Annotated in this window: 58 protein-coding genes and 1 tRNA gene (2 of these 59 running past the window's edge); 20 read left to right on the top strand and 39 right to left on the bottom strand. The window is 71.7% G+C overall.

Annotated elements, in window-relative coordinates:
* The 9 genes from FB470_RS04800 to FB470_RS04840 form a co-directional block, all read right to left on the bottom strand.
* Nucleotides 1-440, bottom strand: partial view of a F0F1 ATP synthase subunit gamma gene (locus tag FB470_RS04800; protein WP_306999055.1) — the beginning only. Its footprint begins 508 nt before the window's first position; only the first 440 of its 948 coding nucleotides appear in the window; the start codon lies at nt 438-440; its stop codon lies beyond the left edge, outside the window.
* An 8-nt stretch (nt 441-448) separates the two neighbouring features.
* Nucleotides 449-2092 (bottom strand): F0F1 ATP synthase subunit alpha, encoded by a 1644-nt coding sequence (atpA, locus tag FB470_RS04805; RefSeq protein ID WP_306989072.1) that lies wholly within the window; start codon nt 2090-2092, stop codon nt 449-451.
* A gap of 52 nt (nt 2093-2144) precedes the next feature.
* Nucleotides 2145-2963 (bottom strand): F0F1 ATP synthase subunit delta, encoded by an 819-nt coding sequence (locus tag FB470_RS04810; protein WP_306999057.1) that lies wholly within the window; start codon nt 2961-2963, stop codon nt 2145-2147.
* A gap of 11 nt (nt 2964-2974) precedes the next feature.
* Complete coding sequence (locus FB470_RS04815; protein WP_306989073.1) at nt 2975-3526, bottom strand: F0F1 ATP synthase subunit B; 552 nt, start codon at nt 3524-3526, stop codon at nt 2975-2977.
* Between the two features lie 28 nt (nt 3527-3554).
* Nucleotides 3555-3806: an ATP synthase subunit c family protein gene (locus FB470_RS04820; protein WP_306989075.1), complete on the bottom strand. Its 252-nt coding sequence runs from the start codon at nt 3804-3806 to the stop codon at nt 3555-3557.
* A gap of 64 nt (nt 3807-3870) precedes the next feature.
* The gene (gene atpB / locus FB470_RS04825) at nt 3871-4653 is read right to left on the bottom strand and encodes a F0F1 ATP synthase subunit A (RefSeq protein WP_306989076.1); all 783 of its coding nucleotides are present in this window, start codon (nt 4651-4653) and stop codon (nt 3871-3873) included.
* Between the two features lie 371 nt (nt 4654-5024).
* Nucleotides 5025-5456: a hypothetical protein gene (locus FB470_RS04830; RefSeq protein WP_306989078.1), complete on the bottom strand. Its 432-nt coding sequence runs from the start codon at nt 5454-5456 to the stop codon at nt 5025-5027.
* A complete protein-coding gene (locus tag FB470_RS04835) occupies nt 5453-6613 on the bottom strand; it encodes a glycosyltransferase family 4 protein (protein ID WP_306989079.1) in 1161 nt (386 codons plus the stop codon). The genes FB470_RS04830 and FB470_RS04835 overlap by 4 nt, the downstream gene beginning before the upstream one ends.
* Nucleotides 6613-7263: an L-threonylcarbamoyladenylate synthase gene (locus tag FB470_RS04840; protein ID WP_306989081.1), complete on the bottom strand. Its 651-nt coding sequence runs from the start codon at nt 7261-7263 to the stop codon at nt 6613-6615. The genes FB470_RS04835 and FB470_RS04840 overlap by 1 nt, the downstream gene beginning before the upstream one ends.
* Before the next feature lie 150 nt (nt 7264-7413).
* Here FB470_RS04840 and FB470_RS04845 point away from each other — a divergent pair, with 150 nt between their 5' ends.
* Complete coding sequence (locus FB470_RS04845; protein ID WP_306989082.1) at nt 7414-8199, top strand: methyltransferase domain-containing protein; 786 nt, start codon at nt 7414-7416, stop codon at nt 8197-8199.
* A 72-nt stretch (nt 8200-8271) separates the two neighbouring features.
* Here the strand turns inward: FB470_RS04845 and prmC are convergent, their stop codons facing one another.
* Nucleotides 8272-9135, bottom strand: coding sequence for a peptide chain release factor N(5)-glutamine methyltransferase (prmC, locus tag FB470_RS04850; protein WP_306989084.1), 864 nt, complete (start codon nt 9133-9135; stop codon nt 8272-8274).
* Nucleotides 9136-9157: 22 nt separating this feature from the next.
* The gene (locus FB470_RS04855; protein ID WP_306989086.1) at nt 9158-9505 is read right to left on the bottom strand and encodes a MerR family transcriptional regulator; all 348 of its coding nucleotides are present in this window, start codon (nt 9503-9505) and stop codon (nt 9158-9160) included.
* Between the two features lie 58 nt (nt 9506-9563).
* Here FB470_RS04855 and FB470_RS04860 point away from each other — a divergent pair, with 58 nt between their 5' ends.
* Entirely contained in the window at nt 9564-10328 is a 765-nt protein-coding gene (locus FB470_RS04860; RefSeq protein ID WP_306989088.1) for an alpha/beta fold hydrolase, read from the top strand.
* A 39-nt stretch (nt 10329-10367) separates the two neighbouring features.
* Here the strand turns inward: FB470_RS04860 and prfA are convergent, their stop codons facing one another.
* Both prfA and rpmE read right to left on the bottom strand, forming a co-directional pair.
* A complete protein-coding gene (gene prfA / locus FB470_RS04865) occupies nt 10368-11447 on the bottom strand; it encodes a peptide chain release factor 1 (protein ID WP_306989089.1) in 1080 nt (359 codons plus the stop codon).
* 81 nt (nt 11448-11528) lie between these two features.
* A complete protein-coding gene (gene rpmE / locus FB470_RS04870) occupies nt 11529-11756 on the bottom strand; it encodes a 50S ribosomal protein L31 (RefSeq protein WP_179771600.1) in 228 nt (75 codons plus the stop codon).
* Between the two features lie 207 nt (nt 11757-11963).
* On the opposite strand from rpmE, the gene FB470_RS04875 reads away from it, so the two are divergent.
* Nucleotides 11964-12458 carry a CHAP domain-containing protein gene (locus FB470_RS04875; RefSeq protein ID WP_306989091.1) on the top strand — a complete coding sequence of 165 codons (495 nt, stop codon included), beginning with the start codon at nt 11964-11966 and terminating at the stop codon, nt 12456-12458.
* A gap of 58 nt (nt 12459-12516) precedes the next feature.
* Here the strand turns inward: FB470_RS04875 and rho are convergent, their stop codons facing one another.
* The 6 genes from rho to argS form a co-directional block, all read right to left on the bottom strand.
* Nucleotides 12517-14451 (bottom strand): transcription termination factor Rho, encoded by a 1935-nt coding sequence (gene rho, locus FB470_RS04880; RefSeq protein WP_306989093.1) that lies wholly within the window; start codon nt 14449-14451, stop codon nt 12517-12519.
* A 390-nt stretch (nt 14452-14841) separates the two neighbouring features.
* Nucleotides 14842-15723: a homoserine kinase gene (gene thrB, locus FB470_RS04885; RefSeq protein WP_306989094.1), complete on the bottom strand. Its 882-nt coding sequence runs from the start codon at nt 15721-15723 to the stop codon at nt 14842-14844.
* A complete protein-coding gene (thrC, locus tag FB470_RS04890) occupies nt 15720-16784 on the bottom strand; it encodes a threonine synthase (protein ID WP_306989095.1) in 1065 nt (354 codons plus the stop codon). Before thrC ends, thrB begins: the two co-directional genes overlap by 4 nt.
* On the bottom strand, nt 16781-18088 hold the full coding sequence (locus tag FB470_RS04895) for a homoserine dehydrogenase (RefSeq protein WP_306989096.1): 1308 nt from the start codon (nt 18086-18088) through the stop codon (nt 16781-16783). Before FB470_RS04895 ends, thrC begins: the two co-directional genes overlap by 4 nt.
* 5 nt (nt 18089-18093) lie before the next feature.
* Nucleotides 18094-19530 carry a diaminopimelate decarboxylase gene (gene lysA, locus FB470_RS04900; protein ID WP_306989097.1) on the bottom strand — a complete coding sequence of 479 codons (1437 nt, stop codon included), beginning with the start codon at nt 19528-19530 and terminating at the stop codon, nt 18094-18096.
* 6 nt (nt 19531-19536) lie between these two features.
* A complete protein-coding gene (gene argS, locus FB470_RS04905) occupies nt 19537-21192 on the bottom strand; it encodes an arginine--tRNA ligase (RefSeq protein ID WP_306989098.1) in 1656 nt (551 codons plus the stop codon).
* A 102-nt stretch (nt 21193-21294) separates the two neighbouring features.
* On the opposite strand from argS, the gene FB470_RS04910 reads away from it, so the two are divergent.
* Both FB470_RS04910 and FB470_RS04915 read left to right on the top strand, forming a co-directional pair.
* Entirely contained in the window at nt 21295-22101 is an 807-nt protein-coding gene (locus FB470_RS04910) for a DUF3105 domain-containing protein (RefSeq protein WP_306989099.1), read from the top strand.
* Nucleotides 22101-22817: a DUF305 domain-containing protein gene (locus FB470_RS04915; protein ID WP_306989100.1), complete on the top strand. Its 717-nt coding sequence runs from the start codon at nt 22101-22103 to the stop codon at nt 22815-22817. The genes FB470_RS04910 and FB470_RS04915 overlap by 1 nt, the downstream gene beginning before the upstream one ends.
* On the opposite strand, the gene FB470_RS04920 is transcribed toward FB470_RS04915, so the two are convergent.
* The gene (locus tag FB470_RS04920) at nt 22818-23735 is read right to left on the bottom strand and encodes a cation diffusion facilitator family transporter (RefSeq protein WP_306989101.1); all 918 of its coding nucleotides are present in this window, start codon (nt 23733-23735) and stop codon (nt 22818-22820) included.
* Nucleotides 23736-23926: 191 nt separating this feature from the next.
* On the opposite strand from FB470_RS04920, the gene FB470_RS04925 reads away from it, so the two are divergent.
* Nucleotides 23927-23999, top strand: a tRNA-Arg gene (locus FB470_RS04925).
* A gap of 64 nt (nt 24000-24063) precedes the next feature.
* Here FB470_RS04925 and FB470_RS04930 read toward each other — a convergent pair.
* Entirely contained in the window at nt 24064-24396 is a 333-nt protein-coding gene (locus FB470_RS04930; protein WP_306989102.1) for a hypothetical protein, read from the bottom strand.
* A 284-nt stretch (nt 24397-24680) separates the two neighbouring features.
* Here FB470_RS04930 and FB470_RS04935 point away from each other — a divergent pair, with 284 nt between their 5' ends.
* The 3 genes from FB470_RS04935 to FB470_RS04945 all read left to right on the top strand — a co-directional run bounded on the left by FB470_RS04935 (nt 24681) and on the right by FB470_RS04945 (nt 26548).
* Nucleotides 24681-25148: an RrF2 family transcriptional regulator gene (locus FB470_RS04935; RefSeq protein WP_306989103.1), complete on the top strand. Its 468-nt coding sequence runs from the start codon at nt 24681-24683 to the stop codon at nt 25146-25148.
* 92 nt (nt 25149-25240) lie between these two features.
* Entirely contained in the window at nt 25241-26380 is a 1140-nt protein-coding gene (locus tag FB470_RS04940; RefSeq protein WP_306989104.1) for an MFS transporter, read from the top strand.
* A gap of 9 nt (nt 26381-26389) precedes the next feature.
* Entirely contained in the window at nt 26390-26548 is a 159-nt protein-coding gene (locus FB470_RS04945; RefSeq protein ID WP_306989105.1) for a hypothetical protein, read from the top strand.
* Here FB470_RS04945 and FB470_RS04950 read toward each other — a convergent pair.
* The gene (locus FB470_RS04950) at nt 26545-27456 is read right to left on the bottom strand and encodes an NADP-dependent oxidoreductase (protein WP_306989106.1); all 912 of its coding nucleotides are present in this window, start codon (nt 27454-27456) and stop codon (nt 26545-26547) included. The genes FB470_RS04945 and FB470_RS04950 overlap by 4 nt on opposite strands.
* 105 nt (nt 27457-27561) lie before the next feature.
* On the opposite strand from FB470_RS04950, the gene FB470_RS04955 reads away from it, so the two are divergent.
* The gene (locus FB470_RS04955) at nt 27562-28104 is read left to right on the top strand and encodes a hypothetical protein (RefSeq protein WP_306989108.1); all 543 of its coding nucleotides are present in this window, start codon (nt 27562-27564) and stop codon (nt 28102-28104) included.
* 113 nt (nt 28105-28217) lie between these two features.
* Here the strand turns inward: FB470_RS04955 and pdxR (FB470_RS04960) are convergent, their stop codons facing one another.
* Nucleotides 28218-29675, bottom strand: a complete 1458-nt coding sequence (pdxR, locus tag FB470_RS04960; RefSeq protein WP_306989109.1) for a MocR-like pyridoxine biosynthesis transcription factor PdxR — start codon at nt 29673-29675, stop codon at nt 28218-28220.
* 29 nt (nt 29676-29704) lie between these two features.
* On the opposite strand from pdxR (FB470_RS04960), the gene FB470_RS04965 reads away from it, so the two are divergent.
* From FB470_RS04965 to FB470_RS04975, 3 genes are all read left to right on the top strand, one after another.
* Entirely contained in the window at nt 29705-30304 is a 600-nt protein-coding gene (locus FB470_RS04965; RefSeq protein ID WP_306989111.1) for a LysE family translocator, read from the top strand.
* Between the two features lie 78 nt (nt 30305-30382).
* Complete coding sequence (locus FB470_RS04970) at nt 30383-30979, top strand: PadR family transcriptional regulator (protein WP_306989112.1); 597 nt, start codon at nt 30383-30385, stop codon at nt 30977-30979.
* Entirely contained in the window at nt 30976-32172 is a 1197-nt protein-coding gene (locus tag FB470_RS04975) for an FAD-dependent oxidoreductase (protein ID WP_306989114.1), read from the top strand. Before FB470_RS04970 ends, FB470_RS04975 begins: the two co-directional genes overlap by 4 nt.
* Nucleotides 32173-32263: 91 nt before the next feature.
* Here the strand turns inward: FB470_RS04975 and fdhA are convergent, their stop codons facing one another.
* The 3 genes from fdhA to FB470_RS04990 all read right to left on the bottom strand — a co-directional run bounded on the left by fdhA (nt 32264) and on the right by FB470_RS04990 (nt 35804).
* Complete coding sequence (gene fdhA / locus FB470_RS04980; RefSeq protein WP_306989116.1) at nt 32264-33484, bottom strand: formaldehyde dehydrogenase, glutathione-independent; 1221 nt, start codon at nt 33482-33484, stop codon at nt 32264-32266.
* Nucleotides 33485-33559: 75 nt separating this feature from the next.
* On the bottom strand, nt 33560-34759 hold the full coding sequence (locus FB470_RS04985; protein ID WP_306989118.1) for an MFS transporter: 1200 nt from the start codon (nt 34757-34759) through the stop codon (nt 33560-33562).
* 433 nt (nt 34760-35192) lie between these two features.
* Entirely contained in the window at nt 35193-35804 is a 612-nt protein-coding gene (locus FB470_RS04990) for a mycothiol-dependent nitroreductase Rv2466c family protein (RefSeq protein ID WP_306989119.1), read from the bottom strand.
* A gap of 80 nt (nt 35805-35884) precedes the next feature.
* On the opposite strand from FB470_RS04990, the gene pdxR (FB470_RS04995) reads away from it, so the two are divergent.
* On the top strand, nt 35885-37279 hold the full coding sequence (gene pdxR, locus FB470_RS04995) for a MocR-like pyridoxine biosynthesis transcription factor PdxR (RefSeq protein ID WP_306989121.1): 1395 nt from the start codon (nt 35885-35887) through the stop codon (nt 37277-37279).
* On the opposite strand, the gene FB470_RS05000 is transcribed toward pdxR (FB470_RS04995), so the two are convergent.
* Genes FB470_RS05000 through ligD form a run of 3 tightly spaced genes read right to left on the bottom strand, consistent with a single transcriptional unit; the run spans nt 37263 to nt 38872 of the window.
* Complete coding sequence (locus tag FB470_RS05000) at nt 37263-37547, bottom strand: DUF202 domain-containing protein (protein ID WP_306989123.1); 285 nt, start codon at nt 37545-37547, stop codon at nt 37263-37265. The two genes, pdxR (FB470_RS04995) and FB470_RS05000, sit on opposite strands and share 17 nt — an antisense overlap.
* Nucleotides 37544-37900: a YidH family protein gene (locus FB470_RS05005; protein WP_306989124.1), complete on the bottom strand. Its 357-nt coding sequence runs from the start codon at nt 37898-37900 to the stop codon at nt 37544-37546. Before FB470_RS05005 ends, FB470_RS05000 begins: the two co-directional genes overlap by 4 nt.
* Before the next feature lie 45 nt (nt 37901-37945).
* Nucleotides 37946-38872: a non-homologous end-joining DNA ligase gene (ligD, locus tag FB470_RS05010; RefSeq protein ID WP_306989125.1), complete on the bottom strand. Its 927-nt coding sequence runs from the start codon at nt 38870-38872 to the stop codon at nt 37946-37948.
* 151 nt (nt 38873-39023) lie between these two features.
* Here ligD and FB470_RS05015 point away from each other — a divergent pair, with 151 nt between their 5' ends.
* Complete coding sequence (locus tag FB470_RS05015) at nt 39024-39848, top strand: IclR family transcriptional regulator (protein ID WP_306989126.1); 825 nt, start codon at nt 39024-39026, stop codon at nt 39846-39848.
* 308 nt (nt 39849-40156) lie between these two features.
* Here FB470_RS05015 and FB470_RS05020 read toward each other — a convergent pair whose 3' ends face one another.
* Genes FB470_RS05020 through FB470_RS05060 form a run of 9 tightly spaced genes read right to left on the bottom strand, consistent with a single transcriptional unit; the run spans nt 40157 to nt 49693 of the window.
* Complete coding sequence (locus tag FB470_RS05020) at nt 40157-41626, bottom strand: dihydroorotase (protein ID WP_306989127.1); 1470 nt, start codon at nt 41624-41626, stop codon at nt 40157-40159.
* Nucleotides 41627-41649: 23 nt separating this feature from the next.
* Entirely contained in the window at nt 41650-43011 is a 1362-nt protein-coding gene (locus FB470_RS05025) for an FAD-dependent oxidoreductase (protein ID WP_306989128.1), read from the bottom strand.
* Entirely contained in the window at nt 43008-43643 is a 636-nt protein-coding gene (locus FB470_RS05030) for an aspartate/glutamate racemase family protein (RefSeq protein ID WP_306989129.1), read from the bottom strand. The genes FB470_RS05025 and FB470_RS05030 overlap by 4 nt, the downstream gene beginning before the upstream one ends.
* Nucleotides 43643-44980, bottom strand: a complete 1338-nt coding sequence (locus FB470_RS05035; RefSeq protein WP_306989131.1) for an MmgE/PrpD family protein — start codon at nt 44978-44980, stop codon at nt 43643-43645. The genes FB470_RS05030 and FB470_RS05035 overlap by 1 nt, the downstream gene beginning before the upstream one ends.
* The gene (locus FB470_RS05040; RefSeq protein ID WP_306989132.1) at nt 44977-45678 is read right to left on the bottom strand and encodes an ABC transporter ATP-binding protein; all 702 of its coding nucleotides are present in this window, start codon (nt 45676-45678) and stop codon (nt 44977-44979) included. Before FB470_RS05040 ends, FB470_RS05035 begins: the two co-directional genes overlap by 4 nt.
* Entirely contained in the window at nt 45665-46399 is a 735-nt protein-coding gene (locus tag FB470_RS05045) for an ABC transporter ATP-binding protein (protein WP_306989133.1), read from the bottom strand. Before FB470_RS05045 ends, FB470_RS05040 begins: the two co-directional genes overlap by 14 nt.
* A complete protein-coding gene (locus tag FB470_RS05050; protein ID WP_306989134.1) occupies nt 46396-47442 on the bottom strand; it encodes a branched-chain amino acid ABC transporter permease in 1047 nt (348 codons plus the stop codon). The genes FB470_RS05045 and FB470_RS05050 overlap by 4 nt, the downstream gene beginning before the upstream one ends.
* Nucleotides 47439-48452 (bottom strand): branched-chain amino acid ABC transporter permease, encoded by a 1014-nt coding sequence (locus FB470_RS05055; protein WP_306989135.1) that lies wholly within the window; start codon nt 48450-48452, stop codon nt 47439-47441. Before FB470_RS05055 ends, FB470_RS05050 begins: the two co-directional genes overlap by 4 nt.
* Nucleotides 48449-49693: an ABC transporter substrate-binding protein gene (locus tag FB470_RS05060; protein WP_306989136.1), complete on the bottom strand. Its 1245-nt coding sequence runs from the start codon at nt 49691-49693 to the stop codon at nt 48449-48451. Before FB470_RS05060 ends, FB470_RS05055 begins: the two co-directional genes overlap by 4 nt.
* Nucleotides 49694-49910: 217 nt before the next feature.
* On the opposite strand from FB470_RS05060, the gene FB470_RS05065 reads away from it, so the two are divergent.
* Genes FB470_RS05065 through FB470_RS05085 form a run of 5 tightly spaced genes read left to right on the top strand, consistent with a single transcriptional unit; the run spans nt 49911 to nt 54259 of the window.
* Complete coding sequence (locus tag FB470_RS05065) at nt 49911-51098, top strand: CaiB/BaiF CoA transferase family protein (protein WP_306989138.1); 1188 nt, start codon at nt 49911-49913, stop codon at nt 51096-51098.
* Nucleotides 51095-51919, top strand: coding sequence for an HpcH/HpaI aldolase/citrate lyase family protein (locus tag FB470_RS05070; RefSeq protein ID WP_306989139.1), 825 nt, complete (start codon nt 51095-51097; stop codon nt 51917-51919). Before FB470_RS05065 ends, FB470_RS05070 begins: the two co-directional genes overlap by 4 nt.
* Nucleotides 51916-52731: a cyclase family protein gene (locus FB470_RS05075; protein ID WP_306989141.1), complete on the top strand. Its 816-nt coding sequence runs from the start codon at nt 51916-51918 to the stop codon at nt 52729-52731. Before FB470_RS05070 ends, FB470_RS05075 begins: the two co-directional genes overlap by 4 nt.
* Nucleotides 52728-52859, top strand: coding sequence for a hypothetical protein (locus tag FB470_RS05080; protein ID WP_306989142.1), 132 nt, complete (start codon nt 52728-52730; stop codon nt 52857-52859). The genes FB470_RS05075 and FB470_RS05080 overlap by 4 nt, the downstream gene beginning before the upstream one ends.
* Nucleotides 52856-54259: an MmgE/PrpD family protein gene (locus FB470_RS05085; protein WP_306989144.1), complete on the top strand. Its 1404-nt coding sequence runs from the start codon at nt 52856-52858 to the stop codon at nt 54257-54259. The genes FB470_RS05080 and FB470_RS05085 overlap by 4 nt, the downstream gene beginning before the upstream one ends.
* Nucleotides 54260-54338: 79 nt before the next feature.
* On the opposite strand, the gene FB470_RS05090 is transcribed toward FB470_RS05085, so the two are convergent.
* On the bottom strand, nt 54339-54969 hold the 3' portion of the coding sequence (locus FB470_RS05090) for a zinc-binding dehydrogenase (protein ID WP_306989145.1). 419 nt of this gene lie beyond the right edge of the window; the window shows 631 of its 1050 coding nt (coding positions 420-1050); the start codon falls outside the window, past its right edge; the stop codon is at nt 54339-54341.

Below are 54969 nucleotides of genomic sequence, written 5' to 3' on the forward strand. Positions count from 1 at the left end.
TGCGGCTGGTCCGAGAACCCCGTCCAGCTGCCGGCGACCTCGCGGCCCCGGAACCGGTAGTAGTTCAGGCCCTTGCCGCCGATGACGTAGACGTGCGGTTCCTTGCCCTCGGAACGCAGCAGCGACAGCAGCTCCTCGGTCGCCCGCAGCACGTTGGTGTTGTAACCACCGCACAGGCCCTTGTCACTGGTCACCACCAGCACGGCCGCCCGCTTCGGGTTCGGCCGCTGGACGAGGAACGGGTCGTCGAGGCTCGCGGCCCCGCCCGCCAGGGCGGAGAGCACCTTGGTGATCTCCGTGGCGTACGGGCGCGAAGCCTCGACCCGTGCCTGGGCACGGCCGATCCGCGAGGTGGCGATCAGCTCCATCGCCTTGGTGATCTTGCCGATCGATTTCGTCGCCCGGATCTTTGCCCGGAGCTCGCGAAGTTGCGCCATCAGCTATCCGGTCACTTCGTCGGGGCGGGCTTGTTGACCTTCACGGTCTCCTGCCCGACCTTGTCGGCGTCCATCGCATCGGCCTCGGCCTCGTTCACGAGCTGCTCACCGGAGGAGGTGGTGAAGCCCTTCTTGAACTCGGTGGCCGCGGCGACGACGCGCTCGGCGAGCTCGTCGGTCCACTTACCCTTGTCGCGGATCTCGGCGAGGATGTCGTCGTGCTTGTGGCGGATGTTCTCCAGCAGCTCGGAGTTGAAGCGAGCCACGTCCTCCACCGGCACGTCGTCGAACTGGCCCTTGGTGCCCAGGTACACGGTGACGACCTGCTGCTCGACCGGGATCGGCGAGTACTGCGGCTGCTTGAGCACCTCGTACAGGCGGGCACCGCGGTCCAGCTGGGCGCGCGAAGTCGGGTCCAGGTCGGAGGCGAAGGCGGCGAACGCCTGCAGCTCCTGGTACTGGGACAGGTCGATCCGCAGCGAACCGGACACCGTCTTCATCGCCTTGATCTGCGCGTCACCACCGACTCGGGAGACCGAGGTGGTCACGTCGACCGCGGGGCGCTGACCCGAGTTGAACAGGTCGGACTGGAAGAAGCACTGCCCGTCGGTGATCGAGATGACGTTGGTGGGGATGTAGGCCGAGATGTCGTTGGCCTTGGTCTCGATGACCGGCAGACCGGTCAGCGAACCGCCACCCAGCTCGTCCGACAGCTTCGCGCAGCGCTCGAGCAGCCGCGAGTGCAAGTAGAAGACGTCGCCGGGGAACGCCTCGCGGCCCGGCGGACGGCGCAGCAGCAGCGAGATCGCGCGGTAGGCGTCGGCCTGCTTGGTCAGGTCGTCGAACACGATCAGGACGTGCTTGCCCTGGTACATCCAGTGCTGGCCCAGCGCCGACCCGGTGTAGGGGGCCAGCCACTTGAAGCCGGCGGAGTCCGACGCGGGGGCCGCGACGATGGTGGTGTACTCCAGCGCGCCCGCGTCCTCGAGGGACTTGCGGACACCGGCGATCGTGGAGCCCTTCTGGCCGACCGCGACGTAGATGCAGCGGACCTGCTTGGTCGGGTCGCCCGTCGCCCAGTTGGCCTTCTGGTTGATGATCGTGTCGACGCAGACCGCGGTCTTGCCGGTCTTGCGGTCGCCGATGATCAGCTGGCGCTGGCCGCGTCCGATCGGGGTCATCGCGTCGATGGCGGTGATACCGGTCTGCAGCGGCTCGGACACCGGCTGGCGCTGCACGACCGAGGCGGCCTGCAGCTCGAGCGCGCGGCGGTCCTCGGCCGGGATGTCGCCGAGGCCGTCGATCGGCTTGCCCAGCGGGTCGATGACGCGGCCCAGGAAGCCCTCGCCGACCGGGATCGAGAGGATCTGGCCGGTGCGCTTGACCTCCTGGCCCTCCTCGATCGACTCGTAGTTGCCGAGGATGACGACACCGATCCGGCGCGGCTCCAGGTTCTGGGCCACACCGAGGATGCCGCCGGGGAACTCCAGCAACTCGTTGGCCATGGTCGAGGGCAGGCCCTCGACGTGGGCAACGCCGTCGCCGGTGTCCACGACGACGCCGACCTCTTCCCGGTTGACTTCGGGTGAGTAACTCGAGACGTAGTTCTCGATCGCGCTACGGATCTCGTCCGAGGAGATCGTCAGCTCCGCCATGTCGTTCCCGCTCTCGCTTCGTTCCTGCCAGTGTGCAAAGTCTTGTGTGGTGTCACGCCAGCTGCCGGCGCAGCGCCGCGATCCGGCCCGCGGTGCTGCCGTCGATGACCTCGTCGCCCACCCGGACGACGAGCCCGCCGCCGAGGCGGGGGTCGACCTCGACGTGCAGCGCGATCGGGCGCTCGTAGATCCGGTGCAGCTGCTCGGCCAGCCGCTCTCGCTGCTCCGCGGACAGCTCGCTCGCGCTCGTGATGTACGCGACCGAACGCTCGCGGCGCTGGGCGGCCAGCTGGACCAGCTGGTCCAGGTTGAACCCGACGCTGCGGCCCGCGGACCGGCCGGTGACCTGCTCCACGAGCGCAAGGGTGATCTCGTCCACCTTGCCCTGCAGCAGTTCGCGGACCAGCCTGCGCTTCGCGTCGCCGGGTGCCGTCTGGTCGGACAGCGTCTGCTCCAGCTCCGGGTTGCTCACCACGATACGGGCGATCCGGAACAACTGGTCCTCGACGGCGTCCAGCTTCCCGGCCTTCTCCGCGCTGGTCAGCAGCGCGTTCCGGCCGAGCGACTCGATCCCGTCGACCAGTTCCCGCGGGCTCGACCAGCGGGCCGCGACCACGGCGTCGAGCACGCTCAGCGCCTGCTCGGACACCTTGCCGGCCAGCAGCGAGCGGACCAGCCCGGTGCGGGCACCCGGGTCGGACGAGGCGTCGGCGACCGCGCGGCGCAGCCCGATCTCCCTGCCCAGCAGGTCGACCACGGCGAGCAGCTCGTTGCCGAGGGCGGCCGGGTCGGCGCCGGCCCCACCGGTGACCTCGGACAGCCGGGTCTCGGCGGCGGCGAGCGCTTCCCGGCTCGCGGCGTGCAGCGTCAGCGTCATGGGGGTTACTTCCCTGCTCCGTTACCGGCGCTGCCGAGCTCGGCGAGGAACCGGTCGACCGTGCCACGGCGACGGACCTCGTCCTCGAGGTGCTCCCCGACGATCCGGCTCGCCAGCTCGATCGAGTTGCGGCCCAGCTCGTTGCGCAGCTCCGTGACGATCTGCGCCTTCTGGGCCTGCAGCGCGGCGTGGCCCTGGGCGATGATCCGGGCCGCCTCGTCCTGGGCCTCGGCGCGCAGCTCTTCCTTGATCCGCTCCGCCTCGAGGCGGGCGTCGTCGCGGATCTTGGCGGCCTCGGAGTAGGCGTCCTTGAGCTGGGCCTGGTACTTCGCGAGCGCCTCTTCGGCCTCGGCCTGGGCCTTCTCCGCCTTCGCGATGCCGCCCTCGATGGCCGCGGTGCGCTCCTCGTACATCTTCTCGAAGCGCGGCACGGCGTACTTCTTGAGCAGCCACAGCAGGATCAGGAACGCCACCAGGCCGAGGATGAGCTCGCTCAGGTGCGGCAGCACCGGGTTCGGCGCCTCTTCCGCGGCCAGCACGATCTGGGTCTTCACCACAACGTCTCCCAACGCGTCAGGCGGACGATCAGGCAGAAGCGATGAAGTACACGACCAGGCCGATCAGGGCGAGCACCTCGGTCAGGACGAAGGTGGTCCAGGCGATGCCCATGAGCTTGCCCTGGGCCTCCGGCTGACGGGCGGTGCCGTTGATGACGGCGGCCCAGATCAGGCCCACACCGATGCCCGGGCCGATGGCGCCCAGACCGTAACCGATGGCCGCCAGGCCCTGGTTCAGGTTGATGGCGTTGGCGGCCTGGGCGAGAACGATGCTGCTCACTTGCGTTTCCCTTTCACTCGGTCCGCTACCGCGCGGATCGGGGGCTTGCGGTTGTTTTTCTTTCCTAGTGGTCCGAGGCCAGCGCCTGGCCGATGTAGTTCGCCGACAGAACGGCGAACACGTAGGCCTGGATCACCTGGATCAGCGCTTCCACGAAAGTCATCAGAATGGCGAACGCCCACGAGACCACCGAGATGGGCTTGAACACGCCACCCGCGTGCAGCAGCAGGAACTCGCCCGCGACGGTGAACACCAGCAGGATCAGGTGGCCGGCGAACATCGCGGCGAACACCCGGACCGCCAGGGTGAGCGGGTTGAGGACGAACTTCTGCAGGAACTCGATCGGCGTCAGCAGGATGTAGATCGGCCCCGGCGCGCCCGGCGGGACGGTCGCGTGCTTGAGGTAGCCGACGAACCCGTGCCGCTTGAACCCGACGTAGTGGTAGACCGGGTAGACCACCAGCAGCGACAGCGCGAGCGGGAAACCGATGTGCGAGAAGGTCGGGAACTGGAATATCGGGATGATCCCGAAGATGTTGTTGATCAGCACGAAGCTGAACAGTGCGAGGACCAGCGGGACGTAGGGCCGGAAGTCCTTGGACCCGATCTGCTCGCGGGCGATGCCGTTGCGCGCGAAGTCGTAGGCGTACTCGGCGACGAACTGCGCCTTGCCCGGCACGATCTTCAGCTTGCGCGAAGACAGCAGGAAAAAGGCCGCGATGATGACCACCGACAGCACGACCATGATCATCGGCTTCGTCACGCCGAGGAAAATCGCCGGCAGCTCGAAGTCTCCGGCACCCGGTGGCGCGAACGTGTCGCCCTCGGCCAATACCAGCGCGCCCAACTGGGCTCCTTCCGGTTCTCCCGGCCGGCGTTCACTCCGCCGGGGGAATCGTCACGATCTGGACTTAACGTACCCGATACGTTTCGGGTAGTTGGAGGCGGATCCCCTGAGTGAACACCGCGTGTACAGTCAGCCACTTGGGGGTTTCGGTACTACGATCTCCGACGGCAGAATCGGCCAACCGTGCTCAGGACCATCCGTCTCGATCGCCGCGTCGCAGGTCGGGTTCCGCATCGGGAGAGCGCGGCCCGAAGGCCCACCTCCACACCCGCGGACGATACCAGCCGGTACAACGCCACCGTACGGGCGTACTCCTTATTGCGTGCCCGGCTGCGGAATGATCTTCGCGAAAGCGCTCTGACCTGCGCCGATCACTGGGGGATGATCGTCGGAATCTTGGTCTTGCGGAAAGCCAGGAACTCCGCGGCCGCCCACACCAGGATGACCGCCAGCGTAGTGAACGCGAGCGAGTAGCGGTTGAACGCGTCGACACCCTTGAGGGCGGTCATCACGCCGAACAGGACCAGCACCTTGAGGATGTAGCCGCCGATGGCGACGGCCATCACGGCGAACGGCTCCATGGCGGCGGACTTGCGCATCATGAACAGCGTCACCAGCGAGGACGCGAACGCGACCACGCCGCCGACCAGGGACCCCAGCAGGCCGGGCACACCGGCCAGCACCGTGGAGACGACCGCGCCGACGACCACGGTGGCCACCGCGGGCCAGAGCGCGAAGCGCAGCATCGCGTCGGCCAGTTTGAGCACCGACTGCGCGTGCGGGTTCTCGGTCTTGTCGGTCATGACACTCCCTGGTTCCGCGACTTCAGGCGCGGAATGACGGACACGATCGCGGCGAGCACGATGCCCGCGCCGACAATCCAGAGTACAGCCGTCGTGTCGAACAGCGTCACCGAGACCGCGCCGAACCCGAGCAGCCCCGCCCACAGGTAGATCAGCAGGACGGCGCGGCGCTGGGAGTGCCCGATCTCCAGCAGGCGGTGGTGCAGGTGCATCTTGTCGGCGGCGAACGGGCTCTCGCCGCGCCGGGTGCGCCGGATGACCGCCATCAGCAGGTCCAGCACGGGCAGGAACAGGACCGCGACGACGACCAGCAGCGGCGACAGCAGCGCCAGCGCGTCGGAGCCGCCGAAGCGGGTGTAGTTGATCTTGCCGGAGGCCGAGGTGGTGGCACCGGCGAGCATCAGCCCGATCATCATCGAACCCGAGTCGCCCATGAAGATCTTCGCGGGCTGGAAGTTGTGCGGCAGGAAGCCCAGGCAGGCCCCGGCCAGGGTGGCCGCGATCAGCGCGGGTGGGTAGACGCCGACGTCGCCGCCCTGCGAGTTGAGCAGGCCGAGCGAGAACGCGCAGGTCGCGGCCGCGGCGATGAAGCCGAGTCCGGCGGCCAGGCCGTCCAGCCCGTCGACGAAGTTCAGGGCGTTGACCAGCACTACGACCAGCAACACCATCAGCAGGCCGCCCTGGTTGTTGTCCAGGGTGACCACCGAGCCGAGCGCGTCGCCGTTGCCGCCCCAGGGCACCCAGAACACGTTCCACTGCACACCGAAGATCACCAGGATGCCCGCGCACATGACCTGCCCGGCGAGCTTGGTCCAGGCGTCGATCTCGAACCGGTCGTCCAGTGCGCCGATCAGCACGATCACACCGCCGCCGATCAGCACACCGACCGGGTCGAGCGAGAAGTCGAACGCGCGGCGCAGCACCGGCAGCTGGTGGGCCATCGCCATGCCGCCGACCACACCCAGGTACATGCCGACACCGCCCATGCGCGGGATCGGGATGACGTGCACGTCGCGGGCGCGCGGGTTGGCGATCGCGCCGACGCGGATCGCCAGTCGCCGGATGACGCCGGTGAGCAGGAACGTCAGGGTCGCCGCGATCAGGCCGACCAGGATGTACTCCCGGATCGGGAGGCCGGCGGTGGTGACGGGGGTCATCAGGCCGGGGTCTTCACCGGTGCGCCGAGCACCTCGCTCACCGCTTCGGCGCTGACCGCGCCGGCCCGCAGCAGCACGGGCTCGTCACCGGTCAGGTCGACGATCGACGACGGCACCGGCTCGGCGCTGGGCCCGCCGTCGAGGTACACCGAGACCGACTCGCCCAGCTGGTGCCGCGCCTCCTGCGCGTCGGAGGTGGGCGGCTGCCCGTAGACGTTGGCGCTGGACACGGCCATCGGGCCGACCTCGCGCAGCAGTTCGAGCGCGACCGGGTGCAGCGGCATCCGCAGCATGACGGTGCCGCGGGTGGTGCCCAGGTCCCACTGCAGGCTCGGCGCGTGCGGGAGCACAATGGACAGATCCCCCGGCCAGAAGGCCTCGATCAGGGCCCGCGCCTGCGGCGGGACGCCGAGCACCAGACCATCTATTGTGGACCAGGAGCCGACCAGGACGCCGACGGGCAGGTCCGGGCCGCGGTTCTTCGCCCGCAGCAGCGCGCGCACGGCACTGGAGTCGAAGGCGTCCGCGCCGATGCCGTACACCGTGTCCGTGGGCAGCACGACCAGCCGCCCCGAACGCACCGCACTGGCCGCCGCGGCCAGCCCCTCCGCCCGCGTTTCCGGACGGCTGCAGTCGTACACCGCGCTCATGGGGTGAAGACTATTCCCGGGCGCGTAACGGCTCGGTTGCGGGTGGTGGTGACGGTGCGGGGCCGGCTGACCCCGAAGGGTGGTGCGGGGCGCGGGGCATCCGCCGAAAATCGAGAGGACGCCCGTCCCGCCCTCTGACACGATCCCGCCATGCCAGACCACCGGAACCGGTCCTTCTCCGACCTCGTGGCCGAAGGGGTCGCCGTCCCCACCGGGGGCTGGGACTTCTCGTGGTTCGAAGGGCGGGCCACCGAGGCGCGGCCGTCCTGGCGGTACGCCGAGTCGCTGGCCGGCCGGCTGTCCGACGCACAGGCCGTGCTCGACGTGCAGACAGGCGGCGGCGAAGTCCTCGGCTTCGCGCTGGAGCGGGCCGCGCGCGTGCCGGCGCTCTTCGCGGCCACCGAGGGCTGGCCGCCGAACGTGGCGGCGGCCACCGAGGCGCTGCGGACGCACGGTGTCGTGGTCGTCGCCGCGCCCGAGGACGCGCCGCTGCCGTTCGCGGACGGCGCCTTCGAGCTGGTCAGCAGCCGGCACCCGGTCCGCCCGCACTGGGCGGAGATCACCCGCGTCCTGCGGCCGGGCGGCACGTACTTCGCCCAGCACGTCGGGCCCGCCAGCGTCTTCGAGCTGGTCGAGTACTTCCTCGGCCCGCAGCCGGACGAGGTGCGCAACGCCCGGCACCCCGACCGCGAGCGGGCGGACGCGCGGGCGGCGGGTCTGGAGATCGTGGACCTGCGCGCCGAGCGGCTGCGGATGGAGTTCGGCGACATCGCGGCCGTCGTCCACTTCCTGCGCAAGGTGATCTGGATGGTCCCCGGCTTCACCGTCGAGGCGTACGAGCCGCAGCTGCGCACGCTGCACGAGCGGATCGCCACCGAGGGGCCCTTCCTGGCGCACAGCAGCCGTCACCTCATCGAGGCGCGCAAGCCGGGCTGAGGCCCGGCCTGGGAACCCGGAAAGCGGCACGCGCGTGGCGCGTCCGGCGCGAGGGCGGCCGCGGCCGGGGCGTCAGCCGCGCAGGGCGGTGACGAACCGGGGGCGCCCGGCGAGGTCGTGGTGGTCCCGGACGTCCGTGAGGACCTTGCGGGACGCGACCAGCGCCGGCGCCGCTGAGCCGTGCGTGTCGTCGTGTTCGATGGCCACCCCGCCGCCGCGCTTGAGCAGCCTGCAGGCGGTCGCCACGGCCTGCCGGACCACGGCCAGCCCGCCGTCCGGGGCGAACACCGCCTGCGGCGGGTCGAAGTCGACCACCTCGGGCGGCAGGTCGCCGCCCGGCGGGACGTACGGCGGGTTGCACACCACCAGGTCCACCAGGCCGTCCAGCTCGGCGAAGATCGTGTTGTCCCCGACGTCCCCGGAGTACAGCCGGATCGGCGTGTCCCCCGCCGCGGCCTGCTTGTCGGCGTTGTGCCGCGCCCACGCCAGCGCGTTCGGGTCGATGTCGACGGCGTAGACGACCGCGTCGGGGCGCTCGTGCGCGATCGCCAGCGCCAGCGCCCCGGACCCGGTGCACAGGTCGACCACCACCGGGTACTCGCGGCCGTGGATGTGCCGCAGCCCCCACTCCACGAGGAGCTCCGTCTCCGGCCGCGGGATGAACACGCCGGGCCCGACGTCCAGGGTGATCCCGGCGAACCCGGCCCACCCGGTCAGGTGCTGCAGCGGCACCCGCTTGGCCCGCTGCGCCACCAGCTTGCCGATCGCCTCCACCACCGGCGGGTCGACGAGCGGCACCAGCGGCAGGCGGCCGCGGTCGACACCGAGGACGTGCGCGGCGATGAGTTCGGCGTCGGCACGCGGTGACGACACCCCCGCGTCCTCCAGGATGCGCATCGCCTCGAGGATCGCCAGACGCAACGGTTGCCGCTTCACGGACGCAACTTTTCCACAGCGCTCATCCGGCCGTGGGGACATATGCCGCGAGCGCACCGCGCGTCTGCCGGAGATCGTCGATGCGCTCGTCCAGTGCGTCGAGTTGCTCACGCAGCGTGCGCACCAGCGACGGGCACAGGTCCAGCTCCGGCTTCTCGCCCCGCGCGCACGGCAGGACCTCGCGGATGACGCACGTCGACAGCCCCGCCGCCAGGAGGGCGCGGATCTGCCGGACCGTCGTCACCGCGTTCTCGTCGTAGAGGCGGTAGCCGTTGGCGTCCCGGGCGGCCGTGAGGAGCCGCTGCTCCTCGTAGTACCGCAGCAACCGCTGGCTCACCCCGGTCCGGGCGGACAGTTCGCCGATCCGCATGCGACCTCGCTCACTCGAGTTTGACCTTCACACCGGTGTCACTACCTAACGTCGCCGCATGACCGAACATTTCGCGCACGTCGTCCGCGGTTCCGGGCCGGGTCTGCTGCTGGCCCACGGCGCGGGCGGCGGTATCGAGGCCAACTACGGGCCGATCCTGGACGACCTGGCCCGCACGCACACGGTGGTGGGGCCGGACTACCCCGGTTCCGGCGCGACGCCCCGCAGCGACCGGCCGCTGGACCTGGATTCGCTGGCCGATTCGCTGGTGGCGACGGCGGTCTCGGCCGGGGTGGACCGGTTCACGATCCTCGGGTACTCGCTGGGCACGGCGGTCGCGGTGCGGGCCGCCACCCGGCACCCCGAGCGCGTCACGGGGCTGGTGCTGACCGCGGGGTTCGCGCACCCGACCAACCAGATGCGGCTCGCGGTGGACGTGTGGCGCGCCCTGCTCGACCAGGAGAACCAGGAGCTGCTGGCGAAGTACCTGACGTTCGCGGCGACGGGTGGGCGGTTCCTGAACTCGCTCTCGCCCGCGGACCTGGACGCCGCGGTCGGCGGCCTGGTCGTTCCGCCGGGGACGCCGGATCAGGTGGACCTGGTGGCCGCGGTGGACACCCGCGCGGAGCTGGCGCGGATCGCGGTGCCGGCGCTGGTGATCGGGACCCGGCAGGACGTGCTCGTGCCGGCCGAGGTCCAGCGGGCGCTGGCGGACGGGATCCCGGGCGCCGAGTACGTGGAGATCGAGTCGGGGCACCTGATGCAGATCGAGGCCCGCGACGACTGGCTCGCCCACATCCAGAAGTTCCTCAGCCGCATCTGAACGGCCACGCAGCCCCGGCCGGCGGCCGGGGCTTCCTCGTCACTGCCCCGCGGAGGCCAGGCGCTCTTCGCGGTCGGCGGTGGCCAGGGCGTCCAGCACGGCGTCGAGGTCGCCGTCGAGGACCTGGTCCAGGTTGTACGCCTTGTAGTTCACGCGGTGGTCGGAAATGCGGTTCTCCGGGAAGTTGTAGGTGCGCACCCGCTCCGAGCGGTCCACCGTCCGGACCTGCGACTTCCGCGCGTCCGCCGCCTTGGCGGCGGCCTCCTCCTCGGCCAGGGCCTGCAACCGGGCCTGCAGCACCTGGATCGCGCGGGCGCGGTTCTGGATCTGCGACTTCTCGTTCTGGCACGACACGACGATCCCGGTCGGCAGGTGCGTCACGCGCACCGCCGAGTCCGTCGTGTTGACGCTCTGCCCACCCGGACCGGACGAACGGAACACGTCGATGCGCAGGTCGTTCGGGTCGATCTCGACCTCGACCTCTTCCGGCTCCGGGTAGATCAGGACACCCGCGGCGGAGGTGTGGATCCGGCCCTGCGACTCGGTCGCCGGCACGCGCTGCACCCGGTGCACGCCGCCCTCGAACTTCAGCCGCGCCCACACGCCGTCGGCGGGTGAAGTCGCGGTTCCCTTGCTCTTGACCGCGACCGTGACGTCCTTGTAGCCGCCCAGGTCGGAGTGCACCGCGTCGAGCACCTCGGCCTTCCACCCGTGCCGCTCGGCGTAGCGCAGGTACATGCGCAGCAGGTCGCCGGCGAACAGCGCCGACTCCTCGCCGCCCTCGCCGGACTTGATCTCCATCAGGACGTCCGAGCCGTCGTAGGGGTCGCGCGGCAGCAGCAGCTCTGTCAGCCGGGACTCCAGCTGCGGGATGCGCTCGGCGATCTCCTCGGCCTCCGCGGCGAACGCCGCGTCCTCGTCGGCCAGCTCGCGGGCCGTCCCCAGGTCGTCGCGCGCCTGGTCGAGCTCGTTGATCACCTTGACGATCGGGCTCAGCTCGGCGTAGCGGCGCCCGAGCTTGCGCGCGCGGGACTGGTCGGCGTGCACGGCCGGGTCCGCCAGCTGCTTCTCCAGCTCGGTGTACTCGTCGAGCAGCCCGTGCAGCGAAGACGAATCCACGACCGTTCCTTCCTCTCGTTCCTCCGGACACAAAAGCGGCGCCCACCCCCGGGAACTCGGGGATGGGCGCCGGCGGTGAAGCTACTTGGCGTCGGCCTTCTTGGCCCGCTTGCCGTAGCGCGCCTCGAAGCGCGCCACCCGGCCACCGGTGTCCATGATCTTCTGCTTGCCGGTGTAGAAGGGGTGGCAGTTCGAGCAGATTTCGACCGTGATCGCACCGCTGGTCTTGGTGCTGCGGGTCGTGAAGGTGTTGCCGCAACCACAGGTGACCGTGGTAGGCACGTACTCGGGGTGGATACCGCTCTTCATGGAGTCCTCTCTCAATGGCCGCCGGGTCCCCGCGAGCGGGGTGAACCGGTGCCGGACGTTAGCGGATTGATTCTGCCAGACGCGCTGACGTGCAGGTCAACGCCCCCTGCCCGGCGCATATTCCGGGTACGGGACCTGTACGGGTTTTGTACGGGCGCGCGCGAGGCTCGAGCCCGAGACCCGGACCCGCCGGGTGAGGAGGAGCCGATGTCCCGCAGCATCACATCCGTCACCGTCGCCGCCCTCGCGGCCGCCGCGCTCACGGTGGTCCCGCTCACCAGCCAGGCCGCGACGCTCGCCGACACCCCGAGCAGCGACGTTTCCATCCTCGCCGCCGGTGACGGCACCCCGTCCGGCGCGGTCGCGTGGTTCCAGGCCCGCATCGGCAGCACCGCCTACCAGGGCTACTGCGAGAAGGCCGTGGAGAACGCCTACGGCACCACCGGCGTGTGGGCTTCGGCCAACGCGCACTGGAACGGGGCCGGCCCCAAACACGCCGGTGACCGGAACCCGCCGCTGGGCGCCTTCGTGTACTGGAACATCGCCTCGCCGTACGGGCACGTCGGCATCTCCGACGGCGCGGGCGGCTTCTACGCGACCAGCGTGGGCGGCAAGATCGGCCACGTGACCAAGGCGATGGGCGGGTACGGCTACTACGGCAACTACCGCGGCTGGACCTCGGCCGCCGTGCCCCGGCAGTAGGGACAACGAAAACGGCCACCCTCCCGGGGGAGGGTGGCCGTTTCGCTTGCCACGAACGTCAGTCGTCGTCGGACGCCAGCGCCGTCTTGGAGACCTGCATCAGGAACTCGATGTTGGTCTTGGTCTTGCGCAGGCGGGACAGCAGCAGGTCGATGGCCTGCTGCGAGTCCAGCGCGTGCAGGACCCGGTGCAGCTTGTGCGTGACCGCCAGCTCGTCCGGCGAGAGCAGCAGCTCCTCCTTGCGGGTACCGGACGGGTTGACGTCCACCGCGGGGAAGACGCGCCGCTCGGCGATCTTGCGGTCGAGCTTGAGCTCCGCGTTGCCGGTGCCCTTGAACTCCTCGAAGATCACCGTGTCACCGGTCGACCCGGTCTCGACCATCGCCGTGGCGAAGATCGTCAGCGACCCGCCGTTCTCGATGTTGCGCGCCGCGCCCAGGAAGCGCTTCGGCGGGAACAGCGCGGTCGAGTCGACACCACCGGACAGGATCCGGCCGGACGCCGGGGCCGCCAGGTTGTAGGCGCGGCCGAGGCGGGTGATCGAGTCGAGCAGGACCACCACGTCCATGCCCATCTCGACCAGGCGCTTGGCCCGCTCGATGGACAGCTCGGCGACCGAGGTGTGGTCTGACGGCGGGCGGTCGAAGGTCGAGGCGATGACCTCACCCTTCACCGACCGCTGCATGTCGGTGACCTCTTCCGGACGCTCGTCGACGAGGACGACCATCAGGTGGCACTCGGGGTTGTTCGTGGTGATCGCGTTCGCGATGTCCTGCATGATCGTGGTCTTACCGGCCTTCGGCGGCGACACGATCAGGGCGCGCTGCCCCTTGCCGACCGGCATGACCAGGTCGATCACGCGGGTGGTCAGCTTGTGCGGTTCGGTCTCCAGGCGGAGCCGCTCGTTGGGGTAGAGCGGGGTCAGCTTGGTGAACTCGGGACGGCGCTTGGCCTCGTCCGGGTCCAGGCCGTTGACGGTGTCGACGCGCACCAGCGGGTTGAACTTCTGGCGCTGCTGCTCGCCTTCGCGCGGCTGCTTGACCACACCGGTGATCGCGTCACCGCGGCGCAGGCCGTGCTTGCGCACCAGCGACAGCGACACGTACACGTCGTTGGGCCCGGGCAGGTAACCCGAGGTGCGCACGAACGCGTAGTTGTCCAGGACGTCGAGGATGCCGGCGACCGGCAGCAGGACGTCGTCCTCGCGGATCTCGGTGTCCGTGCCGCCCTCACCGCGGTTGCCGCGGCGGCGGCGGTCCCGGAACCGGCGGCCGCGACGGCCGCCCTCGTCGTCGTCCGCGCCACCGGAGTTCTGGCCGCCACCGGAGTTCTGCTTGGGCTGGCCGCCACCGGCGTTGTTGTCGCGCTGGTTGTTCTGCTTGCGCTGGTCGCCACCGCCCTGCTGGGACTGGTCGCCACCGCGCTGCTCGCGCTGCTGCTCGCCCCGCTGCTGGTCGTTGCCGCCACGCGCGTCCGGGCTGCCGGCGGCGCGGTTGGCGCCGCGGCGACGGCGCGCGCCGCCCTCGCGCCGCGGGGTGTCCTCACCCTGCTGCTGGGGCGCCTCGGCACCGTTCACGGGCTTGTCGGCCTGCGCGGGCTTGTCCGCCTGCGCCGGCTTCCCGGCCTTGTCCGCCCGGGCGGGCTTGTCGGCCGGGGCCTCGGCCTGCGGGGCCTTCTCGGCCGGCTTGGTCTGCACCGGAGCCTCCACCTTCGCGGCGATGCCGTCGAGGGGCAGGGTCTCGTCGGCCGCGGCGCGCTTGCGCGGGGCCTTGCCCTGGCGCTCGCGGATCGCGGCGATCAGGTCGCCCTTGCGCATCCCCTTGGTGTCGCCGATGCCCAGCTGGGCGGCGAGTTCCCGCAGGTCGGCGATCACCATGCCGGACAGGCCACCACTGCGGCGCTTCGGCGCGGCCGTACCGTTCTGCTCCCCTGGCTCAGCGGCCGACGCGGTCGGTGTCGCCACGTCACCGCTCAAAAGATCGGTGTTGCTCACACATGTCCTTCCTGACCGATCCACGCCTCCAGGTGGATCAGCGGACTACCGCCCGCGTCCGATCGCGGAACGGTCTGCTCCTGCCCGGTGTGGTTCCCCGGCCGGGACACGCAGGTCACAGCGGCCGAGCCGCCACACGGGGTTCTCGCGTGTTCCAGGTGGAACGCGCCGGATTCGTGTCACCGTGGCTACCGGAAACCCGCCTAGGTCAATCCCTGCACCAGCTATGCGGAATTATCGACTCAACAAGAGAATGCGATCCGGGAAGGATCCCCCGGGACCGACACCGGGTGCGATTGCGCGCGGTGATCGAACGCCCCCGAGGGTAGACCGACCGGGGACGAGGTGCAACAACCACCCCCCGGCGTGCCGCGAATCTCCGCACGGAATCTACCGGCTCGTGACCTGAACCCCGGTCTGGTCGACCGGCAGCTCGATGACTTCAAATCCTGCAACGTCGACCGCGGGTGGGATTATTCCGTCGATCGTCAGGGCCAGCACGGTCGGCCCGGCGCCGGACACGGTCGCCGCGACGCCCGCCTCGCGCAGGTCATGCACCAGGCGGCCGGTCTCCGGGTAGGCGGGGGCGCGGTAGTGCTGGTGCAGGCGGTCCTCGGTGGCCGGCAGCAGCAGCGACGGGTCGCTGGTCACGGCGTGCACCGCGAGCGCCGCGCGGCCCGCGGCGAACGCGGCGTCGGCGTGCGGGACCTCGGCGGGCAGCAGACCCCGCGTCGCCTCGGTCGACGACTTCACCGACGGGACCGCCACGACCGGCCGGATCGACGGGTGCGGCGTCAGCCGTTCCGCGTGGAAGACGCCGTTGTCGCACCAGGCCAGAACGAAACCACCCAGCAGGCTGGCGGCCGCGTTGTCCGCGTGGCCCTCGAACTCCGCGGCCAGCTGCACCGCGTCGCCGTCGAGCGGCCTGCCCGCGAGCGCGTACCCGGCGGCGATCCCGGACACCACCGCCGCGGCGGACGAGCCGAGCCCGCGCGCGTGCGGGATCTTGTTGAAACACCGCAGATGCAGCCCCGGCGGCGTCACGCCGAGGTGACCGCACGCACGCCGCAGCGCACGCACCACCAGGTGCGTCTCGTCGGTCGGCACGTCCTCGACCCCGCCCGCGCCGGCGTCGAACACCTCGACCTTGAGGCCGGCGTCGGTGACCTGCACCTCGACGACGTCGTGCAGCGCGAGCGCCAGCCCGAGGGCGTCGAAGCCCGGGCCGAGGTTCGCGCTCGACGCCGGAACGGTCACCTTCAGAGCGGTCACGTGAGCTCCAGCGCGGTGGCGACCGCACGCGAGTCGACGGCCAGCGGCTCGACCTCGACGTTGCCCTCCAGCGCGGTCGCCGGGTCCTTGAGGCCGTGACCGGTGACGGTGCAGACCACCGTCGAGCCCTTCGGGATGCGGCCGTCCGCCGCGGTGGCGAGCAGGCCCGCCACGCTGGTCGCCGACGCCGGCTCCACGAACACGCCCTCCTTGCCGGCCAGCAGGCGGTACGCGGCGAGGATCTTCTCGTCCGTCACCGCCTCGAACAGGCCGCCGGAGGCGTTCTTCGCCTTGACCGCGCCCTCCCAGGAGGCCGGGCTGCCGACGCGGATCGCGGTGGCGATCGTCTCCGGCTCGGCCACCGGCTCGCCCTTGACTAGCGGCGCGGCGCCGGCGGCCTGGAAGCCGAACATGCGCGGTGTGGACTTCACCACACCGTCGGCGGCGTACTCGGAGTAGCCCGCCCAGTAGGCGGTGATGTTGCCCGCGTTGCCGACCGGGAGGCAGTGGATGTCCGGCGCCTGGCCGAGGACGTCGCAGATCTCCCACGCCGCGGTCTTCTGGCCGATCAGGCGCACCGGGTTGACCGAGTTGACCAGCGTGACCGGGTGGTCGATCGCGGTCTTGCGGGCCAGCTCGAGGCAGTCGTCGAAGTTGCCGTCGATCTGCAGGATGCGCGCGCCGTGCAGGATCGCCTGGGCCAGCTTGCCCATCGCGATCTTGCCCTGCGGGATGAGGACGGCGCAGGTCAGGCCCGCGCGGGCGGCGTAGGCCGCGGCCGAGGCGGAGGTGTTGCCGGTGGAGGCGCAGATGACCGCCTGCAGGCCGCTGGCCTTGGCGTGCGTGATGGCGACCGTCATGCCGCGGTCCTTGAACGACCCGGTCGGGTTGGCGCCCTCGACCTTGAGGTAGACGGTCGAGCCGGTGAGCTCGGACAGGTGCGGCGCGGGCATGAGCGGTGTGTTGCCCTCGCCGAGGGTGATGACCTCCGCCCCGGCCGGAACCGGCACCCGGTCGGCGTACGCCTCGATGATCCCGGGCCAGCCGGCCTTCGCTGTCATGTGTCCTCGCCTTCCACCCGCATCACGCTGACGACCTCGTTGACGACGTCCATTTTCCCGATCGCCTCGACGGTCGCCTCGAGCGCCGCGTCCGGTGCGAGGTGCGTCACGATGACCAGGCTCGCCGTGTCGTGCCGGTCACGCTGCCGCACGGCCGCGATGCTCACCTCGTGAGCGGCGAACACCTGCGCCACCTGGGCGAGCACACCGGGCTTGTCGGCCACGTCGAGGCTGACGTGGTAGCGCGTGGGCGTCTGGCCCATCGGGCGCACCGGCAGCGCGGCGTGCGCCGACTCGCGCGGCCCGCGCCCGCCGACGACCCGGTTGCGGGCCACCGCGACGAGGTCGCCGAGCACCGCGCTGGCCGTCGGCGCGCCACCGGCGCCCTGGCCGTAGAACATCAGGTTCCCCGCCGCGTCGGCCTCGACGAACACGGCGTTGAACGCGCCGCCGACGTTCGCCAGCGGGTGGCTGCGCGGGATCATCACCGGGTGCACGCGCGCCGAGACCGACTCGGTGCCGTCCTCGCCGGTGACGCGCTCGCAGATCGACAGCAGCTTCACCGTCCGGCCCAGCGCCTTCGCCGCCGCGATGTCCGAAGCGGACACGTTCGAGATGCCCTCGCGGTGCACGTCGGAGGCGGTGACGCGGGTGTGGAAGGCGAGCGAGGCGAGGATGGCCGCCTTGGACGCCGCGTCGTAGCCGTCCACGTCCGCCGTCGGGTCCGCCTCGGCGTAGCCGAGACGGACGGCCTCGTCGAGGGTTTCCGCGTACCCGGCGCCCGTGGAGTCCATCGCGGACAGGATGAAGTTGGTGGTGCCGTTGACGATGCCCATCACCTTGGTGATGCGGTCACCGGCCAGCGACTCGCGCAGCGGGCGCAGCAGCGGGATCGCACCGGCCACGGCGGCCTCGAAGTAGAGGTCCGCGCCGGCCGCGTCGGCCGCCTCGAACAGCTCCGCGGAGTACTCGGCCAGCAGCGCCTTGTTGGCCGTGACGACCGACTTCCCCTTGCGCAGCGCGGTGAGCAGCCACTCGCGCACCGGGTCGACGCCGCCGATCAGCTCGACCACGACGTCCACATCGGACTCCACGAGCGCGGCGGCGTCGTTGGTCAGCAGGTGCTGCGGCAGCTCGGGGTGCTTGTCCGGGCGGCGCACCGCGATGCCGGCCAGCTCCACCGGGGCGCCCGCGCGGGCGGCGAGCTCGCCGGCCTGCTCGGTGAGCAGCCGCGCGACCTCGGCGCCCACCGTGCCGCAGCCCAGCAGCGCCACGCGCACCGTCTTGCCGTCTACAGTGGACATTGCAGTCACGACACCTCCAGCTGCAGCATGTCGTCGATCGTCTCGCGGCGCAGCAGCAGCCGGGCGCTGCCGTTGCGCACCGCGACGACCGCCGGCCGCGGCTGCCGGTTGTAGTTGCTGGCCATGGAGTAGCAGTAGGCGCCCGTCGCCGCGACGGCGAGCAGGTCGCCCGGCGCGAGGGTGTCGGGCAGCCAGCAGTCGCGCACGACGATGTCGCCGGACTCGCAGTGCTTGCCCACGACGCGGCTCAGCGCCGCGCCGACCTGCTCGCTCGTCCCGTCGTCGCTCGCGCGCGACACCAGGCGGACGTCGTACACGGCGTCGTAGAGCGGCGTGCGGATGTTGTCGCTCATCCCGCCGTCGACGCTGACGTAGCGCCGGGATTCGTCGTCCCCCAGCGAAACGTCCTTGATGGTGCCCACCTCGTACAGCGTGACGGTGCCCGGGCCGGCGATCGCGCGGCCCGGCTCGCCCGCGATGCGCGGCACCGGCAGGCCGGCGAACTCGCACTCCTTGCGCACGATGTCGCGGATCTGCGTGATCATCTGCGCCGGCGGCGGCGGGTTGTCCTTGTCGGTGTAGGCGATGCCGAAGCCACCGCCGAGGTCGACCAGCGAGAGCTGCTCGAGCAGCTGCTCGCCGTGCTCCTTGGCCAGCTCGGCCATCAGCCCGACCACGCGGCGGGCGGCGACCTCGAAGCCGTCGGCGTCGAAGATCTGCGAGCCGATGTGACTGTGCAGCCCGACCAGGCGCAGCGACGGCGCGTTGAGCACCCGGCGCACCGCCTCGGCGGCGTCACCGGCGGCGAGCGAGAACCCGAACTTCTGGTCCTCGTGGGCGGTCGCGATGAACTCGTGGGTGTGCGCCTCGACCCCGACCGTGACCCGGACCAGCACCTTCTGCTCGACGTCCAGGCGCGCGGCCACGTCGGCGAGCCGGGCGATCTCGTAGTAGGAGTCGAGCACGACCGTGCCGACCCCGGCGCCCACGGCGGTCTCCAGCTCGGCGACCGACTTGTTGTTGCCGTGGAAGGTGATCCGCTCGGGCGGGAAGCCGGCGCGCAGCGCGACCGCGAGTTCGCCGCCGCTGGCGACGTCCAGGCTCAGGCCCTGCGCGGCGACCCAGCGGGCCACCTCGGTGCACAGGAACGCCTTGGCCGCGTAGTGCACCAGCGACGGGTCGTCGAACGCCTCGGCGTACTCGGCGCAGCGGGACTTGAAGTCGGCCTCGTCCACGACGAACAACGGGGTGCCGTAGGTCTCGGCCAGCTGCCGCACGTCGACGCCGGCGATCCGCACGACCCCGTCCGGGGCGCGATAGGTGTTGCGGGGCCACACCTTCGGGTAGAGCCGGTCGAGTTCTTCGGAACTGGACGGGGGGAAACCGGAGGTGTCGGCGTGCGGGTAGACCTCCGCGTGCCGAGGGCCGGCGGGGTGAGCCATCAGAAATTACATCCGTTCCGGAGCGGAGACACCGAGCAGGGCGAGACCGTTGGCGAACACCTGGCGCGCCGCCTCGCACAGGGCGAGACGGGCGAAGGTGAGCGGCGTGGCCTCCTCGTCGCCCTTGGGGAGGACCTGCGCGACGGCGTAGAACTTGTGGAACGCGCCGGCCAGGCTCTCCAGGTAGCGCGCCACGCGGTGCGGTTCCCGCAGCTCGGCGGCGCGCTGCACGATCGTGGGGAACTCCCCGATCGTGCGGATCAGGTCACCCTCGCGGTCGAGGGTGAGCAGCCCGAAGTCGGCGTCGTTGTCGAACTTCAGTCCGAGTTCTGCCGCGTTGCGCTGCAGCGAGGCGAGCCGGGCGTGCGCGTACTGCACGTAGTACACCGGGTTCTCGTCGCTGCTCTTGCGCAGCAGGTCCAGGTCGATGTCGATGCTCGAGTCCACCGAGTACCGGGTCAGCTCGTAGCGCGCGGCGTCCACACCGACCGCCTCGACGAGGTCCTCCATCGTGATGACGTTGCCTGCGCGCTTGCTCATCCGGACCGGCTTGCCCTCGCTCACCAGGTTGACCAGCTGGCCGATGAGCACCTCGACCACCGCCGGGTCGTGGCCCATCGCGGACGCGGCGGCCTTGAGCCGGGCGATGTAGCCGTGGTGGTCGGCGCCCAGCATGTAGATGCACAGGTCGAAGCCGCGGCCGATCTTGTCCTGCAGGTAGGCGATGTCACCGGCGATGTAGGCGGGCGCGCCGTCGCTCTTGATGACCACGCGGTCCTTGTCGTCGCCGAACTCGGTGGAGCGCAGCCACCAGGCGCCGTCGGCGTGGTAGAGGCTGCCGTTGTCCTTGAGGCTCTGGACGGCCTTCTCCACCGCCCCGCTGGCGTGCAGCGAGTCCTCGTGGAAGTAGACGTCGAAGTCCGTGCCGAACTCGTGCAGGCTCTTCTTGATCTCGCCGAACATCAGCTCGACGCCGACGCGGCGGAACGTCTCGTGCCGCTCCTGCTCCGGCAGGGACAGCGCGCTGGGCTCCTGGCGCAGCACCTCCGCGGCGATGTCGGTGATGTAGGCGCCGGCATAGCCGTCCTCGGGCGCGGGCTCGCCCTTCGCGGCGGCGATCAGGGACCGGACGAACCGGTCGATCTGCGCGCCCGCGTCGTTGAAGTAGTACTCGCGGGTGACGTCGGCGCCCTGTGCGGCGAGGACGCGGCCGAGCGCGTCGCCGACCGCCGCCCAGCGCGTGCCGCCCAGGTGGACGGGGCCGGTCGGGTTGGCGGACACGAACTCGAGGTTGATCTTGCGGCCCTTGAGCGCCTCACCGCGGCCGTAGCCGTCACCGAGGGACAGCACCTGGCGGATCTGCTCGCCCTGCGCGTCGGCGGCCAGCCGGAGGTTCACGAAACCGGGGCCGGCGATCTCGGCGGAGTCGATGCCGTCGGCGGCCGCGAGCGCGTCGGCCAGCTCCTGGGCGAACTCGCGCGGGGCCAGGCCGGCCTTCTTCGCCACCTGCAACGCGACGTTGGTGGCGTAGTCTCCGTGTTCCGGGTTGCGCGGGCGCTCGACGGTGACCGTGGCGGGCAGCACGGCGGTGTCGGCGCCGCGGGCGGAAAGCACTCGCGCGGCGGACGTACGGACCAGGTCAGCTAGGGCCTCGGGAGTCACCAGCCGAGTGTAAGGGCCGCGACCACGGGCGTTGACAGGGACCGAACACGGGGTCCCTAAACTCTACCCGGGTATATCCAGTCGACGGGAGACGCGGGAGTCATGGCCAGCGGCACTAAGAAGAAGGGCGCACCGAGGAAGGGCAGCGTGAAGGCGGCCCGCGGCTCGGTGGTGTCCAAGAAGGGTGTGCCCTGGGGCACGATCATCTCGGTGGTCGCGGTCGTCGCGCTCGCCGCGGTCGTGGTCACCTACTACCTGGTCCAGTCGGCGCCCAAGCGCGCGCTGGCGAGCTGGGCGCCCACGGCGGACAACCCGGACCCGTCGCTGAAGATCTCCGGCATCGTCACGCAGCAGTACCAGGGCAGCGTCCACGTCCTGCCCACCGAGCGGGTGGCCTACGACCACTCGCCGCCGTTCGGCGGCCCGCACGACGGGTACTGGGCGGCCTGCACCGGCATCGTCTACCCGACCGCTGTCCGCACCGAGAACATGGTGCACTCGCTCGAGCACGGTGCGGTGTGGATCGCGTACAACCCGGACCAGGTCACCGGTGACGCGCTGAACACGCTCAAGAGCAAGGTCGAGGGCAAGCCGTACACGATGATGTCGCCCTACCCCGGCCTGGACAAGCCGATCTCGCTGCAGTCGTGGGGCCACCAGCTGAAGGTCGACTCGGCGGGCGACGAGCGGATCGACGAGTTCATCACCGCCCTGCGCACCAACCAGAACACCTACCCCGAGGTGGGCGCCTCGTGCGACGCGCTCGGCCCGGGTGCGTTCGACCCGGACAACCCGCCGCCGTTCGACCCGACGCCGCCGGGGCCGGACGCCAAGCCGATGACCTACCAGGGCTCGACGGGCACGCAGCAGGACTCGGGCATGCCGTCGGCCCCGGCTCCGACGTCCTGATGACCTCTCCCGGCCAGCCCCCCGTCGACGACCGGCCCGCCTCGCAGCGGCCGGTGGTCATCGGGGCCTCGGTGGTCGCGGTCCTGCTGGTCGGGGCCGTGATCGGGATGTTCCTGACCCAGCTCGCCCTGCGTGACGACACCTCGTCCGCCACGCCCTCCGCGGGTTCGGTCGAGGTCGGCTTCGCGCAGGACATGTCGGTGCACCACCTCCAGGCCGTGACGATGGCGGGCTGGGAGCGCGACCACACCACGGACCCCCAGCTCAAGCAGCTGGCGTTCGACATCGAGTCCACGCAGCGCGAGCAGGTCGGGCGGATGAAGGGCTGGCTGATGCTGTGGGGGCAGCCCGAGCAGGCCACCGGCGCGTACATGACGTGGATGAGCTCCGACGCGGGGCACGAGCACATGGCGATGGCGCCGACGACGGCCCCCGCGTCCGGTTCGGACGGGGCGGTGATGCCCGGGATGGCGACCAACACGGAACTGGCCAAGCTGCGGTCGCTGTCCGGCACCGAGCTGGACGTCTACTTCCTGCAGCTGATGCTGCGCCACCACCAGGGCGGCACGGAGATGGCGCAGTACGCGCACGACCACACGTCGGTCCCCGCGGTGAAGGCCCTGACGCAGAGCATCCTCACGTCGCAGGGCGCGGAGATGACGCTGATGCGCGGCATGCTGACGGCGCGGGGCGCGCAGCCGCTGCCCTTCCCGTGATCACCAGCTGAGCTCCTGGCAGCGCGCCGCGGACTCGCGGGGTTCGCACTGCAGGGTGGCGTGCTCGATCGAGTACTCGTCGGCCAGCAGGGTCTGCGCGGCGGCGAGGACGTCGGCGGGCTGGGCGGTGCGCTCCAGGGTGAGGTGCGCGGAGGCCACCTCCATACCCGAGGTCAGTGTCCAGACGTGCAGGTCGTGCACGTCGCACACGCCGGCCAGGGCGCCGAGGTCGGCGCTGATGCGCTCGACGTCGACCTCCCGGGGCGCGTGCTGGAACAGGATGCGCAGGGCCCGCCGGGCGAGGGTGAAGGTGCGCGGGAGCACGAACAGTCCGATCGCGACACCGATGAGGGCGTCCGCGTAGCGCCAGCCGGTGGTCAGGGTGATCAGACCGCTGACGAGCACGCCGACCGAGCCGATCATGTCGGCGAGGACTTCGAGGTAGGCGCCGCGGAGGTTGAGGCTCTCCTTGGAGCCGTCGCGGAGCAGCGCGAACGCGACGACGTTCGCGGCGAGACCGCCGAGGGCGACGAGCAGCACGGGAAGGCCGGGAACCTCGGGCGGGTCGCTGAGACGTCCGACCGCTTCGACGATCACGTACGCCGCGACGCCGAACAGCAGGACGGCGTTGGCCAGGGCGGCCAGGACCTCGGCCCGGTAGAGCCCGAAGGTGCGCCGGTAGGTCGGACCGGACCGGCGCGCGAGGACGATCGCCGTGAGGGCCATCGCGAGGCCGAGGACGTCGGTGAGCATGTGCCCGGCGTCGGAGATGAGGGCCAGCGAGCCGGTGACCACCCCGACGACGACCTCGGCGACCAGGAACGCGACGCCGATCCCGAGCGCGGCGGCGAGCCGGGGGAGGTACCGCGCGGACGCGCTGGCGGGCGGCTGGTGCCCGTGTCCGTGGCCGTGCGCCATGTCTGCTGGTCCCCTCCTTCACCCTGGAGTCGCAATATATAGTCGTATGCGCATGTGTGCAAGGACAGGTAAGGCTTGCCTTCGCAGCCGCACTCTAGCGGAGGCTCCACCGTCGCGCTTTCCGTTAGGGGTAGCCGCTCACCCGGTGGAAATCCCGGTGCGCTAGGCTGTGTCACGTCGCCCAGCGATGGGCCCTCGTAGCTCAGGGGATAGAGCACTGCCCTCCGGAGGCAGGTGTCGCAGGTTCGAATCCTGCCGAGGGCACCCAGGTTCCAACATGCAAAACCGGCCCCTACCAGCGAAAACGCGGTAGGGGCCGATTCACGTTCTACCCGGCCAACCACGGCGAACCGTGATCATCTGCGGCGGCCTGCGGACAATGCACGGACACGCTCACCGCGGCCGGGTCCAGCCCGGCGGCCAACCAGGTGCTCACGGCCGCATGCCGGAAGTCGTACGGTCGGGCGAGGAGTGGCCCACGGCGAACCTCTTCGGTGAACGTCGTCGCCCGCGCCGCGCGGAACACCTTCGTGTACGTGACCTTGGAGATCAGGCCACCACGCTCGCCGACGAACAACCGGCCGTCCGCGCCGTAGCCGTACCGCTCGATGTGACTCCACAGAATGCCCGTGACTTCGGGGTGGCGCGGTACAGGTCGCACGTCGCCGTCTTCTCGAGACTTAAGCGGCCGGAGCAACGCGGCGCGCGTTGGCGACGCAGCCGCCGCCACCACTTCACCAGCCGTTTTCTCACTGAACCCCGCCCTCCGCTCCCCCGGAGCGGAGCGAGCAAACCTGCTCCCCTCCTGACCGAGCCACTCGACTCATGCCCGTCGCCGAACGCCGAGAGCCACGAACCACAGGGGCGAACAGGCCCGTTGAACTCGCAGGTCGCCGCCCTGCCTTTCGGGGCATTATCGGGACATGTAAGGTCCCGATTGTGCGTATGGGTGAGGGTGTCGAGTGGGGGTTGCACTGCTGCCTCGTGCTCGCGTGGCTCGATGATCTCGCTCCGCTGCCGGCCGGGCGGCTCGCGGAGGTTTTCGACCTGCCGCCGGAGTACCTGAAGAAGCGGCTGCAGCCGCTGGTGAAGGCGGGCATCCTCAGCTCCGACGCCGGGGCACGCGGGGGTTACCGCTTGGCCAGGGACCCGGCCGGGATAACGCTCATGGACGTCGTCGTCGCGATCGAGGGTGGGCTGGAACCCTTCCAGTGCCAGGAAGTCCGCCAGCGGGGCGCCGGGGCCACCGCGAGCGCGGACGAGTTTCGCCGCCCCTGCGGCATCTTGACGGCGTTCCGGAAGGCCGAGCTCGCGTGGCGGCGCGAACTCGCCGCGCAAACCCTCGCCGACCTCCTCGCCGCGACGCCCAAGACGGCCCAGCAGCGAGCACGTCGCTTCGTCGAACGCGTCTAGTTCAGCCGGCCCACGGGCCGGCTTTTTTCACCGGGAGGATCGGGACATTGAATATCTCGTTTAAACAGGACGCGAGACGGTCGATCGGGCAGGTGTCGCTCCTGTCCCTGGGCACGTTCGCCGTCGGCACGGATGCCTTCGTCGTCGCGGGGTTCCTGCCGCGCATGTCCGTGGAACTGGACGTCTCGCTCGCGACCGCCGGGCAGTCGCTCACCTTGTTCGCCGTCGCCTACGCGGTCCTCTCGCCGGTCCTGGCGTCCGTGACCGCGACGGTCCCGCGCCGACTGCTGCTGGTGGTCGCGCTGGCTGTCCTGGCGATCGCCAACGCCGGCTCGGCGCTGGCGCCCACCTTCGCCGTGCTCATCGTCTCGCGCGTCGTCGCGGCGGCCGGTGCCGCGACGGTCACGCCCAACGCGGGAGCCGTCGCCTCGGCCCTCGTGCCGCCCGGGTTCCGCGGCCGCGCTCTCGCGATCGTGGTCGGCGGGCTCACCGTGGCGACCGCGGTCGGGGTTCCGCTGGGCAACCTGGCTTCCCGCGCGATGGGGTGGCGCACCGCGCTCGCCCTGGTCGCGGTGTTGTGCCTCGTGGTGGCGATCGGGCTCGGGCTCCTCCTGCCCAAGCTCGACGGCGGCCCGAACCTGCCGCTGCGCGCGCGGTTGTCGGTCCTGCGCGATCCCGCCGTGCGGGCGATCCTGCCGGTGACCGTGCTCGGCATGGCCGCCGCCTACACCGCCTACGCCTACGCGGTGCCCGCGTTCGAGGCGGTCGGCGTCCCGGCCGGGGACAGCCAATGGATGCTGTTCCTGTACGGGGTCGGCGCGGTCGCCGGAGCGCAGAGCGCGGGACACCTCACCGACCGGTTCGGCGGCGTGCGCGTCCTGACGTGGGGCTACGCGACGATGACCGCGACGCTGCTCGTCCTCGGCATGCTGGCCCACTGGCACGTCGTCGTCCCCGTGCTCGTCGCGGTGCTGTCGCTCGCCTGGGGCGCGAGCAGCTGGTGCCAGACCCCTCCCCAACAACACCGCCTCATCGGCGCCGCACCGGAGAGCACCGCGCTGGTCATCGCCCTGAACTCGTCCTCGATCTACGCCGGCATCGGCGCCGGAACGCTCATCGGCGGACTGGCCGGAGCCACCCACCCGTCGTGGTTGTTCTTCTCCGGCGCCGTGATCGCCGTCCTGGCGGGCGTCTTCCTGATCCGCACGTCGCGACGACCGGCAGCACAATGACCGGTCCTGGTGTACCGGCCGGGCGACGAGGACGGCGACGACGGCCGGCTCGTGCTGCACACCGCGGACGGCCTGCCCCAGCTGGCCGTCCAGCACGCGCGGCCCTGGGAACCGCTCTCCGTCTACGCCGACCCGGCCGGCCACCCGTTCTGCATCTCCGTGGCCTAGACGGTCAGGACGATCTTGCCGCGGGTGCGGCCCTGCTGGCTGAGGCGCCACGCGTCGGCGGCCTGGGCGAGTGGGAAGGCGCGCTCGACGTGCACGGTGAGCTTGCCGTCGTCCGCCAGGCGGGTCAGCTCGGCCAGTTCCGCGCCGTCCGGCCGAACCCACACGTAGTGCCCGCCGCGCGCTTCGACGTCCGGGTTGGCGATCGACGCCACCCGCTCCGGGCGCACGAACTCCAGCGACGTCTCCACCGCGTCGCCGCCGACGAAGTCCACCGCGGCGTCGATCCCGCCCACCGCGCGGAGGCGGTCCGCCAGACCGTCGCCGTAGGCGACCGGCTCGGCGCCCAGGGAACGCAGGTACTCGTGGTTGCGCTCGCTGGCAGTACCGATCACCCGCGCGCCCAGGGCGACCGCGATCTGCGTGCCGAACGACCCGACGCCCCCGGCCGCGGCGTGGATCAACACGGTCTCACCGGCCTGGACGCCCACCCGCTTGAGCGAGCGGTACGCGGTCTGCCCGGCGAGCGGCACCCCGGCGGCCTGCACCCAGTCGAGGGATGACGGCTTCTTCGCGAGCATGCGCACGTTCGCCGACGCCAGCTCGGCGTAGGCGCCCTGCTGCACCCAGTCCTTGCGGATGTAGCCGAAGACCTCGTCGCCGACGGCGAACTCCCCCGCGTCGAAGCCGACCCGCTCCACGACGCCGGCGACGTCCCAACCGGGCACCAGCGGGAACCGGACCTCCATCAGGGCGTCCAGTCCCCCGGCGGCGAGCTTCCAGTCGACCGGGTTGATCGCGGCGGCCTTGACCCGGATCAGCACCTCGGCCGGGCCCACCTTGGGGTCGGGGAGGTCGACCAGCCGGAGGTCGTCCGCCGTGCCGTACTCCTGCAGCGCGATTGCCTTCATGTCCGGCGCAACGAGCCCCTCTGGAGGCTTATTCCGCGGTCCTGTCGTGGGCCGTGCGGGCGATTAGAATCAACGCGTCCACGCTGCGAGTAGGGGTGCGAGGCCATGCCGGAGGACCGCGACCGCGCCGCGCGGGAACGCGACGAACTGGCCGACGAACGCGACCGGATGGCGGCGCGGCGTGACCGGGCCGCGGTGGAGCGCGACGGGTCCGGCGAGCTCCGCGCGGACCGCGACCGGCGCGAGCGGCGCGGTCTGGCGCGCGCCACCGGTGACGCCAAGGCCCGTGACCTGGCGGCGAGCCGGCGCGAAGAGAACGCGGCCAACCGGGAAGCGGACCTGCCTGCCGACGACCCGGCCGCGCTGACGGCGTTGCTGGACCACGCGCGAGCCGACCGGGAGGCCGCGGAAGCGGACCGCGCCGCCGCGGCCGCGGAACGGCACACCCTGCTCACCTACCTGGAGCAGGCGGACGCCGCGCAGAACGCCGTCAACGGCGAGCGGCGCCAGGCGGGCAAGGAACGCGGGCAGTCGCGGCAGGACCGCGCGGCGTCGCGGGCGGACCGGGAGGCGGCGGCGTCGGACCGCGAGCAGTGCGAGATCGACCTGAACACGGCCGGCTGGCCACCGCCGGACCACGCGCCGTAAGCCGGGACACGCGGCGTCCCGTCAGAGGCGGACGGTAGCGGCGACCTGGCCGCTCGCAGCCGCAGACCGGGCGCTCAGGACCGACGACCTGGTTCCGGCCGGCGGCGCGCACCTCACGTCCGCGTACCGCGCACCAGCTCCCCGATCACGGCGATCCCGTCCTCGATCTCGCCCGCGGACCTGGCGCCGTAGCCCAGCACCAACCCCGGCGGGCCGGGGCGTTGCCGGTGCCAGGACAGCGGCTGCACCTTCACCCCGCGCGCCAGCGCCTCCGCGGCCAAGTCCACATCGGACACAGGCGAATCGAACGTCACCATCAGGTGCAGGCCCGCCGCGGCGCCGTGCACCCGCGCCGACGGCAGGTGCCGGTTCACGGCTCCGATCATCGCGTCGCGGCGGGTGCGGTGGCGGCGCCTCAGCAGCCGCAGGTGCCGCTCCAGCTCCCCTGAGCCCATCAAGTGTCCGAGCACCAGCTGCGGCAACACGGCGTTCCCCAGGTCGGCGTACCGCTTCGCGTCCACCAGGTCGCGCCGGTAGCGTCCGGGCACCAGCAGCCACCCGATCCGCAACGCGGGGGCGAGCAGCTTCGAAATGCTTCCGGCGTAACAGGTTCGCTCCGGCAGCATCGACCGCAGCGCGGGCACCGGCGGGCGGTCGTAGCGGTGCTCGGCGTCGTAGTCGTCCTCGACGATCAGACCGCCCTCGCCCGCCCACCGCATCAGCTCGCGCCGCCGCTCGCCGCCGAGCACCACGCCGGTCGGGAACTGGTGCGCGGGTGTCAACAGCACCGCGGGCGAGGCCAGCGCGTCCACCCGCACGCCGTTCTCGTCGACCGGCACCGGCGGCGTCGTCAGTCCACTGTGCTGCAGGTGCTGCCGCGCGCCCAGCGACCCGGGGTCCTCCACGGCCACTTCGCCGACACCGTGCGCGCGGAACACCGTCGCCAGCAGACCCAGCGCCTGCGCGACCCCGGACACCACGACCACGTCGTCCGCGTCGACCCGGATCCCCCGGTTCCGCGCCAGCCAGTTCGCCACCGCCAGCCGGAACGGCGGCGCGCCCCGCGGGTCGCCGTAACCGAAGTCCGGCGCCGACAGCCCGCCGAGCACCGCTCGTTCCGCCCGCAGCCACGCGCCCCGCGGAAACGCCGCCAGGTCCGGCACACCCGGTGTCAGGTCGATGCGCGCCGGCGCCGCCCGCAACCGGTCGAAGACGTCCGGGCGCGGCTCGAACACGACATCCGCCGGGGTGGGTACGAGCGCGGGCGACGGCGTGACCGGCACCGCCACCACCACCGTCCCGCCGCGTCCCCGTCCGGCGACGTGCCCGTCCTCGACCAGCCGCTGGTACGCCTCGGTGACGACGCCGCGCGACACGCCCAGCTCCGCCGCGAGCGTCCGGGTCGCCGGGAGACGGCTGCCGACCGCGAGACGCCCATCCGCGATCGCGCCGCGCAGCCGCTCCGCCAGCCACGCCGAACGGCCGCCCGCGGGCGCCTCGCGCACGTCGAGCTGGAGGAAGTCGGACCCCGTTATGGCCCGGTGGGAAGGCTGGCCTTTGGACCTGTTCACCGGACCAGTATGGGACGAGGCTGGTCCGCATGAGCCTCGAATTCCTCCTCACCGCGCTGGTCGTGGTGGCGACCCCGGGTACCGGCGCGCTGCTGACCATGAACGCGGGCCTGGCCCACGGCACCCGGGCGAGCGCCGTGGCCGCGGTCGGGTGCACGCTGGGCATCGTCCCGCACGCGGTCGCCGCGATCACCGGGCTCGCCGCACTGCTGCACGCCAGCGCCGTCGCCTTCCAGGTGATCAAGTACGCCGGGGTGGCGTACCTGCTCTACCTGTCGTGGTCGTCCTTGCGGGAGAAGGATTCGCCGCCGGAGGCACCCGCGCCGAAGTCCGCCGGGCGCGTGATCACCTCGGCCGTGCTGGTGAACGTGCTCAACCCGAAGCTCACGATCTTCTTCTTCGCGTTCCTGCCGCAGTTCGTGCACGCCGGCGATCCGCGCTCGATGCTCACGATGGCCGGGCTGAGCGCGGTGTTCATGGTGCTGACGCTGGTCGTCTTCCTGGCCTACGGCGCGTGCGCGGCCGCGCTGCGGGACCGGGTGCTGTCCCGGCCGCGGGTGCGGGCGTGGATGCGCCGGGTGTTCGCGGGCACGTTCGTCGCCTTGGCCGCGCGGCTGGCCGCGCCGTGATGCCGGAACGCAACGGACCCCGCGGTCCGCGAGGGCAAAATAGTTTACTCTGACTAATCAGGGGTGGATAGTCAGAGCATGGCGAAGAAACGACCGGTGGGGAACCTGCTGGCGCTCGCGGTGCTGGCCTACCTCACGCGCGAACCGATGCACCCCTACGAGCTCAGCCGCACCCTGCGCACCAACGGCGACGCCCGCAGCATCAAGTTCACCCACGGCTCGCTCTACATGGTCATGCAGCAGCTGGCCAAGGCCGGTTTCATCGCCGCGCAGGAAACCCGGCGCGAGGGCCTCCGCCCCGAGCGCACCACCTACGCCCTCACCCCCGAAGGCCGCGACGAGCTGCGGGACTGGCTGCGTGAACTGGTCGAAGAACCCAAGCACGAGTACCCGCACTTCGTCGCCGCGCTGTCGCTCATCGGGGCGCTGCCGCCCGACGACGTGGTCGCTCTGCTGCGCAACCGCAAACTCCGCCTCGGCGAACAACGCGCCGAGATCACCGAGCTGATCGCCTCCGCGACCGCCGACGGCGTGCACCCGCTGTTCCTGGTCGAGGAGGACTACCGGCTGGCGGTGCTGGACGCGGAGATCGGGTTCGTCGACCGGTTCCTCGAGCGGATCGCCGACTGGCGGGACACGTGGGCGAAATTCCACGAGGAGAGGGAAAACCCATGACGACGACAACCGCGATGGTCATCGGCGGCGGCATCGCCGGACCGGTGGCCGCGATGGCGCTGCGGCGGGCCGGGGTCGAGGCCGTCGTGTACGAGGCCTACTCCGGTACCGCCGACGGGGTCGGCGGTGGGCTGAGCATCGCACCCAACGGCCTGGACGCGCTGGAGGTGATCGGCGCCAGAGAGGCCGTGGAACGCATCGGCACCCCGATCGAGGGCATGGTCATGCAGAGCTGGACCGGCAAGCGCCTGGGCGAGTTCGGCAGCCCGGCGCACCTGCCCGCGATGCAGTTCGTCTGGCGCGACGAGCTCTACCGGGCCCTCTACGACGAGGCCGTGCGCCAGGGCATCACCGTCGAGCACGGCAAACGCCTCGTCGACGCCACGGACACCGGTGACGGGGTCCGCGTTTCCTTCGCCGACGGCACCACGGCTCGCGCGGACATCCTCATCGGCGCGGACGGGATCCGTTCGACCGTGCGGGGCCTCCTCGATCCCGCGGCTCCGCGGCCCCGGTACGCGGGCCTGCTCGGGTTCGGCGCGCGCACGTCCTCCAGCGGGCTACCGGGCACGGGCGGCCGGATGCACATGGTGTTCGGCAAGCGGGCCTTCTTCGGCTACCAGATCGAGGACGACTCGTCGGGCGGCTGGTTCGCCAACCTGCCGCGGCGCGAACCGATGACCCGGGCCGAGGCGGTGTCGGCCGGGGCGGACGAGTGGCTGCGCGTGCTGCGCGACGCCTTCGCCGACGACCGCACACCGGCGACGCGGCTGATCGAGCTGACCGACCCGGCCGGGCTGGTGATCACCGGTGCGCTCGAGGACATCCCGACCGTGCCCGTGTGGAGCCGGGGACGGATGGTCCTGATCGGCGACGCCGCGCACCCGACGTCACCCAGCTCCGGGCAGGGCGCGTCGCTGGCGATCGAAAGCGCCGTCGAACTGGCCCGCTGCCTGCGCGATCTCCCGCACGACCAGGCTTTCGCCGCCTACGAGCGGGCCCGGCGGTCCCGGGTCGAGCGGATCATCGCACTGGCCGCCCGCACCAACAGCGACAAGGCGGCGGGACCGGTCGCCCGCGTCCTGCGCGACCTGCTGATGCCCACCGCGATGCGCCTCGCGAAGCCCGAAAAGTTCACCTGGCAGTTCGAGCACCACATCGAGTGGACCTCCCCCGCGGCGGTGCCCGCCTGAGCTGCGCACCGGCCGATGTGCGTGAGGACCGGACGAAGCGCCGCGCGAGGGCCGGCTGACCCTCGCGCGGCGACCGCCCCCCTGCCTCCGATCAGGCCTTGGCCAGCATCCCGTGCGGGTCGAGGACGTACTTGCGCGCCGCGCCCTGGTCGAACTCCTGGTAGCCGCGCGGGGCTTCGGCCAGCGGGATCGGTGTCGCGTTGACGGCCTTCGCGATCTGGACCCGGTCGTTCAGGATCGCCATCATCAGCTGCCGGTGGTAGCGCATCACCGGGCACTGCCCGGTGGTGAACCCGTGCGACTTCGCCCAGCCCAGGCCGATCCGGATGGACAGCGAACCGTGCCGCGCGGCCTCGTCGGGGGCGCCCGGGTCGCCCGTCACGTACAGGCCCGGGATACCGAGGGCACCGCCGGCGCGGGTGATGTCCATCAGCGAGTTCAGCACCGTCGCCGGGTGCTCGGTCGCGGCCTCCTTGCCGTGCCCGCGCGCCTCGAACCCCACGGCGTCGACACCGCAGTCCACCTCGGGCTCCCCGAGGATCTCCGCGATCTGGTCCTTCGGGTCGCCCTTCGACACGTCGACCGTCTCGCAGCCGAAGCTGCGGGCCTGCGCCAGCCGCTCCTCGTTGAGGTCGCCCACGATGACCACGGCCGCGCCGAGCAGCTGCGCGGACGCCGCCGCCGCCAGGCCGACCGGGCCCGCGCCCGCGATGTACACCGTCGACCCGACACCCACACCGGCCGAAACACAACCGTGGAACCCGGTCGGGAAGATGTCGGACAGCATGGTGAGGTCGAGGATCTTCTCCATGGCCTGGTCGCGGTCCGGGAACTTCAGCAGGTTCCAGTCGGCGTAGGGCACCATCACGTACTCGGCCTGGCCACCGACCCAGCCGCCCATGTCGACGTACCCGTAGGCCGACCCGGGCCGGTCCGGGTTGACGTTGAGGCAGATGCCCGTCTTGCCCTCCTTGCAGTTCCGGCAGCGCCCGCAGGCGATGTTGAACGGCACGGAGACCAAGTCGCCCTCCTTGATGAACTCGACGTCGCGACCCGTCTCGATCACCTCACCGGTGATCTCGTGGCCCAGCACCAGCCCTTCCGGCGCCGTGGTGCGGCCGCGGACCATGTGCTGGTCACTGCCGCAGATGTTGGTCGCGACGTTCTTCAGGATGACGCCGTGGTGACACTCGCGTCCCACATTGGCCTGGTTCACGCCAGGGCCGTCCTTGAGCGTGTAGGTCGGGTAGTCGATCGTGTCGACCTCGACCTTGCCCGGCCCCATGTAGGTGACCGCCTTGTTGCCCGCCATAAGTTCTGCCGCCTCGATTCCTCGTTCGCCGTTGAACGTCAGGACCCGATGCTAGGAACCCGCCCACCACCGGTTCTAGGGCCGGAAGACCATTTCGGACGGCGTTTCCCGCGCGCCCGCCCACCGGGTGACCGGTACGAACGCCGAACCGGTGAACAGGAACAGCGCGCCCAGCACGAGCCAGCCGGCCACCCCGCCGTCGAGGACCAGTGTCGTCAGCAGCAGCGGGCCGATCGTGCGGGCGACCGCGACACCGGAGGCGAAGAAGCCCTGGTACTGGCCCTGCTTGTCGTCCGGGGCGAGCGCGAAGCCGAGTTCCCAGGCGCCGGCGGCGGCCAGCATCTCCCCCGCGACCTGGATTCCCGCCGCGACGAGGAGCACCACGCCGGTCGCCGGCGCACCGGAGGAGCCGGCCGACAGCGCGTACACCGCGCACGCGAGCAGCATCAGGATCCCGGCCCGGCGAGCGGCCCGCGCGGCCGTCCGAACGCCGGTCACCCGCCGCGCGACGCGGACCTGGAACAGCACGACACTCACGGTGTTGACCACCAGCAGGGCGGACACCAGCCAGGCCGGCGCGTCCGTGCGCTGCACCATCCACAGTGGAATGACCAGGCTCAGCAGCGGCATGTTCAGCAGCATGATCGTGTTCAACAACGCCAGCACGGCGTACGGGCGGTCCCGCAGCACGGCCAGTCGCGGGCCGTCGGGCGCGGGGACCGCGGGTGCTTCGGGCACGCGCGACAGGATCAGGGCGGCGAGGACGAAACCGGCGGCGTCCGCGGCGAACACCGTCTGGTAGGCCGCGGGGGTTCCGGCCTGCAGCGCGAGACCGCCGAGAGCGGCGCCGACGGCGAGTCCCGCGTTGGTCGCCGCCTGGAGGTGGGCGCGCACGCGGGTGCGGCGGGCGGGTTCGACCAGCCCGGCCAGCAGCGCCTGCCGGGCTGCGGCGAGACCGCTCTGGCCGCACGCGTAGGAGGTCGCGAGGGCGAGGAAAGCGGGGAACCCGGTGGCGACGGGGAACGCGCCGAGAGCGGCGGCCGTGGCCAGCGCGAGCACGACGGCGACCCGGCGTGGACCGCACCGGTCGGCGAGGTGACCGGCCACCACGCCGCCCACGGCACCGACCGCCCAGCCGACGGTCAACCCGAGCCCCACCTGAGCCGGCGAGAGCCCCGCGACGAGCGTGAAGTAGAGGGCGGAGGTGACGTAGTAGGCGCCGTCACCGAGTGAGTTGACGAGCTGCGCGAGGGCGAGCGACCGCGAGACGCTCATGCCGCGCTCCGGGGCCGTGTCGCCCGAACCGGCCGGGGCGCGATCAGTGGCGCGGCCGGGGTGGCGCCGGGGTGAGTCGGGACCGGCCTCGCGGACGGAGTCCCCGCGCCCAGCTGGGCCGGGTCGGCTCCCGCGCGCCCAGCGCCCAGCGGCGCCGCCACCGCCTCCGCCCGTACGACCGCCCGCACCCGGCCGGCCTGCCGCGCCGCGATCAGTGGGGCGGCCGGGGTGGCGTCCAGGTGAGTCGGGACTGGCCTCGCGGACGGAACCGCCGCGCCCGGCTGGGCCGGGTCGGCTCCCGCGGGCCCAGCGCCCAGCGGCGCCGCCACCGCCCGCACGACCGGTCGCACCCGGACAGCCGGCCCCGCCGCGATCAGCGGGGCACTCGGGTGGTCCGGAACCGGGCAACTGCGCGCCCCGCGCCGGGCGGGCCTCACGACACCACCGGCCCTCGGGTGCGGGCCCGCTTCAGCTCGAAGAACCCGTCGGTGCTCGAGACCAGCACCACGCCGTCCCAGAGGCGCCCCGCCGCCTCGCCGCGGGGGGCCGGCGTGACGACCGGCCCGAAGAACGCGTTCACGGCGCCCTCCGTCGTAACGTGGATCGCCGGGGTGCCGAGGTCCTCGCCCACCGGCGCCAGTCCCGCCGCGGTGCTCGACCGCAGTTCCCCGTCCCACGCGTCGGTCTCGGCGGCGTCCGCGAGGTCCGCAGGCAGGCCGCACTCGGCGAGCGCGGCGAGGTACAGCTCCCGCCCGACCGGCGCCCGCTCCAGGTGGATCCGCCGCCCGAGCGCGGTGTAGAGGTCGCGCAGCACCTCGTTGCCGCACTTCCGCTCGGCGGCGATCGCGACCCGCGCCGGGCCCCAGCCGCTGTCCAGCCACTCCCGGTACCACGGCTCCACCTCGCGGCCCTCGTTCAGCAGCGACAGGCTCAGCACGTGGAAACCGACGCGCACGTCCCGCACCCGCTCCACTTCCAGCAGCCAGCGCGAGGTGATCCACGCCCACGGGCACTTCGGGTCGAACCAGAGGTCGGCAGAAGTCATGCGACGAACACTAGAAACCCGAATGGCCCGGAGTAAGCTCCAATTTCTGCCTTTCCGTTTGGGCCATTCGAGGAGCCGGTGTGGACCTGCACGTCAGCCTGACCGGCCGCGGCGACCTCGTCGCGCAGATCTACCGCCAGCTCCGCGACGCCATCGCCGACGGCAGGCTCCGCCCCGGCGAGCGACTGCCACCGACCCGGGAACTGGCTCGCGACCTGGCCGTCTCGCGCAACACCGTCGCGGCGGCCTACGACCGCCTCACCGCCGAAGGCCTGCTCACCGGCCGCGTCGGCGCGGGAACGTTCGTGGCCGGCACGGCTCCCGGTCGGCCACGCCACGCGCCGGCGGGCGTTCTCGCCGCGCGGCGGATCTGGGACACGCTGCCCGACCCGATTCCGGTGGCGCACCCGGTTCGCCACGACTTCCGGGTCGGCGCACCGGACGTACGCCTGTTCCCGGTGCAGACCTGGCGACGACTGGTGTCGCAAAGCTTGCGGGGCCGGGAAATACCCGCCGGGTACGGCGATCCGTCCGGCCACAGTGGACTGCGTGCGGCGGTCGCGCGACACCTCGGGATCGCCCGGTCGGTGCACGCCTCCGCCGAGGACGTGCTGGTCACCCAGGGCGCGCAGCAGGCGCTCGACCTCGTCGTCCGGGTGCTGGTCGAGCCGGGCGACCGCGTCGCCGTCGAGGATCCGGGCTATCCCCCGGCCCGGCGGCTGCTCCGGTCGCTCGGCGCCCGCGTGACCGGCGTGCCGGTCGACGGCGAGGGGATCGTCGTGGACCGGATCCCGCGGGACGCGCGGCTGGTGCACGTCACGCCGTCGCACCAGTTCCCGCTCGGCACCCCGATGTCCCCGGCTCGGCGGGCCGCGCTGCTCGAGTGGGCGAGCCGGCGGGACGCGGTGATCGTGGAGGACGACTACGACAGCGAGTTCCGCTTCGCCGGACGGCCGCTGGATCCGTTGCAGAGCCTGGACCGAGCCGGCCGGGTGGTCTACATCGGGTCGTTCGCCAAGACCCTGCTGCCGATGCTGCGCCTCGGGTTCCTCGTCGCGCCCGCCGCGCTGCGGCCCGCGCTGCTCAAGGCCAAGCAGCTCACCGACTGGCACGGCGACCTCGTCACGCAGGCCGCGCTGGCCCGGTTCCTCGACGAGGGACTGCTGACCCGGCACGTGCGCAAGGCGACGCGCGAGTACGCGGCCCGGCACGAGCTGATCACCCGGATCCTGGACCGGGACTTCGGCGACTGGCTGCGGCTGGTGCCCTCGGCGGCCGGCCTGCACGTGTGCGCCCGGTCGGCTGTCGACATGTCGACCGTCCGCGCGCCCGGTGTCGCGTTCGACTCGCTGCACACCTACTACGGCGATCTGCCGCCGGAGCAGGGCATCGCGCTCGGGTACGGCGCGATCTCGCTGGACGACATCCCCGCCGGGTTGCGCGCCCTGCGCGACGCGTTCAGGGCTGCAGGATGACCTGGATCGCGGTGAGGGCACCGGCCGCGGCGACCGCGACGGTGGCCGCGCCGAGGACGTGCCGCGCGCTGCCGGTGGTGGACGGCCGCCGCACAGCGACGAACCACAGCACGACGACGGCGGCGGCGCACACCGCGGCAGCGATCTCGAGCGGGGCGTCGCGGGTGAGCCCGCTGCGCAGGAGCAGAACGGCCGCGACGGCCGCGGAGAGCGCCGTGCGCTGCCAGGCCAACGCGGTCCGTTCGGGCTGGAGTCCCGGGTCCCTCATCGCACGGTGGCCAGCACGACCACGAGGACGATGGCCCCGGCGATCGCGGCCGTCCAGCCGACGACGAACGGCAGCCACGTCATGGGGAGTGGCCGCTTGTGGCGCATCGAGCGCTGCACGCTGGCCCAGCGCCGGTAGCCGAAGGCGGCGAGCAGCGTGCCGGTGGCGGCGAGCAGCGCGGCCAGGGTCGTGCGGAGCCCGGAGATCGAGAACTGGGGCACGAACTGCATGAGCGCGACGGCGCCGGCGATGAGCGCGAGGGCCGTCCGCAACCACGCGAGGAAGGTGCGCTCGTTGGCGAGCGTGAAGCGGTAGTCGGGCTCCTCCCCCTCTTCGTACCAGCGCGGGCTCATGCTCCTCACGTTACTGTTCGCCCTGGTGACACCCCTGGGGGACCGTCACGCCTCACGCGCCCGGGGCAGCCCGACCGGGCCTTCGTGCAGGTCGTCGAACAGGTCACCGAACTCGTCGACCCGGTCGAGGACGTCGTCGCTGAGGAACTTCAGCTGCGCGGGGCGCCGGCAGCCCGCCACCTCGTCCCAGGTGACCGGCGTCGAGACCGTCGGCTCCTCGCGTCCGCGCAGCGAGTACGGCGCGACCGTCGTCTTGTGCGGGTTGTTCTGGCTCCAGTCGATGAAGACCTTGCCCGGCCGCAGGCTCTTCTTCATCACCGCCGTGACCTCGCCGGGCGTCTCCGCGGCCAGCTTCTTCGCCGCGGCCTTGGCGTAGGCCGAGGTGTCCTCCGGGGTCGCCGTGCGCACCGCCGCGTAGAGCTGCATCCCCTTCGACCCGCTGGTCTTCGCGTACAGCCGCAGCCCGTCGGCCGCGAGCAGGTCCCGCAGCCGCTCGGCGACGCGGCAGCACTCGACGATCGTCGCCGGCTCGCCCGGATCGAGGTCGAACACCAGCAGGTCCGGGTTGCGCCGCGCGCCGCGCGGACCGACCTGCCACTGCGGCACGTGCAACTCCAGGGCCGCGAGGTTGGCCGCCCATATCAGCGTCGGCACGTCGTTGACCAGCGGGTACGCGTTCACATCGGCGCTCTGCCCGCGCCCGCCGCCGGCGATGCGCGCCGTCTTCACCCACGAGGGCGCGTGCCGTCCGGCGTCCTTCTCGTAGAACGGGTTCGAGTCGACGCCGTTCGGCCAGCGGCGGAAGGTCAGCGCCCGGTCGCGCAGGTGCGGCAGGATCACCGGCGCGATGCGCGCGTAGTAGTCGATCACCTGGCCCTTGGTGAACCCGGCCGCCGGGTAGAGGACCTTGTCCAGGTTGGACAGCGACAGCCGGCGCCCGTCGACCTGCACCGTCACCCTGTCCTCGGCCATGCCCCTCAGGTTGCCGCACCGGCACCGGCCACGCATCCCACCGTTGTGTCGCTGACCGGAACAAAGTGGCGCGGGAACCGGTACAGTGGAGAAGAAGCTGCACCGATACCGTTCCTCTCAGCGGAACGCTACTCCTCGAGGACCTTCGGCTTTGACCACCAAGAGTACCGCCGGACGCAAGCTCGCACCGGCCACCGACAACACCGGCACCGAGGCCGCGGCGCGGGTCGCCGACGTGCTCCTGCTCTTCGCCGGCGGCCCCCGGTACCTCGGGGTGAGCGCGATCAGCCGCGAGCTGGGCCTGTCCAAGGCGGTCGTCTTCCGGATCCTGCAGTCGCTGGTGTCGCGCGAGCTGCTGGCCACCGACCCCGGCGTGAACGGGTACCGCCTGGGCCAGGCCGCGGCCGCGCTCGGGGCGAGCGCCCTGCGCCGGTTCGACGCCCGCACCGTGGCGACGCCGATACTGCGCCGGCTGCGCGACGAGACCGGGGAGACGACCACGCTGTCCGGTTTGGTCGGTGACGAGCGCGTGTACCTGGACCAGTTCGAAAGCCCGCGCGAGATCAAGATGACGGTCGAGATCGGCCGCCGCTTCCCGCTGCACGCGGGCTCGTCGGGGAAGGTGATCCTGGCCTTCCTGCCCGAGGACCGGCAGGAATCCGTGCTGCGACGGCCGTTGGACCCGCTGACCGACAAGACGATCACCGATCTGGAGGCCCTCCGGGCCGCACTGGCGGAAACCGCCCGCGAGGGCGTGGCGGTGTCACTGGGCGAACGCCAAGCCGGGGCGGGTTCGGTGGCCGCACCGCTGTTCGGCCCCGACGGAGAGGTCCACGGCTCCATCTCCATCTGCGGCCCCCAATACCGCTTCACCCCGGAAGCGATCGAGCGCTACCGCACCCTGATCAAAGCCGCGTCGAACGAAATCCGCGACAACTGGACCTGGCTCCGCGACAGCGAAGCAGGCCGCGCCTAGCGCGGAATCCCGGAGGGGAGCTGGGTGGCCAGGCCGATCATGCTCGAGGCGGTGGACGCGCCGCTCGGGGATGGTGGGTGGGATACGCCGACGGCGCAGTTCGGCTCGGATGGCTTGGCTGGGGTAGCCCGTGTCGGCGATCGCCCGCCGCGTGCCGGCATCCCGTTGCGCTTGAAAAGAGAAAGCACGTGCGGCGCCGTTGGTCACCTTGGGTGCCGGCCTCCCCCGCCCCTTCGGTTGGAGTGTTTCGGTCGCCGATCAGCGCGGGCTGGGAATCGGGGCGGGGGAGGTCTGGTGAAGCGGGTGGGTCAGCGGCCGCGCTTGATGAACTTCCCGATCGGCTCGCCCTGGATCTTCCCGTCGGCGTACACGTGGTTTCCGCGCACGAACGTATCGGTGACCCGGGCGGTCATCTCGAAGCCCTCGAACGGCGTGTATTCCTGCGTCGACTCCGAATCGGCCGCGCGCACGGTCCACTGGACGTCCGGGTCGACCAGTGCGAAGTCCGCGTCGTAGCCCTCCGCGATCGTGCCCTTGCGCAGCAGTCCGTAGCGCTGCGCGGGGTTCCACGACAGCATCGCCGCGATGCGCTGCAGCGACAGGCCCCGCTTGGTGCCTTCGCCGACGAGGCCGGGCAGCAGGTACTCCGCGCCACCGAAACCGGACTTCGCGAGGAACACGTCGCCCCGGTCCGACCCGAACTTCAGCTCGTCCCGGCAGCACGCGTGGTCGCTCACCACCCAGTCCACCTCGCCGGCCAGCACGTGCCGCCACAGCGCCTCGACGTCCTCGCGCTCCCGCAGCGGCGGGTTGACCTTGCCGCCGATCCCGGACGCGGTGTCGACGTCCGCCAGCAGGTGGCCGATCGTCACCTCCCGGCGGAAGTCGATGTGCGGGAACGCCGACGCCATCGTCAACGCCGCCGACAGCGCCTTCTCCGACGACAGGTGCAGCAGGTTGATGTTCGGCAACCCGGTCTCGTGCGCCAGGTACGACGCGATGGTGACGGCCAGCCCCTCCGAGTGCGGCGGCCGCGAAGCGCTGTACGCGCGCAACCCGGTCAACGAGCCGTCCTGCTCCACGAGCTTGGTGTAGGCGGTCATGATCTCCGCCGTCTCGCAGTGCAGCGACAGCGACAGGTGCGGCGCGTACTCGGTCAGGATCTCGCGCGCCTTCTGCACCCCGCGCATCACGAACTCGAAGTGCGCGATGTCGTACCGCTCGTCCGGCGGGATCATCAGGAAGTCGCTCTGGCTGGACGACCGCCCGTGCAGCCCGTGCGAGCCGTAGAACATGAAGATCTTGAACGAGGTGACGCCGTGCTCCTCGACGAGGTACGGGATCTCCTCGATGTGCTGCGAGCTCATCGGCGCCAGGTGGAAGGCGTAGTCCACGTACGCGTTGCCCGCGCTCTTGCTCAGCACCTCCGGGAAGAAGTCCCGGTAGCTGCCGCCCTTGTTCAGGTAGTACTGACCGGTGCGCATGTAGGTCAGCGAGGTCGTGACCCCGCCCTGCGCGCTGGCTCGGCTCTCGGTGCGAGTGTCGGTGGACAGCTCGTTGTAGATGCCCCAGTGCTGGTGCGCGTCGACCACACCGGGGAACGCCAGCAGGCCGCGGCCGTCGATCACCCGCGCCGCGTCGTCCTCGGGCAGGTTCGGCGCCACCCGCGTGATCGTGCCGTCGTCGACGGCGATGTCCAGCAGGTCCGGCTGCGACCCGTCCGGGTCGTCCGGCCGCACGACCCGGACGTTCTTGACGAGCAGTTCCGTCGTTGCCATCTGTGTTCCCTCCGCGTGATCGTTCAGGCCGCGCGACGTGCGACGTCGTTCGCGGCCAGGTAGGCCAGCCCGAAGGCCGGCAGGAGCCCGTTGCCGGGCAGGTATCCGGCGGCGCCGTGCCCGGAGATGCTCGCCGCAGCGCCACCCGCGGCGTACAGGCCGGGGATGGGCCGGTCCTGGGCGTCGACGACGGCCGCGTTCGCGTTCACCATCAGCCCGCCCTGGGTGTGGAAGAGCGCGGGCACCACCCGCACCGCGGCGTAGCGGCCGGACAGCGGGCGCTCCCAGTTCGTGCGGCCGAACACGTCCGCACGCTCACCGCGGGCGATCGCGGCCGCGGTGGCGAGTTCGTCGGCCAGCGCGTCGGCGGGCAGTCCGGTCGCGGCGGCCAGCTCGGGTGCGTCGTCGGCCCACACCAGCGCACCCGACGCGACCGTGTCCCGGAAGTCCTGGAACGGCTGGCACTGCTCGAAGATCGTCTGGTCGAGCACGATCCAGCCGGTGGCGCCGGGCCGTGCGGCCAGTTCGGCGGCGTACTCGGAATAGCCGCGGGTCTCGTTGCCGAAGCGGCGCCCGCCCGTGTCGACCAGGATGGCGCCGTGGATGATCGTCGCCCAGCCGACGAGCGTGCCCGCGTTCGCCGCGACCGCGCCGTGGCCCTGGTAGGCGTCGAGGAAACCGGTGGCCGCGCCCAGCTTCTCGCCGATCCGCAGCGCGTCGCCGAGCGACTGGTCGCTGCCCTGGTAGAGCGCGCCCGCGATCTCCGGCAGGTGCCGGGCCACGAGGTCGCGGTCGGCCCCGAACCCGTTGGTGGCCAGCAGAACCGCGCGGGCCGGGATCTGCTCCTCGGTGCCGTCCGGGTAGCGGACCACCGCGCCCCGGACCCCGTCGTCGGTGAGCACGTCGACCAGCTTCGCCGGGACGAGCAGCTCGATGTCCGGGTGCTCGGTGACGCGCCGCGCGAGGTGGTCGACGACGCCGGATCCGTGCCGGCCGGGGATCGAGTGGCAGCGCGGCACGGCGTGACCGGGGTAGTTGAAGTCGGTGACCAGCGACAACGGCAGTCCCGCCGAATCCGCCAGCCACTCCACCAGCGGCGCGCTCACCTCCGCCAGCGTACGGGCCAGCCGCGGGTCGGCCTGGCCCTTGGTCTTGGCCATGATGTCCGCGACGAACCGTTCCGGCGAGTCGTCGATACCCGCCTCGGCCTGCCAGCGCGAGCCCGCGCCGGGGAACATCGCGGTCGACATCGACGTGTTGTTGCCGCGCCGGAAGTGCTCGCTGGCCTCGACGACCAGCACGCTCAGCCCCAGCTCGGCCGCCCGCAGCGCACCGGCCACGCCACCACCGGCCCCGGCGACGATCAGGTCGGGTCCCTCGCTCACCGGGTCTCCTCGACGCAGAGCAGCCGCAGGGCCAGCTCGGTCGGGTCGACGACACGGGCGGGCAGGCCGGCCGCCTCGACGTCGACCGCCGAGCACCCGTTGATCACCGCGGTCGCGCCCAGCGACGCCAGCTCCCGCACCGCCGCGCCGAGCGCCCGGTTCCAGGTGCCGGTGTCGGCGATGGCCTCGAACGGCAGGTCCAGCACGCGGGTGCCGGCGAAGTACGCCCCGAGCCCGTAGCCGGCGATCCGCTTCTCGAACTCCGCCCGGATCGCCCGGTTGCGCACCACCGCGCCGAACCGCACGCCCTTGCCGGCGAGGTGGGTCGCGGACAGCTTGAGGAGCCCGTGCACCGGCAGCGGCCGCGCGGCGACGGTGTCCGGTACGGCCGGGTCGAGCACGCAGTCCGGGAAGGCCAGGTCGTACCCCTCCCCCGCCTTCGCCAGCGCGGCGGCGACCTCGCGCTCGGAGGCTCGCACCGCCGAGTCGGTGTCCAGCGACGCCGGCGCGGTGGCACCCACGTCGACGAGCTGGATCTCCAGACCGGGCGGGGCGAGCCGGTCGTAGCGGTCCTGCCGCCGCCGGATCTCCTCCGGCGGCAGGTGGATGGGCGTCACCGCGAGGGCACGCATCAGTTCAGCTCCTCCTCAACTCCGCCGGCCAGCCCGCGCAGCGCGTCACCGACGCGGGCCAGGCCGGGCAGCTCGTGGCTGACCGCGACGGCGCGGTCCACGAGTCCGGGCTGCGCGGGCAGCCACGTCTTCAGGTACGCGATCAGGTCGTGTTCGCTCAGCGGGTGGTGGTCGGCGTCGCCGACCGGGTTGGGCACCTCGCGGGTCAGCGTGGTGCCGTCGTCGAAGGTGACGGTGACCCGCGTGGCGCGTTCGGCGGGCAGCCGGGCGGTCAGGTCGTCGGCCGCGACGAGCCGCACCCGCCGCGCAAGCGCTTGCACCGCGCGGTCGTCGAGGTCGCTGTCCGGCGCGACCTGCCCGGTCAGCGCCGCGGTGGCGGCCACGAAGGGGGTGGAGAACATGGCCGACAGCCGGTTGGACCAGGTGGTGCCGCTCAGCCCCGCGCCGAGGGCGTGGGTCTCGACCAGGATCTCCACGACGCCTTCCGCGCGGAACCCGTCCTCGCCGCGCAGTGCGAGGACCGCGTCGGCCGCCGGGTGCGTGAACGAGCAGGACGCGTGCCGCTTGAAGTAGCCGCGCTGGATGTCCCAGCGCGTGCCGAGTTCCGCGGTCAGCTCCGCCGCGTCGAACGACCCGAGCAGCGTGCCCAGGGAGAGCGCGGCGGTGCCCGTGTTGCGGGCCATCCCGGCGGCGGCCATCCGCGCGGCCGCCAGACCGGAGGTCCCGGAGGCGCCCATCCACGCGTTGCGCACCGGGTTGCCGGTGGTCGCCGAGTCGAAGTGCCCGGCGATCGCCATGCCCGCGCCGGTGTCGATGGCCGCGGCCGTCCGCGAGGGGCCGAGCCGCAGCAGCCGCGCGCACCCGGCCGCCGCGCCCGCGACACCCCAGCTGCCGTGCGGGTGCGCGCCGGGCTTCAACGACGTGGCGCGGCCGAAGCGGGACGCCACCTCGTACGCCGCGAGCAGGGCCGCGGCGGTGTCGGCGCCGCTGCTGTCCAGCTCGGCCGCCAGCGCCAGGACCGCCGGGAAGCCGTGCGCCGCGGGATGGCCCTTGGCGTACTTGTTCCCCTCGTCGAGTTCGAGCGAGACCAGGGCCATGCCGTTCAGGAACGCCGCCGCGTCGGTGGACACGCACCGGCCGGCCCCGACCAAGGGCGCCGGACCGCCGGGGGCGCGCCACGCATCGCGCAACGCCCGCTGTTCCGGCTGGGCCGCGCCCACCGCGGTGACGCCGAGGACGTCCAGCAGCACCAGGGACAACCGCTCGCGCACCTCGTCCGGGGCGTCCAGTCCGGACACCCAGGCGCCGAGCGCCTCAGTGGATTCCGCCGCGGTCACAGTCCCAGGTACGCCTTCCGCACTCGGTGGTCGCCGGCCAGCTCGCTCCCGGTTCCGGACAGCACCGTCGAGCCGCTCTCCAGCACGTAGGCCCGGTCCGCGATCGCCAGCGCCTGCTTGGCGTTCTGCTCGACCAGCAGCACCGCGACTCCGTTGTCACGGATGTGCCGGACGGCCTCGAGCATCGTCCAGGTCAGCTTCGGCGACAGTCCGGTCGACGGTTCGTCGAGCATCAGCAGTTTCGGCCCGGCCATCAGCGCGCGGCCGATCGCCAGCATCTGCTGCTGCCCGCCGCTGAACGTCTGCGCGATCTGCCCCCGCCGCTCGGCGAGGACGGGGAACAGCTCGTACACCTCGGCCAGCGACTTCTCCGCCTGCGCGGACGTGCGCGTCCACGCGCCCATCCGCAGGTTCTCCTCGACGGTCAGCGTGCCGAACAGCGCCCGGTCCTCCGGGACGTGCACCAGGCCCTCGCGAACCAGCTGGTCGGGCCTGCGGCCGGCGGTCGGCGTCCCGTTGAACGTGATGCTGCCGGACGAGGTCTTGAGCTGGCCGCAGATGCTGCGCAGCGTGGTGGTCTTGCCCGCGCCGTTGGCCCCGACGAGCGCGACGATCTCGCCCTCGCCCAGGTGCAGGTCGATGTCGTGCAGGATCCGCATCCGCCCGTACCCGGCGCAGACCTTCTCAAGCGTCAGCATGGGTCGGCTCCTCACCGAGGTAGGCGTCGATGACGCGGGCGTCGCTGGTGACCTCCTGCGGCGACCCGACCGCGATGACGCGACCTTGGTCCAGCACGAGCACCCGGTCCGCCAGCCGCATGACCGCGGCCATGATGTGCTCGATGAACAGCAGGGTCACGCCCTCCTCCTCGCGCAGCAACGCGAGCAGGTCGAGCACAGGTTCGCGTTCCGCGGGCACCAGCCCGGCGAGCACCTCGTCCAGCAACAGCACCCTCGGCCGCATCGCCAGTGCCCGCGCCAGCTCCAGCCGTTTGAGTCCGGCGGTCGGCAGTTCCGGGGCGTTGCGGTGCGCCCACGGCCCGAGGCCGACGCGCTCGACCACGTCCAGCGAGTGCTCGCGCAGCTTCCGCCGCCCGAACCGGTGGTGCTGCGCGGCCAGGCTGACGTTCTCCAGCACCGTCATGCTCGCGAACGGGCGCATCAGCTGGAACGTGCGCACCATGCCGGCGCGGGCGATGCGGTCCGGCGACCGCCCGGTGACGTCCTGACCGGCGAAGGCGACCCGCCCGGTGTCCGGGGCCAGCGCGCCGGAGACGACGTTGAACAGCGTGGTCTTCCCCGCGCCGTTGGGCCCGATGATGCCGAGGATCTCCCCCTCGGCCACCTCGAAGTCCACATCGGACAGGGCCTGCAGGCCGCGGAAGGCCTTCCCGACCCCGCTCACCTCGACGATGCTCATCGACGCCACCTCGCCGCGATCGTTCCGACGATCCCCTTCGGCAACAGCCGCACGATCAGGATCAGCAGCACCGCGTAGAGCACCACGTCCAGACCGCTGCGGCCCTGCAGGAAGCCCAGGAACTCCGGCGGGGTGCGCAGCAGCGTGGCGGTCACGTCGGTCAGTGCGCCGACGATGATCGCGCCCACCACCGGGCCCCAGATCGTGCCGATGCCGCCGATCACGACCGGCACGATCGCCTGGATCGACACCGACGAGCCGAAGCCCAGCTCCGGGTTCACGAACAGGTAGTACTGCGTGTAGAAGGCGCCCGCGACGGCCGTGATCGCCGCCGACAACGCCACCGTCATCAGCTTGTGCCGCATCACCGGCGTGCCCAATGACGAGGCCGCCAGCTCGTCGTCACGGATCGCCGTGACGTACTTGCCCGCACGGGAGTGCAGGAACACGATGCTGATCGCGACCGCGGCCCCGGCCAGCACCAGCGCGACCCAGAAGTACGCGGGCGAATCGGCCTCGAACTGCAGCATCCACAGCGACGAGTCCGGGATCAGCGGAACGGTGAACCCGACCGCCTTGTTCGCGAACGCGCTGCTGGTCACGACCAGCCGCAGCATCTCGGCGAAGGCGAACGTGGCGAGCGCGAAGTAGGCGCCCTGCAGCTTGTAGCGGAACGAGAAGTACCCGATGACCACGGCGGCCGCGGCGGCCACCGCCATCCCGGCGACCATCCCGATCCACGGCGACACGTTGTGCTTCACCAGCAGGTAGGCGCTGGTGTAGGCGCCGAGGCCGAAGTAGGCCGCGTGCCCGAAGCTGAACATTCCGCCGAACCCGCTCATGATGTTCCAGCCCACGGCCATCAGCAGGAAGATCAGGATCCGCACGGCGACCGCGCCCTGCGCGGGCGGCAGGATCAGCGGCAGCGGGATCGCGATCAGCACCAGGACGGCGAGGATCGCGAGCTGCCGGTTCTGCGGGCGGAGCGGCGGGGCCTTGACCTTCTCGGCACCGGCCGGGCCGGCGATCGTGATGGTGCTCATGCCGTCTTCCTTCCGAACAGGCCCTGCGGGCGGAGGAAGAGCACGAGGATGAACACGACGAACACCCCGAGCAGCGAGGACTGCCCGCCGAGGTAGATCGTGGTGAGCTGCTCGACCAGCCCGATCAGCAGGCCGCCGACGAGCGCGCCCACGACGTTGCCCATCCCGCCGAGCACCACCACCACGAACGCGGTGATGTTGAACTGCTCGCCCAGCGTCGGCGTCACCGTGACCAGCGGGCCGGCCAGCGCGGCGGCCGCACCGGCGCACGCGGTGCCGATCGCGAAGGTGAGCGTGTGGATGCGGCGGACGTTGATGCCGACCAGTTCCGCGCCCGGCCCGTTCGCCGCGACCGCCCGGATCGCGGTGCCCAGCCGTGTGCGGCGCAGCAACCAGTACAGCAGCGCGCCGAGCAGGATCGCACCGAGGAACGCGTACAGCCGCGAACCGGCGACGACCGCACCCAGCAGCGGGAACTGGAAGTCGTGCGGCAGGGCGATCGTCTTCGGCTCGGCGCCGAAGAACATCAGCAGCCCGTTCTCCAGCAGCAGCGACAGGCCCAGCGTGATCAGCAGCTGGTTCTCCAGCGACTTGCCGCCGGTTCCGGACAGCAGTCCACGGTGGACGGCCGCGCCGATCAGGAACAGCGCCGGGATCGCGATGACCAGCGTGAGGTACGGGTGCATGCCGGTGGCGGAGATCATCCCGAACGAGATGAACATCGCGACCGCCAGCAGCGCGCCGTGCGCGAAGTTGACGATGTCCAGCACGCCGAAGATCAGCGTCAGGCCCATCGCGATCAGGCCGTAGAGACCACCGGTCAGGATGCCGGTGACCACCGACTGCCAGACCACCAGCCCGCTGCCGGACTGCAGCAGCGCGACCACGATCGCGACGACGAGGACGCCGCCGACGACTCCGGCGCGGCCGAGGAAACCCTTGTCCGCCTTGGTCTTCTTGGGGGGTGGGGAGACTTCGGGGGTGAGGACCCCCTGCGTTGTGTTCGTCATGGCCGCCACGTCACCTGGTACTCGGGCCGGGATTCGGCTTTCTCCGGCGGGTAGACCTGCTTGACCTGGCCGTCCTGCACCTGCATCAGGACCGCCAGTGCGTTGGTGTTGTCCCCGTTGGGGGCGAACTGGATCGGGCCGTTGCCCACGGTCAGGGGTGCGACCCGGGCCGCGGCGATCGCGTCGCGCACCTTCCGCGGATCGGTGCTCGCGGCCTTGTCGACGGCCTGCGCGATCACCTGCACCGCGTCGTAGGACAGCACCGCGCCGGTGCGCATCGGGTCGCCGTACCGGCGCTGGTACTGCTCCCGCAGCGCGACGGTCTGCGGGTTGGTCGCGTCGTAGTGGTAGTTGGTGCTGAAGTACAGCGCGCCGAGGTCGCCGGCGTCGGTCACGAACTTCGGCTGGTCGAAGGCGCCGTTCGACACGCCCCAGACCGCGTTGAGGTCCGGCTTGACCGAGGCGATCGCCTTGGCCGCCAGCAGGCTGTCGCGGTAGTAACCGGCGACCGCCAGCACGTCCGCCCCGGAGGCCTTGACCTGCGTGACCTGGGCGGTGAGGTCGCTGACGCTCGTCGCGTCGTAGCTGATGTTCGGGCCGACCTCGATGCCCAGCTGTTCGGCCGCCGCGGTGAACGCGTCCGCCGCGCCGCTGCCGAAGTCGCTCTGCTCGTGCAGGAACGCGACCTTGTGCACCGGCTTGCCGGCCTGCTGCGACACCTGCTGGAGGTACTGGGCGGCGGCGGTCGCGATCACCTTGCTGCCGGGCTGCACCCGGAACGCGTACTTGTAGCCGTGGGCGTACACCGCGTCGGAGGCGGTCACGTCGGCGACGAACGGCACCCGGTTGCGTTCCGCGACCACGGCGACGTTCGTGCTGACCGCGCTCTGGTAGGTGCCGACCAGGCCGACCGCACCGGCGGAGATCAGCCGCTGCGCCTCGCTCTGGCCGATGTCGGCCTTGCCCTGGGTGTCCCCGGTGACCAGCTCGACCTTGCGGCCACCGAGGGACTTGATACCGCCTGCCGCGTTGATGGCGTCCACCGCCATCTGGGCGCCGCGGCGCATCTGCTGCCCGTCCACCGCATTGGACCCGCTGACGGGGTGCAGGGCGCCGATCTTCACCGGACCCTCGTCGCGCCCCGCCGCCGCGCCCGCCGCTCCCATCGGAGCCGAGCCCCCGCAGCCGGTCGCGAGCAGGGCGCACGCCCCGAGCGCGGCGATGAGCTTTCGCGCGGACATGTCACCTCGTTCCGCTTGGAGAAACATCGGGAGTGATGCGGGCTATCGTGACACTCGCCCCGTTGACTGGTCAATATCTTGGCGAAACTTGACGGAGCGCCGTCATCAGTGCGAACTTGGTGACCAGCGAGAGACGTCGACATCGAAACACGACGTTTACCGATGTTCCCTCCAGCGAAACGCTAGAACTGGAGGAGGAGAAAGGCAGGTACGCCCCATGACGGGCGCATTGTCCGGAATCCGGGTGCTCGACACGGCCACCCTGTTCGCCGGCCCGCTGGCGGCGACGCTGCTCGGCGACTACGGCGCCGAGGTCGTCAAGATCGAGCACCCGAAGGGCGATCCGGTGCGCAGCCACGGCGCCCAGCGCGACGGCGTCGGCCTGTGGTGGAAGATGCTCGGCCGCGGCAAGAAGGCCATCACCCTGTACCTCGGCTCGCCCGAGGGGCAGGAGATCTTCCGGAAGATGGTCGCCGACGCCGACGTGGTGGTGGAGAACTTCCGGCCGGGCACCCTCGAGCGGTGGGGCCTGGGCTACGAGGAGCTGCGCGAGATCAACCCGGGCCTGGTGCTGGCGCGGGTGACCGGGTTCGGGCAGATCGGGCCGTACGCGAAGCGGCCCGGGTTCGGCACGCTGGCCGAGGCGATGAGCGGGTTCGCGGCGATCACCGGTGAGCCGGACGGGCCGCCGACGCTGCCGCCGTTCGGGCTCGCCGACGGCATCGCGGCGCTGACCACGGCGTACGCGATCATGACCGCGCTGCGGGCGCGGGAGCGGACCGGGCGCGGTCAGGTCGTCGACCTGGCGATCATCGAACCGATCCTGACGCTGCTCGGGCCGCAGATCATCGCCTACGACCAGCTCGGTCAGCTGCAGGAGCGCACCGGGAACCGGTCGGTGAACAACGCGCCGCGCAACACCTACCGCACCCGCGACGGCGGCTGGGTCGCGATCTCGACGAGCGCGCAGTCGATCGCCGAGCGGGTCATGCGGCTGGTCGGACGTCCGGAGTTCATCGACGAGCCGTGGTTCGCCTCCGGCGCGGAACGCGCGAAGCACGCGGACGAACTGGACGAGGCGGTCGGGTCGTGGATCGCGCAGCGGGACCGCGACGAGGTGGTGAAGGCGTTCGAGGAGGCCCAGGCGGCGGTCGCGCCGATCTACACCGCGGCGGACGTGATGAGCGATCCGCAGTTCGAGGCGCTCGGCACGATCGCGACGGTCGACGACGACGAGCTCGGCCCGGTGAAGATGCAGAACGTGCTGTTCCGGTTGTCGGAGACGCCGGGACGGATCGAATCGGCCGGCGCGCCGCTGGGCGCGCACACTTCGGAGGTCCTCGGCCGGTACGGCATCGGTGAAGCGGAACTGGCTCGGCTGCGCGAAAAAGGCGTCGTCCGGTGATTCCCCGCACCTGGTTGTACGTGCCGGGCGACCGGCCGGACCGCATCGGCAAGGCGCTGGCCGGGCCGGCGGACGCGGTGATCCTCGACCTGGAGGACGCGGTTTCGGCGGCGGCCAAGGACTTCGCGCGGCGGACGGTGCTGGAAACACTGGCGGGCCGGTCCGCGTTCGTGCGCATCAACGCGCCGGGCTCGCCGGCGGGCGAGGCCGATCTGCGCGAGCTGGTGTCGGCCGGAGGCCTCGCGGGTGTGCGGGTGCCCAAATGCGAGAACCCGGACGACGTGTGCCGGGTCGCCGACGCGCTCGGGGTGCCCGTGTACCCGATCCTGGAGTCGGCGCTCGGCGTGGAGAACGCGGTGTTGCTGGCGAGCGCGCACCCGCTGGTCGCCGGGATCTCCCTGGGAGAAGCGGACTTGATGGCAGACCTGCGGGTGCGGGGCGACGACGCGCTGGTGTGGCCGCGTTCCCGCGTCGTCGTGGCGGCGCGGGCGGCCGGGTTGCCCAGCCCGGTGCAGAGCGTGTGGACCGCGGTCCGTGACCTGGAGGGCCTGCGGGCCTCCACGGTGGCGGGGCGGGCCGCCGGGTTCTTCGGGCGGTCGGTGATCCACCCCGCCCAGATTCCCGTGGTGCACGAGGTGTGCGCCCCCGATCCGGCCGAGACGGCGTGGGCGCGTGAGCTGCTGGAGCGGCTCTCCTCGTCGGGCGAGTCGGCCTGGATCGACCACAACGGACAGTTCGTGGACGCCGCGATCGTGGCGCGGGCCCGCTGGGTGCTCGAGATCGCGGCGTCGCAGCAAGTCGAGGAAGGTTCTGGTTCATGACACAGGATGCGTTGCTGGCGGCGGTGGCCGGCGGGGTGCGGCTGATCGAGCTCGGTCAGCCGTTCTTCACCGGCATGCCGACGTCGCCGAACCACCCCGGGTTCCGGATGACGTTGATCCGGCGGCACGGGGACATGCAGCGCGCGGACGGCGGGTCGGCGGCCAACGAGATCATCGTGACCGGCGGGCACGTCGGCACGCACATCGACGCGTTGTCGCACGTCAGCCACTGCGGCAAGCTGCACGGCGACGTCGACGCGGCGGAGGCCCAGCGGGGCGGGGTGTTCCGGACGCACGGCGCGGAGAACCTGCCCGGCCTGCTGCGGCGGGCGGTGCTGCTGGACGTCGCCGCGGTGCACGAGGTGCCGACGCTGGAACCCGGTTACGGCGTGACGGCGGAGGACCTGGAGGCGGCCGCGAAGCTGGCCGGCGCGGAGCCGGGGCCGGGGGACGTGGCGCTGATCCGCACGGGCTGGGCGCGCAACTTCTCGGACCCGGCGACGTACATGGGCAAGGAGTCCGGCGTCCCCGGCGCGACCGTGGAGGCCGCTTCGTGGCTCGCGTCGCGGGGCATCGTGGCGACGGGTGCCGACACGACGGCGTACGAGCAGATCCCGGCCGGGGCGGGGCACGCGGTGCTGCCGGTGCACCGGGTGCTGCTCGTCGAGTCGGGGATCTTCATCCTCGAGCACCTGAACCTCGAGGAGATCGCCGAGTCCGGGGTGCGGGAGTTCGTGTTCGTGCTGGCGCCGCTGCGCATCGTCGGCGGTACGGGCTCGCCGGTGCGGCCCCTGGCGGCGGTGGCGGCATGAGCCCGCTCTTCACCTCGGCGGCGTCGGTCCTGGCGCCCTTGCGCAGCCGGCCGGCGGCGGCCCCGGTCCTGCGGGCGTGCCTCCGCGGCACCCCCGCCCCGTTCACCATGAAGGCGGTGATGGCATGACCCGGACGATCGTGCAGCGGCTGGCGGAGTTCGCGGCCTCGGTCCGGGCCAAGGGGCTCCCCGCGGAGCTGCGGGAGGACGCCGCACGGCGGGTGCTGGACGTGCTGGGCAACAGCCTCGCCGCCACCTCCGAGCGTCCGGCGGCCGCGGTCGGCGACCTGGTGCGCGAATGGGGCGGCTCCGGCCGGGCGACGGCGATCGGGTCGGGCGATCGGCTGCCCGAGCCGAGCGCGGCCCTGGTCAACGGCACACTCGCCCATTCGCTGGACTTCGACGACACGCACCTGCCGTCGGTACTGCACCCGTCCGCGTCGGTGGTGCCCGCGGCGCTCGCGGTCGCCGAGGCGCGCGGCTGCTCGGGGGCGCAGTTGCTGGACGCGATCGGCGTCGGCGTCGAGATCACCGTGCGGCTCGGGATGGCCGGCTACGACTCGGAGCTGGGCAACTCCGTGTTCTTCGAGCGCGGCCTGCACGCCACCGCGATCTGCGGTGCGCTGGGGGCCGCGGTGGCGTGCGCCATGCTGTCCGAAGTGGACGAGCAAGGCATCGCGGACGCGCTGGGGATCGCGTCGAGCATGGGATCAGGTCTGCTCGAAGCCAACCGGACCGGCGGCACCGTGAAGCGGGTCCACTGCGGGTGGGCCGCCCACGCGGCGGTGACGGCGGCCGGCATGGCTCGGCACGGCATCACCGGCCCGCCGACGGTGCTCGAGGGCCGGTTCGGTCTGCTGCAGGCGTTCTGCGGTGACCAGACCGATGTGGACGCGATCACCGAGGGCCTCGGCGAGAAGTGGGAGCTGCCCGGCATCTTCTTCAAGCCGTACCCGTGCAACCACTTCACACACACCGGGATCGACGCCGCCCGGCGGTTGCGGGAGCGGGGCGTGGCGGTCGAGGAGATCGAGTCGCTGGAACTCGGCGCGCCGACCGCCGTGCTGCGCACGATCGGCGAGCCGCGGGAGGACAAGATTCGTCCGCGGTCCGGTTACCACGCCGCGTTCTCGGGCCCGTACACGGTGGCGGCGGGTTTCCTGGGCGGCGGCGGGCTGGGCGTCTTCCACGACGACTTCACGGACGAGGCGGCGGCCTCGCCAGAACGGCTGGCGTTGGCGGCGAAGGTCACCTGCGTCCCGGACGCTCGGTGCGACGAGATCTTCCCGCACCAGTTCCCGGCGGTGCTGCGGGCGCACCTCCGTGACGGGCGGACGATCGAGGAACGGGTGGACGCCAACCGTGGTGGGGCGGAGAACCCGCTCGCCGCGGAGGAGCTGGCGCTGAAGTTCCGGTTGAACGCCACGCGCGTGGTGTCGGAGGAAACCGCGGAGCGGATCACGGAGCTGACCTACGGCCTCGCGAAGTTGGCGGACATCGGTGAGCTGACCGCGCTGCTGCGCGCTTGATCTCCGGCCCGCGCCGGCGTGGCGCTCCCGGGTGCCGCGCCGGCGCCTTCCGGGGCACCCGCGGCTGAGGGCGACCCGTTCAAGGAACGAGGACGAGGCGAATCGGGTTGCCCTCCTTGCGATCCAGGTGCTCGACGGCCTTCGCCGCGTCGGCGAGGGGGTAGGTGCCGCTGATGGAGCGGCTCCACTCCACGCGGTGGTAGCGCGCCAGCTCGATGAGCTGCTCGACCGCGCCCGGCTGGGAACCGTAGTGGCCGAGCAGGCGCTGGCCGCGGTAGCTGAAGCCGATGCCGTCGGTCACGGTGAGCGGTTCCGGGGTCAGGCCGACGAGCACGAGACGCCCGCCGAGGCCCAGGCAGCTCACTGCCTGCTCCCGCACCGGCGGCACCCCGGCCATGTCGAACGCCACGTCCAACCCCGCTCCGGCGGTGATGGCGAGGATCTGCTCGCGCAGGGTGGGGTCGCCCGGGTCCAGTGCCAGGTCGGCGCCGAACTCCAGTGCCCGCTCCCGCGCCGCCGCCAACGGGTCGACCGCGACGATCGGGGCGGCGCCGATCAGCCGGAGCAGCTGCACCGCGTGCACACCGAGCCCGCCCGCACCCCACACACCCGCCGGGCGGGCCGGCTGGGCCTGGCCGGTGCCGGTGACCGCGCCCCAGGGCGTGGACACCGCGTCCGGCACGATCGCCGCCTGCACGAGCGGCAGGTCG

Origin of the sequence: Amycolatopsis thermophila (assembly GCF_030814215.1) — a bacterium.
GTDB lineage: Bacteria > Actinomycetota > Actinomycetes > Mycobacteriales > Pseudonocardiaceae > Amycolatopsis_E > Amycolatopsis_E thermophila.

What these genes read in the sequence shown, in the direction of transcription:
- atpA (WP_306989072.1), bottom strand. Translation starts at nt 2,092, where the DNA reads ATGGCGGAGCTGACGATCTCCTCGGACGAGATCCGTAGCGCGATCGAG.
- FB470_RS04830 (WP_306989078.1), bottom strand. Translation starts at nt 5,456, where the DNA reads ATGACCGACAAGACCGAGAACCCGCACGCGCAGTCGGTGCTCAAACTG.
- FB470_RS04835 (WP_306989079.1), bottom strand. Translation starts at nt 6,613, where the DNA reads ATGACCCCCGTCACCACCGCCGGCCTCCCGATCCGGGAGTACATCCTG.
- FB470_RS04840 (WP_306989081.1), bottom strand. Translation starts at nt 7,263, where the DNA reads ATGAGCGCGGTGTACGACTGCAGCCGTCCGGAAACGCGGGCGGAGGGG.
- FB470_RS04845 (WP_306989082.1), top strand. Translation starts at nt 7,414, where the DNA reads ATGCCAGACCACCGGAACCGGTCCTTCTCCGACCTCGTGGCCGAAGGG.
- FB470_RS04855 (WP_306989086.1), bottom strand. Translation starts at nt 9,505, where the DNA reads ATGCGGATCGGCGAACTGTCCGCCCGGACCGGGGTGAGCCAGCGGTTG.
- FB470_RS04860 (WP_306989088.1), top strand. Translation starts at nt 9,564, where the DNA reads ATGACCGAACATTTCGCGCACGTCGTCCGCGGTTCCGGGCCGGGTCTG.
- rpmE (WP_179771600.1), bottom strand. Translation starts at nt 11,756, where the DNA reads ATGAAGAGCGGTATCCACCCCGAGTACGTGCCTACCACGGTCACCTGT.
- FB470_RS04875 (WP_306989091.1), top strand. Translation starts at nt 11,964, where the DNA reads ATGTCCCGCAGCATCACATCCGTCACCGTCGCCGCCCTCGCGGCCGCC.
- thrC (WP_306989095.1), bottom strand. Translation starts at nt 16,784, where the DNA reads ATGACAGCGAAGGCCGGCTGGCCCGGGATCATCGAGGCGTACGCCGAC.
- FB470_RS04895 (WP_306989096.1), bottom strand. Translation starts at nt 18,088, where the DNA reads ATGTCCACTGTAGACGGCAAGACGGTGCGCGTGGCGCTGCTGGGCTGC.
- lysA (WP_306989097.1), bottom strand. Translation starts at nt 19,530, where the DNA reads ATGGCTCACCCCGCCGGCCCTCGGCACGCGGAGGTCTACCCGCACGCC.
- FB470_RS04910 (WP_306989099.1), top strand. Translation starts at nt 21,295, where the DNA reads ATGGCCAGCGGCACTAAGAAGAAGGGCGCACCGAGGAAGGGCAGCGTG.
- FB470_RS04915 (WP_306989100.1), top strand. Translation starts at nt 22,101, where the DNA reads ATGACCTCTCCCGGCCAGCCCCCCGTCGACGACCGGCCCGCCTCGCAG.
- FB470_RS04920 (WP_306989101.1), bottom strand. Translation starts at nt 23,735, where the DNA reads ATGGCGCACGGCCACGGACACGGGCACCAGCCGCCCGCCAGCGCGTCC.
- FB470_RS04935 (WP_306989103.1), top strand. Translation starts at nt 24,681, where the DNA reads ATGGGTGAGGGTGTCGAGTGGGGGTTGCACTGCTGCCTCGTGCTCGCG.
- FB470_RS04950 (WP_306989106.1), bottom strand. Translation starts at nt 27,456, where the DNA reads ATGAAGGCAATCGCGCTGCAGGAGTACGGCACGGCGGACGACCTCCGG.
- FB470_RS04955 (WP_306989108.1), top strand. Translation starts at nt 27,562, where the DNA reads ATGCCGGAGGACCGCGACCGCGCCGCGCGGGAACGCGACGAACTGGCC.
- FB470_RS04965 (WP_306989111.1), top strand. Translation starts at nt 29,705, where the DNA reads ATGAGCCTCGAATTCCTCCTCACCGCGCTGGTCGTGGTGGCGACCCCG.
- FB470_RS04970 (WP_306989112.1), top strand. Translation starts at nt 30,383, where the DNA reads ATGGCGAAGAAACGACCGGTGGGGAACCTGCTGGCGCTCGCGGTGCTG.
- FB470_RS04975 (WP_306989114.1), top strand. Translation starts at nt 30,976, where the DNA reads ATGACGACGACAACCGCGATGGTCATCGGCGGCGGCATCGCCGGACCG.
- fdhA (WP_306989116.1), bottom strand. Translation starts at nt 33,484, where the DNA reads ATGGCGGGCAACAAGGCGGTCACCTACATGGGGCCGGGCAAGGTCGAG.
- FB470_RS04985 (WP_306989118.1), bottom strand. Translation starts at nt 34,759, where the DNA reads ATGAGCGTCTCGCGGTCGCTCGCCCTCGCGCAGCTCGTCAACTCACTC.
- FB470_RS04990 (WP_306989119.1), bottom strand. Translation starts at nt 35,804, where the DNA reads ATGACTTCTGCCGACCTCTGGTTCGACCCGAAGTGCCCGTGGGCGTGG.
- FB470_RS05000 (WP_306989123.1), bottom strand. Translation starts at nt 37,547, where the DNA reads ATGAGGGACCCGGGACTCCAGCCCGAACGGACCGCGTTGGCCTGGCAG.
- FB470_RS05005 (WP_306989124.1), bottom strand. Translation starts at nt 37,900, where the DNA reads ATGAGCCCGCGCTGGTACGAAGAGGGGGAGGAGCCCGACTACCGCTTC.
- ligD (WP_306989125.1), bottom strand. Translation starts at nt 38,872, where the DNA reads ATGGCCGAGGACAGGGTGACGGTGCAGGTCGACGGGCGCCGGCTGTCG.
- FB470_RS05020 (WP_306989127.1), bottom strand. Translation starts at nt 41,626, where the DNA reads ATGGCAACGACGGAACTGCTCGTCAAGAACGTCCGGGTCGTGCGGCCG.
- FB470_RS05030 (WP_306989129.1), bottom strand. Translation starts at nt 43,643, where the DNA reads ATGCGTGCCCTCGCGGTGACGCCCATCCACCTGCCGCCGGAGGAGATC.
- FB470_RS05040 (WP_306989132.1), bottom strand. Translation starts at nt 45,678, where the DNA reads ATGCTGACGCTTGAGAAGGTCTGCGCCGGGTACGGGCGGATGCGGATC.
- FB470_RS05045 (WP_306989133.1), bottom strand. Translation starts at nt 46,399, where the DNA reads ATGAGCATCGTCGAGGTGAGCGGGGTCGGGAAGGCCTTCCGCGGCCTG.
- FB470_RS05050 (WP_306989134.1), bottom strand. Translation starts at nt 47,442, where the DNA reads ATGAGCACCATCACGATCGCCGGCCCGGCCGGTGCCGAGAAGGTCAAG.
- FB470_RS05055 (WP_306989135.1), bottom strand. Translation starts at nt 48,452, where the DNA reads ATGACGAACACAACGCAGGGGGTCCTCACCCCCGAAGTCTCCCCACCC.
- FB470_RS05060 (WP_306989136.1), bottom strand. Translation starts at nt 49,693, where the DNA reads ATGTCCGCGCGAAAGCTCATCGCCGCGCTCGGGGCGTGCGCCCTGCTC.
- FB470_RS05065 (WP_306989138.1), top strand. Translation starts at nt 49,911, where the DNA reads ATGACGGGCGCATTGTCCGGAATCCGGGTGCTCGACACGGCCACCCTG.
- FB470_RS05075 (WP_306989141.1), top strand. Translation starts at nt 51,916, where the DNA reads ATGACACAGGATGCGTTGCTGGCGGCGGTGGCCGGCGGGGTGCGGCTG.
- FB470_RS05080 (WP_306989142.1), top strand. Translation starts at nt 52,728, where the DNA reads ATGAGCCCGCTCTTCACCTCGGCGGCGTCGGTCCTGGCGCCCTTGCGC.
- FB470_RS05085 (WP_306989144.1), top strand. Translation starts at nt 52,856, where the DNA reads ATGACCCGGACGATCGTGCAGCGGCTGGCGGAGTTCGCGGCCTCGGTC.